Origin of the sequence: Bullifex porci (genome assembly GCF_009695635.1) — a bacterium.
GTDB lineage: Bacteria > Spirochaetota > Spirochaetia > Sphaerochaetales > Sphaerochaetaceae > Bullifex > Bullifex porci.
Genome location: NZ_VUNN01000020.1, coordinates 1 through 41679, shown reverse-complemented (window position 1 = coordinate 41679; position 41679 = coordinate 1). Strand labels below are relative to the sequence as shown.

36 protein-coding genes, 2 rRNA genes and 1 pseudogene are annotated in these 41679 nt (G+C 34.8%); 19 read left to right on the top strand and 20 right to left on the bottom strand.

All coding sequences use genetic code 11. The features are described 5' to 3' along the window. Positions 1 to 119 precede the first annotated feature (119 nt). Positions 120 to 293 (bottom strand): hypothetical protein, encoded by a 174-nt coding sequence (locus FYJ80_RS09230; RefSeq protein ID WP_154426212.1) that lies wholly within the window; start codon positions 291 to 293, stop codon positions 120 to 122. A gap of 93 nt (positions 294 to 386) precedes the next feature. Between FYJ80_RS09230 and nrdR the strand changes: the two genes are divergently transcribed. After that, entirely contained in the window at positions 387 to 857 is a 471-nt protein-coding gene (nrdR, locus tag FYJ80_RS09225; RefSeq protein ID WP_154426210.1) for a transcriptional regulator NrdR, read from the top strand. Here the strand turns inward: nrdR and FYJ80_RS09220 are convergent. Next, positions 854 to 2002, bottom strand: coding sequence for a deoxyguanosinetriphosphate triphosphohydrolase family protein (locus FYJ80_RS09220; protein WP_154426208.1), 1149 nt, complete (start codon positions 2000 to 2002; stop codon positions 854 to 856). The genes nrdR and FYJ80_RS09220 overlap by 4 nt on opposite strands. Positions 2003 to 2081: 79 nt before the next feature. Here FYJ80_RS09220 and FYJ80_RS09215 point away from each other — a divergent pair, with 79 nt between their 5' ends. The 5 genes from FYJ80_RS09215 to FYJ80_RS09195 are packed head-to-tail and all read left to right on the top strand — an operon-like array spanning position 2082 to position 7365. Continuing rightward, on the top strand, positions 2082 to 2558 hold the full coding sequence (locus FYJ80_RS09215; RefSeq protein ID WP_154426206.1) for a hypothetical protein: 477 nt from the start codon (positions 2082 to 2084) through the stop codon (positions 2556 to 2558). Positions 2559 to 2592: 34 nt separating this feature from the next. Further along, complete coding sequence (locus FYJ80_RS09210; protein WP_154426204.1) at positions 2593 to 3117, top strand: shikimate kinase; 525 nt, start codon at positions 2593 to 2595, stop codon at positions 3115 to 3117. After that, positions 3107 to 4177: a chorismate synthase gene (aroC, locus tag FYJ80_RS09205; RefSeq protein WP_154426202.1), complete on the top strand. Its 1071-nt coding sequence runs from the start codon at positions 3107 to 3109 to the stop codon at positions 4175 to 4177. The genes FYJ80_RS09210 and aroC overlap by 11 nt, the downstream gene beginning before the upstream one ends. Further along, positions 4164 to 5828, top strand: coding sequence for a DNA repair helicase XPB (locus tag FYJ80_RS09200; protein WP_154426200.1), 1665 nt, complete (start codon positions 4164 to 4166; stop codon positions 5826 to 5828). The genes aroC and FYJ80_RS09200 overlap by 14 nt, the downstream gene beginning before the upstream one ends. Further along, positions 5803 to 7365, top strand: a complete 1563-nt coding sequence (locus FYJ80_RS09195; protein ID WP_154426198.1) for a hypothetical protein — start codon at positions 5803 to 5805, stop codon at positions 7363 to 7365. The genes FYJ80_RS09200 and FYJ80_RS09195 overlap by 26 nt, the downstream gene beginning before the upstream one ends. On the opposite strand, the gene aroE is transcribed toward FYJ80_RS09195, so the two are convergent. Then, entirely contained in the window at positions 7362 to 8798 is a 1437-nt protein-coding gene (gene aroE, locus FYJ80_RS09190; protein WP_154426196.1) for a shikimate dehydrogenase, read from the bottom strand. The two genes, FYJ80_RS09195 and aroE, sit on opposite strands and share 4 nt — an antisense overlap. A 133-nt stretch (positions 8799 to 8931) precedes the next feature. On the opposite strand from aroE, the gene FYJ80_RS09185 reads away from it, so the two are divergent. Then, positions 8932 to 10857, top strand: a complete 1926-nt coding sequence (locus FYJ80_RS09185) for an ABC-F family ATP-binding cassette domain-containing protein (protein ID WP_235899628.1) — start codon at positions 8932 to 8934, stop codon at positions 10855 to 10857. After that, entirely contained in the window at positions 10854 to 11468 is a 615-nt protein-coding gene (locus FYJ80_RS09180) for a Maf family protein (protein ID WP_154426192.1), read from the top strand. Before FYJ80_RS09185 ends, FYJ80_RS09180 begins: the two co-directional genes overlap by 4 nt. Here FYJ80_RS09180 and FYJ80_RS09175 read toward each other — a convergent pair. Then, positions 11457 to 11759 (bottom strand): ArsR/SmtB family transcription factor, encoded by a 303-nt coding sequence (locus tag FYJ80_RS09175; protein ID WP_235899627.1) that lies wholly within the window; start codon positions 11757 to 11759, stop codon positions 11457 to 11459. The two genes, FYJ80_RS09180 and FYJ80_RS09175, sit on opposite strands and share 12 nt — an antisense overlap. Positions 11760 to 11788: 29 nt before the next feature. Between FYJ80_RS09175 and FYJ80_RS12180 the strand changes: the two genes are divergently transcribed. Both FYJ80_RS12180 and FYJ80_RS09165 read left to right on the top strand, forming a co-directional pair. Continuing rightward, on the top strand, positions 11789 to 12715 hold the full coding sequence (locus tag FYJ80_RS12180) for an NAD(P)-dependent oxidoreductase (RefSeq protein ID WP_328596771.1): 927 nt from the start codon (positions 11789 to 11791) through the stop codon (positions 12713 to 12715). 15 nt (positions 12716 to 12730) lie between these two features. After that, positions 12731 to 14050, top strand: a complete 1320-nt coding sequence (locus FYJ80_RS09165; RefSeq protein ID WP_154426186.1) for a citrate synthase — start codon at positions 12731 to 12733, stop codon at positions 14048 to 14050. A 41-nt stretch (positions 14051 to 14091) separates the two neighbouring features. On the opposite strand, the gene icd is transcribed toward FYJ80_RS09165, so the two are convergent. Then, positions 14092 to 15267 carry an NADP-dependent isocitrate dehydrogenase gene (gene icd, locus FYJ80_RS09160; protein WP_154426184.1) on the bottom strand — a complete coding sequence of 392 codons (1176 nt, stop codon included), beginning with the start codon at positions 15265 to 15267 and terminating at the stop codon, positions 14092 to 14094. After that, positions 15264 to 17207, bottom strand: a complete 1944-nt coding sequence (locus FYJ80_RS09155) for an aconitate hydratase (RefSeq protein ID WP_154426182.1) — start codon at positions 17205 to 17207, stop codon at positions 15264 to 15266. The genes icd and FYJ80_RS09155 overlap by 4 nt, the downstream gene beginning before the upstream one ends. Positions 17208 to 17294: 87 nt before the next feature. Between FYJ80_RS09155 and FYJ80_RS09150 the strand changes: the two genes are divergently transcribed. The 5 genes from FYJ80_RS09150 (at position 17295) to FYJ80_RS09130 (ending at position 21012) form a co-directional block, all read left to right on the top strand. After that, positions 17295 to 17774: a divergent PAP2 family protein gene (locus FYJ80_RS09150; protein ID WP_328596770.1), complete on the top strand. Its 480-nt coding sequence runs from the start codon at positions 17295 to 17297 to the stop codon at positions 17772 to 17774. 82 nt (positions 17775 to 17856) lie between these two features. Next, on the top strand, positions 17857 to 18513 hold the full coding sequence (gene trhA, locus FYJ80_RS09145) for a PAQR family membrane homeostasis protein TrhA (protein WP_154426180.1): 657 nt from the start codon (positions 17857 to 17859) through the stop codon (positions 18511 to 18513). A 21-nt stretch (positions 18514 to 18534) separates the two neighbouring features. After that, positions 18535 to 19341, top strand: coding sequence for an RsmB/NOP family class I SAM-dependent RNA methyltransferase (locus FYJ80_RS09140; RefSeq protein WP_154426178.1), 807 nt, complete (start codon positions 18535 to 18537; stop codon positions 19339 to 19341). Then, the gene (locus tag FYJ80_RS09135) at positions 19334 to 20437 is read left to right on the top strand and encodes a DUF362 domain-containing protein (RefSeq protein WP_154426176.1); all 1104 of its coding nucleotides are present in this window, start codon (positions 19334 to 19336) and stop codon (positions 20435 to 20437) included. Before FYJ80_RS09140 ends, FYJ80_RS09135 begins: the two co-directional genes overlap by 8 nt. Further along, entirely contained in the window at positions 20437 to 21012 is a 576-nt protein-coding gene (locus FYJ80_RS09130) for a manganese efflux pump MntP (RefSeq protein WP_154426175.1), read from the top strand. Before FYJ80_RS09135 ends, FYJ80_RS09130 begins: the two co-directional genes overlap by 1 nt. A gap of 69 nt (positions 21013 to 21081) precedes the next feature. Here the strand turns inward: FYJ80_RS09130 and FYJ80_RS09125 are convergent, their stop codons facing one another. From FYJ80_RS09125 to FYJ80_RS09110, 4 genes and pseudogenes are all read right to left on the bottom strand, one after another. Then, positions 21082 to 21336: a resolvase gene (locus FYJ80_RS09125; RefSeq protein ID WP_154426173.1), complete on the bottom strand. Its 255-nt coding sequence runs from the start codon at positions 21334 to 21336 to the stop codon at positions 21082 to 21084. 331 nt (positions 21337 to 21667) lie between these two features. Further along, positions 21668 to 22801, bottom strand: a complete 1134-nt coding sequence (locus tag FYJ80_RS09120; protein ID WP_206361051.1) for an RNA-guided endonuclease InsQ/TnpB family protein — start codon at positions 22799 to 22801, stop codon at positions 21668 to 21670. Positions 22802 to 22845: 44 nt separating this feature from the next. Beyond that, positions 22846 to 23505 (bottom strand): annotated as a pseudogene (locus FYJ80_RS09115) (efflux RND transporter permease subunit); the annotation flags it as partial. 46 nt (positions 23506 to 23551) lie between these two features. Then, positions 23552 to 23950: a TolC family protein gene (locus FYJ80_RS09110; RefSeq protein ID WP_154426170.1), complete on the bottom strand. Its 399-nt coding sequence runs from the start codon at positions 23948 to 23950 to the stop codon at positions 23552 to 23554. Positions 23951 to 24259: 309 nt separating this feature from the next. Between FYJ80_RS09110 and FYJ80_RS09105 the strand changes: the two genes are divergently transcribed. Beyond that, entirely contained in the window at positions 24260 to 26260 is a 2001-nt protein-coding gene (locus tag FYJ80_RS09105; RefSeq protein WP_154426169.1) for an ATP-dependent helicase, read from the top strand. On the opposite strand, the gene FYJ80_RS09100 is transcribed toward FYJ80_RS09105, so the two are convergent. From FYJ80_RS09100 to istA, 5 genes are all read right to left on the bottom strand, one after another. Beyond that, positions 26247 to 26708, bottom strand: a complete 462-nt coding sequence (locus FYJ80_RS09100) for an NUDIX domain-containing protein (RefSeq protein ID WP_154426168.1) — start codon at positions 26706 to 26708, stop codon at positions 26247 to 26249. The two genes, FYJ80_RS09105 and FYJ80_RS09100, sit on opposite strands and share 14 nt — an antisense overlap. Before the next feature lie 100 nt (positions 26709 to 26808). Continuing rightward, a complete protein-coding gene (locus FYJ80_RS09095) occupies positions 26809 to 27051 on the bottom strand; it encodes a hypothetical protein (protein ID WP_154426167.1) in 243 nt (80 codons plus the stop codon). 18 nt (positions 27052 to 27069) lie between these two features. After that, a complete protein-coding gene (locus FYJ80_RS09090; RefSeq protein WP_154426166.1) occupies positions 27070 to 27834 on the bottom strand; it encodes a ParA family protein in 765 nt (254 codons plus the stop codon). 468 nt (positions 27835 to 28302) lie between these two features. Next, complete coding sequence (locus tag FYJ80_RS09085) at positions 28303 to 29040, bottom strand: ATP-binding protein (protein WP_154426165.1); 738 nt, start codon at positions 29038 to 29040, stop codon at positions 28303 to 28305. Next, positions 29040 to 30662, bottom strand: a complete 1623-nt coding sequence (istA, locus tag FYJ80_RS09080) for an IS21 family transposase (RefSeq protein WP_154426164.1) — start codon at positions 30660 to 30662, stop codon at positions 29040 to 29042. Before istA ends, FYJ80_RS09085 begins: the two co-directional genes overlap by 1 nt. 3066 nt (positions 30663 to 33728) lie before the next feature. Between istA and FYJ80_RS09075 the strand changes: the two genes are divergently transcribed. After that, the gene (locus FYJ80_RS09075) at positions 33729 to 34475 is read left to right on the top strand and encodes an exodeoxyribonuclease III (RefSeq protein WP_154426163.1); all 747 of its coding nucleotides are present in this window, start codon (positions 33729 to 33731) and stop codon (positions 34473 to 34475) included. A 72-nt stretch (positions 34476 to 34547) separates the two neighbouring features. Here the strand turns inward: FYJ80_RS09075 and typA are convergent, their stop codons facing one another. From typA to FYJ80_RS09060, 3 genes are all read right to left on the bottom strand, one after another. After that, positions 34548 to 36383, bottom strand: a complete 1836-nt coding sequence (typA, locus tag FYJ80_RS09070; protein ID WP_154426162.1) for a translational GTPase TypA — start codon at positions 36381 to 36383, stop codon at positions 34548 to 34550. Positions 36384 to 36544: 161 nt separating this feature from the next. Next, complete coding sequence (locus tag FYJ80_RS09065) at positions 36545 to 37720, bottom strand: iron-containing alcohol dehydrogenase (RefSeq protein ID WP_154426161.1); 1176 nt, start codon at positions 37718 to 37720, stop codon at positions 36545 to 36547. A 1-nt stretch (position 37721) separates the two neighbouring features. Next, a complete protein-coding gene (locus tag FYJ80_RS09060) occupies positions 37722 to 38225 on the bottom strand; it encodes a hypothetical protein (RefSeq protein ID WP_154426160.1) in 504 nt (167 codons plus the stop codon). A gap of 112 nt (positions 38226 to 38337) precedes the next feature. Here FYJ80_RS09060 and FYJ80_RS09055 point away from each other — a divergent pair, with 112 nt between their 5' ends. Further along, on the top strand, positions 38338 to 39606 hold the full coding sequence (locus FYJ80_RS09055) for an MFS transporter (protein WP_154426159.1): 1269 nt from the start codon (positions 38338 to 38340) through the stop codon (positions 39604 to 39606). Then, positions 39590 to 41263 carry a glycoside hydrolase family 2 protein gene (locus FYJ80_RS09050; RefSeq protein WP_154426158.1) on the top strand — a complete coding sequence of 558 codons (1674 nt, stop codon included), beginning with the start codon at positions 39590 to 39592 and terminating at the stop codon, positions 41261 to 41263. The genes FYJ80_RS09055 and FYJ80_RS09050 overlap by 17 nt, the downstream gene beginning before the upstream one ends. Positions 41264 to 41370: 107 nt before the next feature. Here the strand turns inward: FYJ80_RS09050 and rrf (FYJ80_RS09045) are convergent. Both rrf (FYJ80_RS09045) and rrf (FYJ80_RS09040) read right to left on the bottom strand, forming a co-directional pair. Further along, positions 41371 to 41484, bottom strand: a 5S ribosomal RNA gene (rrf, locus tag FYJ80_RS09045). A gap of 74 nt (positions 41485 to 41558) precedes the next feature. Continuing rightward, positions 41559 to 41672 (bottom strand): 5S ribosomal RNA (rrf, locus tag FYJ80_RS09040). Positions 41673 to 41679 lie beyond the last annotated feature (7 nt).

Sequence of the window (41679 nt, the reverse complement as noted above, 5' to 3'; positions counted from 1 at the left end):
TCATATTTTTTACTCTTTCATTTTCAAATATTTTGACTAGTTCTTAGTCTTATTGTTGGTTATCTATCTTCATTTATTTTGATTATTTTGACTAGATTATCTATATATAAAATAGCTATCTATACCATGACTATTGCGCTATTATTCACTGGATAGCAATACATTGCTTCAACCTTTTTATGAATATTCTTTGCCAAATTAGAATAGCTTATCACATCTTGGATAAGCATCTCATTTATGAAAGGAGTTCTATTAATTATTGTTTTTACACATGATGATATTGAATTGACCATATATGTTATATTAAACACAAAATGTTACCATTTCAACAACTCTTTTTATTTTTTCTTCCCACTTAATGAAAAAAATATAGTAGAATATCTAATATGAAATGTCCTAGATGTAGCCATGAACAAGATAAAGTCCTTGAATCAAGGCAAAACAGAGACTCGACAACGATTAGGCGTAGAAGAGAATGCCTCAACTGTGGGTATCGTTTTACTAGCTATGAGAAGATTGAGGAAAAGCCAATCATAGTTATTAAGAAAAACGGTTCTCAGCAGCCTTTTGATATTAAAAAGGTTGAGAGAGGTATTTTAACTTGTACAGATAAGCTCAAAATAAATCATGAGGATATAGAGAAAATCCTTCAAAGGATTGAGGATAATGTTCGAGAAATTGCTAGGAATAAAAAGGTTGTTAAAAGTACAGAGATAGGTGAAGAAACCTTAAAGCAGCTCTACACACTATCTCCAGTTGCTTATGTTAGATTTGCATCTGTTTATCGTGCCTTCGACGACTTAGATATGTTCATCGAGGAAATAGAACACATTGCAAACCAAGTAAAGAATTCTTAAGCGTCGAACCACTTACCTCTTTGGCTTAACTCAATTTTATCATTTAAGTGTTCAGGCTTAAGAATTTCATTTGCACAATCGAGTGCAAAGTTATCACTCATACCTGCAACATAGTCAAATATTAATCTATCTACACCCTCATTCATTGAAGCATATACATCCTTCATCTCTGCATAGTGAGCATAAAAGCCCGCAGCAAGCATATTCTTCTCTGCTTCACACGACTGTTTGATATCAACACCATCCTTAAATAAGCCTTCAATATATGAGTAAATAAGCTTTAATAATCTTTCAAAGTAGGATGTATAGCCCTTTAGGATGTCTGAGCGATAAATGTAGTTATAATTATAATCCTTCATCCTCTCTACAGCCTTATAAACCTTATCAGAGAAGCCGACTCCCTCACTTTGTGAGGAGTTTTCAATTATATCTGTGACAAGTGTATTTATTATTTCGCCATTAGTAGAGCCTAAAACACTCTTTACATCCTCAGGAAGAGGCTCGGATAAAATACCTAAGCGTGTTGCATCCTCAAAATCTCTACCAAGATATGCAATGGAATCAGAGAAACGAACTACTGTTGCTTCAAAGGTTGTTGGAACCAAGCTCCTTCTAGTTTTTATACTATCTAAATCCTTTATCTCGAAGGAAGGGATGATTCTTTGTACAAAGTGCTCTCCACAGTGGCTTACTATTCCATCCTTTACTGCATAGGTTAAGTTTAAGCCCTTTCCATTATCAGATAGCTTATCAACTACTCTAAGAGAATTAACCTCGTGCTCGAAGCAGCCAAAGCCCTTAGCTTGGCTTATCTTATCCATAATCACCTCACCCACATGGCCAAATGGAGTATGACCTAAATCATGGCCCATTCCAATTGCCCAGGCAAGCTCTGTATCTAACCCAAGAGGTCTACAAATTGTTGAAGCAATCGAAGAAACATGTAAAACATGCTCCATTCTAGTACAGATGTGGTCATTTGAAGGGGCAAAGAATACTTGAGTTTTATGCTTTAATCTTCTAAATGGAGATGAGTGTATTATTGCGGTGGTATCACGATAAAAGGCACCACGAAAATCTTCCTTTCTAGAATTCTTTCTTTTTACAAGTAGCTCTAAGTCAATGTCATTAAATAGCTTTTCCATAAAATAAATAATAAAACAGAGAAAGATTAATATAAAGAACCATTTTTCAAAGTATGCCAATGATGATATTATATTAGCTATGAGTGAATACGTAATTCCACTAGTTGCATTGCTTTTAACATTTTTATCAACACTATCCTGCTTACGTTTTGTGTTCTCAAGGCAAGGCTTTTTCTGGATTATTCCATTTGTGTTATCGGTTTTATTAACCTTAAATAACTTTTTTATTTTACTATATCCTCAAATGTCCTTCTTTTCATATCCAAAGGTAGTATTAGCCTTCCCTGTATTTCTAGCTGCCTTTTGGTATTTCATGGTTATTACCTTTCACTATGCTCTAAAAAGAGGTGTTCTAAGAAATAGAGTTTCTAATGACCAGAAGAAGAACTATCAAGAAGCACTTTTCCTTGAGAAGATTGAAAGAAGAGAGTTTATTAAGTTCTCAAAAAGAAAAAAAGAGATATTAGAGAATGGCGCATATGAGCCAAAGCTATATAGAAAAGATGAATGCAATTTAACTCTTTTTGATAATCCTAGTTCTAAAAATTTCAGATAAATAGTATAATCATCGCTCAATACAGGAGTGATGTATGAACTTTTTCTTCACCGGAATGAAGCATTCTGGAAAAACAACCTTTGCTAAACGTGTTGCAGCTGCAAAGGGTTTAATTTGGGCCGATAGTGATGATCTTGTTTTAGAAAATATTAAACCGCTTACAGTTAGAGAATACTATAAAAAATATGGTAAAGAGGCTTTTATTATAGAAGAGAGAAAGGCTGTAGAGGATTTTATTGAGAAAAATAATGGCTTTGTACTCTCACTCGGAGGTGGTGTTTGTGATAACACACCACTTATGTCTTTAATGAAGAGCAGTGGAAAAATTATTTATTTAACACGAGATGAAGGACTAATCTTTGATAAAATAATGCAAAAGGGTTTACCACCCTTTCTAGATACTCCTGACCCAAGAAAAACCTTCCATGAGCTATTTTTACGACGTGATGCTATTTATAGATCATACATGGATTTAGAAATCGCTCTTGGACCTTATAGCTCAAAGGATGAAACAGAGAGAAGGGTTATTTCAATTTTGGAGGAAACATATGGCAGGTAATACTTTTGGAACCTTATTTAGCGTAAATACCTTTGGTGAGTCACATGGACCTGCTTTAGGAGTAACCATCGATGGTCTTCCAGCAGGAATTAAATTTGATTTAGATTTTATTCAAAGTGAGATGAATAGACGACGTCCTGGAGCAAACTCTCTTGGAACAACTAGAAATGAGGGTGATGAAATAGAGGTAATCTCAGGTGTTTTTGAAGGCTACTCTACAGGCTGCCCTATTACCATGATTATTAAAAATACCTCACAAAAGAGTCAGGACTACTCTGCTATTAAGGATGTATTTAGACCAGGTCATGCCGATTATACATATACTGAGAAATTTGGAATAAGAGACTATAGAGGTGGCGGAAGATCATCTGGTAGAGAGACTAGTATGAGAGTAGCAGCGGGTGCTGTTGCTAAGCTTCTTTTAAAGGAGATCGGAATTAATATCAAAGCTGGTACTATCCAAATTGGTGATGTAAAAGCAAAGAAGCTTGACTTTGACCATACTTTTAATAATGAGCTTTCCTGTCCAGATGAGGAAGCAGCTATCCTAATGCGCGATAAAATTAAAGACGCTAAGGATAATTTAGATAGTATTGGTGGTATTATTGAGTGTCATGTAAGTGGTATGCTTCCAGGTCTTGGGGACCCTTGCTTTGATAAGCTTGATGCACTACTTGCACATGCAATTTTATCTATTGGAGCTTGTAAGGGCTTTGAAATAGGCTCAGGTTTTGAGAGTGCTAAGCTATATGGCAGCCAAAATAATGATAAAATGCACGTTAAGGATGGCAAAGTAACCTTTGATACAAACAATGCTGGTGGAATCTTAGGTGGAATTTCAAATGGAAATAATATCATCTTCCGTGCCGCCTTTAAGCCTACTCCTAGTATCTATAAGGAGCAGGAGACAATTAATAAAAGCTTAGAGAATGTAAAAATTCAAATTAAGGGACGACACGACCCATGTATCGTTCCACGTGCTGTTGTTGTAGTTGAAGCTATGACAGCTATTGTTTTAGCAGATAGATACCTTGTTTGGAGAGCATATGAATCAAGATAAACCGCTGTTTGTACAATCTGATAAAACTATGCTTTTAGATGTGCACTCCCCTAGAGCGGAGGAGGCACGTGTAAGGCTTTCACAATTTGCAGAGCTTGTGAAAAGTCCTGAGCATATGCACACCTATCAAGTATCAAATATCAGTATTTGGAATGCAGCAGCTATGGGGAAAAGCTATGAGGATATTATCTCAACTCTTGAGGATTTATCTCGTTTTGAAATCCCTCAAAGCCTACTCTTCTTTATTAAGGATAATTTAGATAGATTTGGTGCAATAAAGCTTACCCCATATGATAATGATTATCATCTTTTAACTGTTAAGGGCTCCCTATTTAAGGCTCAAATTATCTCCTCAAAGACTCTTATGGCTATCCTTCAGCCCTTTAGCGAGGACTCGTTTCTAGTTCCTTGGTATAAGAGAGGTGAGATAAAGATTCAATTAATAAAGCTTGGCTTTCCAACAGATGATTTAATTCCACTTAAAAAGGGTGAAAAGCTAGAGATAAATGAAAGAGATGTAACTCTTTCAAAAAAGAGCTTTTCACTAAGACCTTATCAAAGAGAGGCAGTACAAGCCTTCTTAGGGTCAAGAGAAAATGAAAAGGGATATGGAAACATAATACTTCCTTGTGGATCAGGTAAAACTGTAGTTGGTATCCATGCTATGTGTGAGCTTAAGACACATACATTAATTTTATGTCCTAATGTTACCTCTGTTCATCAATGGAAGAGAGAGATACTCGATAAAACAGATATAACTGAGGATATGATCGGAGAGTACTCTGGAGAGCTTAAGGAAGTAAAGCCGATTACTATTGCTACATATCAAATCCTAATTTATCGAACTACTGAGAGTGATGAGTATAAGCATTTCTCCTTGATGACAGACCATCCTTGGGGCTTAGTAATTTATGATGAGGTTCATATGCTTCCTGCAACATGCTTTAAAGTCACAGCAGAGATACAATCGATGTACCGCTTAGGACTTACAGCAACTTTAGTTAGAGAGGATCATAGAGAGGCTGAAGTTTTTTCACTTGTTGGTCCAAAGCGCTATGATACTCCTTGGTCTGTACTTGAGCGTCAAGGCTTCATTGCAAAGGCCTATTGCCATGAGATAAGAATTCCTCTCTCTGAGGAGGCGGCAGTTGAATATGCAACAGCTAAGGGAGCTGCTGGACGATATAGAATAGCAGCTGAAAATCCTCTCAAGGAAAAGGTAGTTGAGGAGCTTTTAAATAAGCATGAGGGTGATAGAATCTTAATCATAGCTCAATATCTTGATCAGCTTGAAAAGATTAAAAAGCGCTTTGGCTTTCCTATGATCACAGGCTCTACAGGAAATAAAAAGAGAGATGAACTCTATGACGCCTTTAGAAGTGGTAAGGAAAATGTACTTATTGTAAGTAAGGTTGCAAACTATGCAATTGACCTTCCAGATGCATCTGTTGCTATCCAGCTATCTGGCTCCTTTGGCTCAAGACAGGAGGAAGCACAGAGACTTGGAAGAATTCTAAGACCAAAGGAAAAGGATAGCCACTTCTACACTATTGTGACTAAGTTCACTAGCGAGGAGGACTTTGCACAAAATAGACAGAAGTTCTTAGCAGAACAGGGATATAGCTATGAAATCGAAAGCCCAGATATGTGATAGCTGGATTAATAATCAATCACAAAGGATGATTGAATATCGTTACGAGGTTCTATTTAAGAGGAAGGATATTCAATTTTCCTTAGAAGAAAAAAAGAAAAGAATTTTAAGCTTCTATAGTAATGAAGAGAATATTAAGGATTTAATTAAAGCTCTCTCTGATAGTGAATATAATTTACTTTTAAAGAGAAAATTAAATCTAGCTTGCTATATCCCTAGGACAAATGAAAAGCTCTATGATTTTTATCTATATGATGAAAAGGTAATACCTGAAATTGCTTCTGAGCTAAACTCATTAAAGGGAATATATGAGGATTCTTCAAATAGAATTGATATTAAATGCTTTTTAAGAGCTTTATTTGCATTAATCTCAAGTAAGGGTATTAGACCAAGTGTCAGTGGTAAAGGTATAGAGGCTAAGCTTAGCGAAATCTTTACTAATATTAGTCAAGAAAATTTAGCTATTTTAATCTCACACTTTAAAGCAATGTGTGAAAGAGATAGCTTAATTAATAATTCCTATATCGATTTTGATAAAGCTAAAAAAATCCTACAGCTTTCCCAGCTTGAGGTATTATATCACCTACTCTCTTATAGCACCTCAATAGAGGAGCTATTTATAAGTCAGCTTAATTCATCTGAGCTATGCTTTGTCCTTGAAGATAAGAAAAAGAAGCCAAGCTATACAATAACAGGAGAGCTCTTTGTTTACTTTGAAGGTGATACAGAGGATGAGCTAATTTATCAAATTGCTGAGCCAGTAACTATTGATAGAATTTGTGTATATAAGATTACTAAATCAAGTATACGCTATGCCTTTGATAATGGATTAACAGAGCAAACTATATTATCAAAGCTTAGAAGCTATGGAGTAAATAACTCTATATTTGAATCTAGACTATCTGCTTGGAGAGAGGAGTATGAGATGACTAAGCTTCATGACTCTCTCTATTTAGAAACCTCTAAGCAGCTAGCATTAGTTATTGAAGCAGTTGAAGAGCTTAAGCCATTTATTATTAAGAAGGTAGGAACCTACTCCTTTATCTTTAAAAGAGATAAAAGAGTAATTGAGATCTTAAAGCGCAGTGGCTTTGATATGCTATGTCAAAAGGAGCTTTCTTATATCTCTGATAGTGATGACACAAAGCCTATTGTATTAGAAAAATATGAAGGCTCTCTTAATCTATTAGATAGAGCTATTTGCTTTGATGAAGGATATAAAGAATATTTAAAGAGCATTAGTAATCCTTCAATTCACTCTTTAATAGATGATGATAAAATCTTAACAAGCAAGATGGCAAAGGGAATAAAGAAGAGCTGTGAGCATGAAGCTATTTGGGGACTTGATTACCAAAAGAAGCTTAGTTATTTAGTGTCCATGTGTAACATACGCTTTCTTGAGCTTAAGTTTAAGGATGAAACAATAAAAGCTCTTCCTCTAAAGGTCGAGCTTCCAAATATTAAATTACTCACCATCAAGGGTGAAGAGAAAATAGCTTTAGTCGATAAAATCTTTAAGGTTAGTGAGCTCGATTAAAGCTCAGGCTTTAAATTCTTTGGATAGTGGTAGCCAGTAAAGGCCTCAAACTGTAGCTTACCCTGTTCAAAGAGCATTTCATCACCAAAATGTAGCTTACAGCCCGCCGCCTTAGCATCTGTTAAGAACTTAGTCATATGAGGCTTGTAGACAATATCATATGCTATTTCCTTTCCTGTAAACTTAAAGCCTTCAATAGGACTTTCAAAGGTAGAAAGACCTACAGAGGTTGTTTGAACGATTAAGTCAACCTGACCTTCATAGTTCTTTGCATTTTCAAGCTTGTCAAAGGCACAGATATTTATCTTAGCAATCCTCTCTGCATGAGATAGAGTTCTATTTAAAATAGTAACCTTAACACCCCAGTTTCTAAGTGCCCATACAATAGCATAGCTCGCACCACCTGCACCTATTACTAAAGCATTCTTTATTCTACCATTCTCGATATCAGAAAGAATTGGGATTAAAAAGCCATAGTAATCGGTATTCATACCCTTCCATAGACCAGGAGTTCTAACAACAGTATTACAAGCTCCAATTTGCTTAACTTCTCTAGTAATATTTCCAAGGTATGTTAAAACCTCAACCTTATGAGGTACAGTAACTGAAAAGCCTCTCATTTGTAGATTTTCTGCAAGTGCAAAGAAGGCTCTAGCGTTATCTACTAGGAAAGGTACATATATTGCATTGTAATGTATAGCTTTAAAGCCTAGATTATGAATTAATGGAGATGCTGAATGCTCTACTGGGTTTCCAATGATTCCATAGATTGCAGTTTTATCATTAACCTTATCTGCCTGATATAGCTCCTTTAGCTCCCTAGCTCTAAGCTGACCTGGAGCTGCTTGGTTATCTGAAGCAAATGTTAAGATTGAACCCATTCTCTTATATAGAATTCTAGTAGCAACTCCATATGGCCCCATTCCAATAATTATCTTCTCAACATCCTTTAATTCCTTTTGAGCATTAAAGAGTGTAATAGTGTCTAATATTCCCTTAGGAGTAACAGCAATTTTTGCTATATCTCCCCTCTTCTTTAGTGTAATAACTCTAGAGTAAATATCATTAGGGATTCCATTAAAGTCATGGAAGGAACGTATAATTTTTATTCCCTTTTCCTTTGCTTTTTCGTCAATTTCGCACTTTTTGATATCATCCTCGATATCAACATATTTGAAATCACCATCTAGAGCCTTGAGTATTTCTGCCTTTCTTTGTTTCTCACTGCCCTCAAATCTACCACCATCCTGTACTCTTCTATGTGTACAAATAACTGGGAAATTAACCATTGAAGGGAAAAGATTTGCTCTTTCACGATCTTCAATTTTAAGGTAATCAAGTCTTAATTCTACGGCATCAATCCATTTTGAATTTTTCTCTGTAGTCTTTACGCATTCTTCAAGTGTAGAGTCAGACAGTGTAAGACAAATCATTAATCATCTCCTCATGATTTAGTAATCTTATACGTTTATACAAAAAACTGCAATAATATGCATTTTGTATTCTTTTTATTCTATTAGTTGTACCTTTCTTTTTTCTCTAGTATTCTAAATAACTATGTTCACGATGCAAATTCAGAATGCCTGTCTAAGCTTTGCAGATAGGAAAATACTTAATGATGTAAGCTTTACTATAGATCAAAAAACTAGAGCAGCCCTAGCTGGTGCTAATGGGTGTGGAAAATCTACACTTTTAAAGGTAATAACAGGGATAATACCTGCCGATGGAATTAATATTTCCAAAACTAAGGGTATTACTGTCAGCTACCTACCTCAAGCAGATATTCTACTTCCTCAAAAGAGTGTTTATGAGGTTGCTGAGGAGGGCTATGATAAGTACAAAGCTTTAGTTAATGAGTATGAGGAAATTGCAAAGGAGCTTGATGGCATAGGTCAACAGGATAAATACTCACACATTCTTTCAAGGATGAATGAGATAAATGAAATTCTTGATGATGTTGGCTACTACCATAGAAGAAGTAGGATAGAACAAATTCTTCAAGGACTTGGGTTTAAGATGAGTGACCTAAGCTCACCCTCCTCTACCTTCTCTGGTGGATGGCAAATGAGAATAGCTCTAGCTAGAATTCTTGTCGAGGACCCAGATATTCTATTACTCGATGAGCCAACTAACTACCTCGATATTGAAGCTATGGTTTGGCTAAAGAACTATTTAAAGGCCTTTGATGGTGGTGTTATTCTTGTTAGCCATGACCAAGGCTTTCTAGATGATACAGTTGATTGTGTTTATGAATTATTTAAGGGTAACCTCACTCGCTACTCAGGTAACTACACCTCTTATTTAAAGCAAAGAGAGGCAGAAATCCAGATGCTTGAAAAGGCCTATGAGCAGCAGGCAGCTGAGATAGAAAAGACTCAAGAGTTTATCGAGCGTTTTAGATATAAAGCAACTAAAGCAAAGCAGGTACAGTCAAGAATTAAGAGCTTAGAGAAAACAGAGCTTATTGAAATACCTGACCATTTAAAGAAGCTTTCATTTTCATTTCCAGAGGCACCACATAGTGGTAACGATGTATTAGTAATTGAAAAGCTCTTTAAGGCCTATGGTAGTAATGTTATCTTTGAGGACCTTTCCTTCGTTGTAAGGAAGAAGGAACGACTTGCAATTACAGGTCGTAATGGTGAAGGTAAATCAACACTATTAAGAATTCTTGCTGGAGTCGATGATGACTTTAAAGGCGTAGTAAGAGATGGTGCAGGTGTTAAGAAGGGATATTTTGCACAGGATAATGAAAAAACACTAAATGATAATAATACAGTCCTTGAGGAGGTAGAGAGCATCGCAGATACAAAGGATATACCTCGCTTAAGATCTCTTTTAGGAGCCTTTTTATTCAATGGTGATGATGTCTTTAAGAAGGTTAGTGTTCTATCTGGTGGTGAGAAATCTAGATTATCACTATTAAAGATATTACTTCATCCATGTAATTTACTATTACTCGATGAGCCTACAAACCACCTCGATATCAATGCTAAGGAGATGCTTTTAGAGGCAATAAAAGCATATGATGGTACTGTAATTTTTGTAAGCCACGATACACACTTTATTAAAAATCTTGCAACTAAGATTTTATACCTTTCAGATGATAAGCCAGAGTTCTTCGAGGGTGATTACGACTACTTTGCATATAAGCTTGAGGAAAAGGAAAATAAATTCCTACAAAGCGAAAAGAAGAAAAGTGATGTTATTGAGAACAAATCTCAATCACATCAGGAGCAAAAGGCTAAACGTAATATGATTCAAAAGCTTGAAAAAGAGTGTGATGACTTACTTCTTTCTTGCGATAAGCTAAAAAACGAAATTAAAGCCTTAGAGGAAAGGATGGCAGACCCTGCTATTTATTCCAATGCAGCAAAAATATCTGAGCTTGTAAAACAAAAGGAAGAGAAGGAAAAGGCTCTTGATAGCTTAGAGGAAAGCTGGTTCGAAGCCTCTGAAAGATTAGAAAATAGTAAGGCAGAGCTACTATGATAGAAAAACCAATTGTTGAAAGCTATTTAATAAAAGCTCTTAAAAAGGCATGTCCAACTATTATTCTTGCTTCTGCTAGTGAGAACAGAAAACAATTATTAACAGATATGGGAATAAATGTTATTCAACGACCTCAAGATATTAATGAGCTATGTGGCCTAACAGAGCCAAAGGAAGTAGTCACAACTCTTTCAAAGCAAAAGCTTGATAGCTATTTAAAGAGTGATGAATTTATACCTACTCTTCCTGCTATTAGCTTAGATACATTAGTATTATTTAATTCAACTTTAATTGGAAAGCCACACTCAAGGGAGGATGCAAAGGCTATACTCTCCTCCTTTTCTGATAAAGAGCAGGAGGTCTTAACAGGACTTAGCGCTTATTTACCAAATAAGGGTATTTTTTCAACCTATGATGTTTCAAAGGTTGTATTTGAGGCCTTAACTGAGGATGTAATTGAATGGTATTTAAATACTGGAGAGTACATTGGGGCTGCAGGTGGATATAGAATTCAAAAGAGTGGCTATAAGCTTGTAAAGAGTATAGAGGGTAGCTGGACTAATGTTATAGGCTGTCCTGTGGAAGCACTACTAAAGCTATTAACCAATTAGCTCCTCGTAGTGCTCCCTTCCTAGAGTTAGTATTTTAGTAATGTGGTCATCATTTAGTCTGTAGATTATGCTCCTACCCTCTTTTCTAAATTTAACTAGTCTAGAGCTTCTTAGAGTCTTTAATTGCTGAGAAATTGCACTTTGATTCATCTCTAAGCGCTCTGCAATAGTATTAACACTACACTCACCTTCATTCAAAAGAAATAGAATCTTTAATCGTGTTGGATCAGCAAAAACCTTAAAGAAATCTGCAATATCAATTAATTCTTCTTCTAAAATAGGATCACTCATGAACAAATCATATTCCATGAAATAATTTTGTGCTATACAAATCTTTTAAATTTTCCTATTATCGGGTCATGGAAAAGAAGATTGGATTCATTGGTTTAGGTGTAATGGGTGCCTCTATGAGTGCACATCTACAAAAAAGTGGCTTACAGCTATTTGTTTATAACAGAACAAAAAGCAAGGCTGATGCTTTAATTAATAATGGCGCTATTTGGTGTGATAGCCCAAAGGAAGTTGCCAAAAATGTTGATATTCTATTTTCTATTGTTGGCTTTCCAAATGATGTTGAAGAGGTTTATTTAGGTAAAAATGGTGTTATTGAAGCTCTTCATGATGGATTAATTTGCTGTGATATGACAACTACTAAGCCATCACTAATGGTAAAGATTGCGAATGCCTTTAAGCCTTATAATGTTTCATTTGCAGATGCTCCAGTTTCAGGTGGAGATGTAGGAGCAAGAAATGCTACTCTCTCCTTTATGGTAGGTGCAGAGGATGATACATATGAAGCACTTTACCCATATTTTTCTATAATGGGAAAGACAATAAACCACAATGGCGTGGTTGGTGCTGGACAGCATACAAAGATGTGTAACCAAATTACTATTGCAGGAACAATGATTGGTGTTAGTGAAGCATTAGTATATGCAGCAAAGGCACATCTCGATTTAGATACTATGTTAAATACTATTTCTAAGGGTGCAGCAGGATGCTGGACTCTCGATAACCTAGCTCCTAGAGTAGTTAAAGGTAACTTTGATCCGGGCTTTATGATTGAACACTTTGTAAAGGATATGAAGATTGCCTTAGAGGAAGCTGAGAATATGGGTCTTGCACTTCCAGGACTTTCTCTCGTAAAGCAGCTATATACTGCTTTAATTTCACAGGGCTATGGAAGAAATGGTACTCAAGCGCTTGTAAAGGCTCTTGAGAGCTTAATTGGAGAAAAACTTTTCTAAATATGGAGGGGTTGTATGATAAGAGAAGACGAACGAGCCACTCTCATTCTACCTGGGGATAAAAAGGTAGAATTAGGCGTTATCACAGATAGCATGGGCCATAAAAGTCTTGATATTGCATCTCTTAGAAAGGATACAGGGTATATAACCTATGATCCAGGCTTTATCAATACAGGTTCATGTATGTCATCTATCTGTTATATCGATGGCGAAAAGGGTATCTTAAGATATCGTGGCTATGATATCGCTGATTTAGTCCAGAATTGTGACTTTATTGAGGTTGCATATCTTCTTGTTAAGGGAGTTTTACCTACCCTGGATGAAAGAAGTAACTATGCACGTCTATTAAATAAGCATTCAATGCTCCATACAGATATGAGAAACTTCTTCAGATCATACCCACATGATGCCCACCCTATGGCAATTCTAGCTAGTATGGTTGCATCTCTATCTGCCTTCTACCCAGAGATGGAGGAAAAGGATCCTGAGGATAACATCGACTTAACTGTTACAAGACTCCTATCAAAGATGAGAACTATTGCAGCATTCTCATATAGACAATCAATTGGATATGACTTTGTTGATCCAAGATATGATTACTCCTATTGTGAGAACTTCTTAAATATGATGTTCTCTTCTCCAGTATTGGATTACCATCCAGATCCTGTACATGTAAAGGCTCTAAACCAGCTATTAATTTTACATGCAGACCATGAGCAGAACTGCTCAACTAGTGCAGTAAGATTAGTTGGATCATCGGAAGCAAATCTATATGCATCTGTTGCAGCAGGATGCTGTGCGCTTTGGGGACCAAAGCATGGTGGTGCAAACCAAGCTGTAATTGAGATGCTTAATAAGATTATCAAGGAAGGCTTATCTGTTAAGGAAATAGTTGAAAAGGCTAAGGATAAGAGTAATACCTTTAGATTATCTGGCTTTGGACATAGAGTTTATAAAACCTTTGATCCTAGAGCTAGAATTGCAAAGCAGATGTGTCAGGAAGTATTAAATGTTGAAGGCATGCATGACTCCTTAATGGAGGTTGCATTAGAGCTTGAGGATATTGCGATCCATGATGATTATTTCATCGAAAGAAATCTATATCCAAATATCGACTTCTACACAGGTATTATATTCCATCTAATGAGAATTCCTCAGCAGATGTTCACAGTACTATTTGCTATGGGTAGATTACCTGGTTGGATAGCTCACTACCTTGAGTGGAGACATGATCCATATCAAAAGATTGGTCGTCCAAGACAAATCTATGCTGGACCTGAGACTAGAAAGGTTATTCCACTTAGCTTAAGAACAGCGGAAAATACTTTAGCTTAGTTAAAAAGGCGGAAGCTTCGTGCCTCCGCCTTTACTTTTTATTACATATTTTTTATCAATTCAGCTGTAAAATCTGAGGTTGAAAGCTCTGTTGCATTATCCTTGTCCATTAAGACATAGAAGTCTCTAGTAACTCTTCTTGATGCAATAGTTTTATCAACTGCTTTTAGAACTAAATCAGCTGCCTCCTCGAAAGAAGCATATCTAAGTAGCATTTCACCAGAGAGAATAATTGATAGAGGATTAACTATATTCTTTCCTGCAATATCTGGAGCAATTCCATGAGTTGCTTCAAAGATTGCACAGCCAGTTGTGTAGTTAATATTTGCACCTGGTGCTATACCAATACCACCAACCTCCGCAGCTAATGCATCTGATACATAGTCACCATTTAAGTTTAAGGTAGCAATTACATCATAGTTTTCTGGCTTTAGCAAAATATTCTGTAGGAAAGCATCACAGATACAATCCTTTATCTCGATATCACCATGCTTTGCAGGGATAAAGACTCTAGAATCCTTCTCATAGCCACCATACTCACGCTTTGCAAGCTCATAGCCCCAATTTCTAAAGCCACCCTCAGTAAACTTCATGATATTACCCTTATGAACTAAGGTAACACTTCTTCTCTTATTAGCAATTGCGTAATCGATAGCAGCTTTAATTAGTCTCTCACTACCCTCCTTACTAACTGGCTTAATTCCAATAGCAGAGGTTTCTGGGAATCTAATCTTTTTAACTCCCATTTCCTGCTGTAAGAAGTCAATTACCTTCTTTACATCAGCGGTTCCACTAGCCCACTCAATTCCAGCATAGATATCCTCTGTATTTTCTCTAAATACAACCATATCAACCTTTTCAGGGTGCTTTACAGGAGAAGGAACACCTGAGAAGTACTTAACTGGACGCAGACAAACATATAAATCTAGCATCTGTCTTAAAGCAACATTTAAGCTTCTCGCACCCTTTCCAACTGGAGTCATTAGAGGGCCCTTAATAGCAAGGCCAACCTCTTTAATCTTTTCTAAGGTCTCTTCTGGAAGATTTGTATTAAATAACTCCTCAGCCTTTCCACCTGCATAAGCTTCGGTCCACTTAATTTTTTTCTCATCTCCATAGCATTTAGCCATAGCAGCATCAAGGACCTTAATCATCATAGGAGTAATCTCTTTTCCTACTCCATCACCTTCGATATAAACAACCTCTCTTTCAATCATTTTAAGCTCTCCTTGATTTGGTTAAGTCTTCCACCCTTTAAGAGCATATCTCTCTGAGTTTGAGTAACATCAAGCTTACAAGTAAAGGTATATCCCTGTGTCTTATTTGTTACGCTAACTAAATCACTACTCTTAATCTGCTCAATTGCATTTTCAATTACAATATCATCATCACTATTAATTTTATTGTAGTCATCTTCACTCATGAGTGTTAAAGGGATGATACCAGCATTACAAAGGTTTGCTTGGTGAATTCTTTCAATAGAGAGTGCAAGAACTGCTTTAACTCCAAGGTACATTGGACAAAGTGCAGCATGCTCACGTGAGGAGCCCTGACCATAGCTATAGCCCGCAACAATGAGGTTCGCAATATTACTATCTCTCCTTGCTGCACATCTAGCTGAGAAATCTTTATCTACACCTTCAAATACAAAGGTTGAGTAGAGAGGAATATTTGAGCGGTACTTTAATCTTGCACCTGCTGGCATTATGTGGTCAGTAGTAATTTTATCACCAACCTTGATAGCAACCTTACCGGAAATTTTATCATTAAGTGGTACGTTGTGTGGTGGCTGGCCAATATTTGGTCCTCTTACGATTGTAACATCGCTTGAATCCGTTGGAGGGAAGATAAGCATTGAATCATCTGTATAGAAATTCTCTGCATTAACGTTTTCAACACTTGAGACAATGTTTTGTTCAAGTGGAGAAGTAAATACACCAGTTATTGCTGAAATAGCAGCTGTTTCAGGGCTTACAAGATATACCTGTCCACTCTTTGTGCCACTTCTTCCTTCAAAGTTTCTGTTGTTAGTTCTTAATGAGACTCCATCTGTACATGGGCTAAAGTGGTTACCAATACAGAAGCCACAAGCACTTTCAAGAATTCTTGCGCCAGCTTTAACCATTTTAGATAATGTTCCGTCACTGCTTATCATCTCAAGAACCTCTCTTGATCCAGGAGCAATACCTAAGGAAACATTTTCAGCTACATGGTTACCATCTAATATTTGACCAACCTTTACTAAATCCTGGTAGGAGGAGTTAGTACAGGAACCAATTAATACTTGGTCGATCTTCTTACCTGCAAGCTCTGCTACCTTCTTAATATTACCTGGTGAATGAGGACAAGCTGTTAGAGGCTCAAGTGTTGATAAATCAATTTCAAAAAGACCATCGAATTCAGCATCACTATCACAAGAAAGCTCTCTAAAGCACTCCTCTCTATGCTGAGCCTTAAGGAAGCTATATGTTACTTCATCTGATGGGAATAGAGATGTAGTAACTCCACACTCTGCACCCATGTTACATATTGTTGCTCTTTCAGGAACGGATAGTGTCTTAACACCCTCTCCTGTATATTCAAAAATAGTATTTACATTACCTTTAGTTGTGAAACGCTCTAAAACCTTTAATATAACATCCTTTGCAGATACGAAAGGTCTAAGCTTTCCGTGTAGTCTAATCTCAATTACCTTTGGTGCAATAATTGTAAAAGGAACACCTGCCATAGCTAATGCAACATCGAGACCACCAGCTCCTATTGCAAGCATACCAATACCACCTCCAGTTGGAGTATGGGAATCTGAACCCAAGAGAGTCTTACCTGGGACTCCAAAACGTTCAAGATGGACTTGGTGACAAATACCATTTCCAGGACGAGAGAATACTACGCCCTTCTTAGCAGCAACACTCTTTAAATAGTTATGGTCATCTGCATTTTCAAAGCCAACCTGGATAGTATTGTGGTCAACATAGCTAACAGCGAGCTCATTTCTTACCTTATCAAGCCCTAAAGCTTCAAATTGAAGATAAGCCATTGTACCAGTTGCATCCTGAGTGAGGGTTTGGTCGATTCTAAGGTCTAGGCTTTCACCAGCCTTAAGACTTCCACCCATGAAATGCTCTTTTAAAATCTTTCTTGTTATTGAGTATCCCATTTCGTCATCTCCTATAATTTACCAAAAAAAATACCATTATCTCTTTTATATTGCAAGAAAACTAAATGGATTATAAAATCTTTATTCGTGAATAATATAATAAAAATAGTAAATGATGATTTTCTCCATAACGCACCACTAATCTGTGCTATTATTGCCTGCGTGCTTGCACAGGTGGTAAAGCCATTTATTGCTGTAGTTATGGGATATAAATTTGATAAGCATATGTTTATAACTACAGGAGGTATGCCATCCTCTCACTCATCAACAGTAACTGCACTTACTACCTCAATAGCTATTTCGCAGGGTGTTGGCTCTGTAGCCTTTGCAATTAGCCTAGTATTTGCATTTATTGTAATGCATGATGCTATGGGAGTTAGACAGGAGGCAGGAAAGCAGGCAGAGGTAATAAATGAGTGGTCTAAAATCCTTTCTCAAATCCATGAGGATGGATTATTTAACCAAGAGCACTTAAAAACAATGCTAGGACACTCCTTCTCACAGGTTCTTGCTGGCCTTGTATTAGGCTTACTAGTTGGTATAGTAGGAACATACCTAATCATCTAATAGTTAATAATCACTAGGGAGAAAAACTATTCAGTTAATAATCATCTTTGACGATTATTAATTAAAATTGTAGCTTACTCCTATGAATTGGTTAGAAAAACATATTACACTTCAAAACTATGATGATAAAAAGGCAGAAAGAGAAAATGCTTACACACATTTCTTTGGCTCCTTCTTATCTATTATTGGATTATTTTTAGTTGTCTTAAAATTTAAAAGCACAACTGAAATATCACTTAAAATTGGGTTTATTATCTTTGCACTATCCAATGTTTTGCTCTACACAGCATCGGGACTATACCACTATTTAGAAAAAGGTAATGCGAAAAGAATTTGTAGAATCCTTGACCATAGTAATATCTACTTCTTAATAGCAGGAACCTATACACCAATACTTTTGTATGTAGGAAGTACAAAGTGTATTTACTTAACCTTCTTCATGTGGTTTTTAGCTTTGATAGGAGTTTGCTTTACACTAGTATTCTGGGGACGCTTAAAGCCTCTTCACCCTATTTTATATCTATTAATGGGCTGGTGTCTTGTACTATTTTGGAACGACGTTGTTCCCTATGTTCCACATGAATTAATTTATTATCTAATTGGAGGTGGCTTAACCTACTCTATTGGAGTTGTGTTCTATGCAATTAAGAAAATACCTCACTACCACGCTATTTGGCATCTATTTGTTCTAGCAGGATCGTTATGGTTTTATATCGGACTATATAGAACACTTTTATAATTTTTTTTATCATATGTTTCTATGGGTAAGAAACAGGAAAAGGCAGAAAAAGAAAGAATTAAACGTCTTGAAGCTTTTGATAACTACTATAGTGCTATCTATAAGGACAGATATATAAAACTTAAAGAAGCTCTATTAAAGGATAATGAGGCTGTTAGCTTTTCTCAAAATCTAATAAGCGAATATTTCCTTGATAGAGCATCCATTTTAGTTGCTCAACTACTTCCACTTAAGGAAGGTGATAATGTACTCGATATGTGTGCAGCTCCTGGTGGAAAAACCTTAGTGATGCTCTCAAAAATGAATGGAAATATTTACCTTACAGCTAATGATAGATCGAGAGATAGAAAGCAACGCTTGGACGAAGTTATTAGATCACACATACCTGAGCAATGGCAGGAGAGAATTAAAACTACCTGCTACGATGCTTCTACTTGGGGCTTACATGAAAAGGAAGTATATGATGCTATTTTACTCGATGCACCATGCTCTTCAGAGCGCCATGTAATAAAAAGTGAAAAGCATTTAGCAATGTGGTCACCATCTAGACCAAAAAGGCTTGCTATAGAGCAATATGCACTTTTAGCAAGTGCCTTTGATGCTGTAAAAAAAGGTGGGTATATTCTCTACTCTACATGCTCAATTAATCCAGAAGAGGATGAAAAGGTAATTGAGAAGCTTATAAAACGAAAAGAGTCTTTATTTGATATTATTAATTTCGATTTAGAGTTTAGCGAGGAGAGAGCCTATGGTAGGATTATCCTTCCAGATAGTGCGAATAATTTAGGTCCTTTATATGCCTGTTTAATAAGGAAGAAAGATGAGTAAGGTTGCAATACAAAGGTGTCAAACCTATGAATATGATTTAGTTTATAGTTCTCTTATAAATATTATTGAGAATTCAGATTTTCCAGCTGTTGAGAATAAAAGAGTACTCTTAAAGCCAAATATTTTATCTGATAGTAAGCCTGAGCTAGGTATAACTACTAACCCTGTAGTTGTTGAAGCAATGGTTAACATAGTTAAAAGTAAGGGAGCAAGAGAGGTCCTAGTTGGTGACTCTCCAGGTCTGCATACGCCTCAATTTCATGGAAAAAACTGTGGAATAGCAGCTGTTTGTGAAAGAACTAATGCAACTTGGGTTAACTTTGCTGATAATCCTAGGACACATAAGGTAAATAGAAAAACTAAGCTTAATATGGCTAGAGTTTTAGATGAGGTTGATGTCGTTATCTCAATTGCAAAGTTTAAAACTCATGAGCTTATGTATTTAACTGGGTGTGTAAAAAATATGTTTGGAACTCTTCCTGGTTTAAATAAAAGTCCATGCCACATTAAAGCTGCATCAAGAGAGAAGTTTGCAGCTCTAATTTGTGATATCTTCAAGGAAAGCCATTGTAACTATGGTATCGTTGATGGAATTATTGGTATGGAAGGACCTGGACCTGCTAATGGAACACTAAGACAAATTGGCTTATTAATTGGTTCCTCTGATTGCTTCGAGGTAGATGAAGCGATGAGAATAATCATGTCATACAAGCAGGATGACATTCCAATATTAAATGAAGGAAAGAGAAAGGGATTAACTAGCTTAACACCAACTTGGACATTATTAGATCCAAATGACTTAATAATTAAGGATTATAGGATTGTAGATGTTGCTAAAAAGGAAGGTCTTATTAAATCTCTATTAATTCCTTTCTTAACACGTGGTTCTGATAGAAAGAAGGCTCAAAAACGCCCTACTCCAAATTTTGATGAAAAGCTTTGTATTAGGTGTAAGCGCTGTATCGATATATGTCCAGCACGAGCACTTAGCTTAAAAAATAATGTTGTAACACTTGAGGAAACAAAGTGTGTAAGATGCTATTGCTGTCATGAAATGTGTCCAGTAGCTGCTATAACAATTGAGAAGGATAAATAATGAATAGTGTGTTTTTTGTTAATAGCATTGCACTAGGTATTGGACTTGCGATGGATGCATTCTCTGTTTCATTAGCAAATGGCTTACATGAGTGCAAAATGACAAAGAAAAAGCTTGTTTTAATTGCTTTTACCTTTGCATTCTTCCAAGCCTTAATGCCAATGATTGGATGGGTATGTGTTCATACTATTATTAATTATTTTAAAGCACTAGAGAAGATAATCCCATATATTGCTTTAGCATTGTTATCATATATTGGTATTTCAATGTTCTTAGAAAAAGAGGAAGAGGATGAGCATGAAGCGTGTACTATTCTTAGCTTCAAGAAGCTAATTATACAAGGTATAGCGACTAGTATTGATGCTCTATCTGTTGGCTTTACGATTGCAGAATATAATTGGTTTTACGCTATAACAGCAAGTAATATTATCGCGATAGTAACCTTTATAATATGTACATTTGGCTTAATAATTGGTAAAAAGGCGGGCTCAAAGCTCGGAAGAAAAGCCAATATATTTGGCGGTATTATTTTAATAACTATCGGCTTAGAGATATTTATTTCTAGCTTCTTTTAGCCCCTCTGCTTGATTTGAGGATTTTTGCATAATAGGGCTACTAAAAAATTTAATAGCCCTCTAAAGCTATTACTTTGCAAAGTAAGCCTTCATATCCTTTTCAAACTTTTCAGCAGTAATATTAAGCTTATTAGCAGCTATTTCCTTTGTAATTATTCCATCACGGGTTAACTCATATAGAGTTTCACACTTTCCTTCACGTTTTCCTTCGCGTTTACCCTCACGCTTGCCTTCACGCTTGCCCTCAAGCTTACCATCATTTTTTATATCTTCAATTGCCTTACACATGTTATATCCTCCATCATTTGGAATATCTACCTTCATTATTGTTTCTAATAACTTAGCAGTTTTATAATCAAGGTTCTTAAAGGCCTCTTCACTATTAATATAACTTAAAAGCGCCTTTTTATCTTCTCTTCCTTTACTTTCATAAAAATTAACCTCCTAATTAGATTATTGGTCCAACTAGAAGGTCACAGGTAAGTCCCCTATCATTTTATTTATTAGTTAAATCATATTCTCTTAGCTGGTTTCTAATTGACGTACTCCCACGGGCAAGCCCATGGGAATCTGGCCATGGTAACGACGGTTGCGTCCCGAAGGATGTCTTACACTGTCTCTGGCCCGCGAGACCCGTCCGGCCTCGCCTTATGATCTAGGCGTCCTTCGCCTGTTCCATTCGATTCATGATACGCTTTGCCTCAGCTAGTATGTTCACCGCGGCATTCACGTCCCTGTCGTGATACACCCCGCATTCCGGGCAGGTCCACTCACGGACACTGAGGTCTTTGGTGCTCGGCCACACATGTCCGCATGCAGAGCAGGTTTGGGACGACGGGTAGTACCGTCCAATCCTGATGACCCTGGTCCCGTACTTTCGGGCACACCACTCCAGGATTTCCACAAACTCCGAAAACGCATAGTCGTGGACCTTGCGTCCCCACATCCTCGCCATACCCTTGATATTAAGGTCTTCTATGGCTATGACGCCGTACCTTGAACAGAGTTCATGGCTTAGCTTCCAAAACCAGTCCCTGCGTCTGTTCGCGATGTCCTGGTGCCTGCGGTACAGTGCCTTCAGTGCACGCTCGTATCCGTTGCTCCCCATCACCTTACGGCTCAGGGCACGATTCGCTTTTCGGACTTCGTTTACTCCTTGTCTGAAAAACTCTGGGGACCTGATCACACTGCCGTCCGACAGCGTAAGAAACATCTTGAGTCCGAAGTCCATGCCGACCTCACCGCGTCCGTCCCTGGTTTCACGCATGGTGACGGGGCTGTCTGTGGTGACGTAGACGAAAAACTCTCCGAGTATGTTGCGCTTTACTGTTATGGTCTTGATTTTGATCCGTTCCAGGAGTCCGTCATAGGAGTCCCAGTATCTGTAGATGTGTCCGTTTATGCTGATACGTCCGCCAGTAAGGAATCTGTATCCCGCCTGTTTGTAGGTGACGCTTTTGTACTTTTTAACCTTGCGACGACGGGGTGGCGAACATTTGACTCCATTCTCCCTGTTAGTGAAAAACAGCCGGTACGCCCTGTATATCCTGTCGGTTATCTCCTGTACCGCCTGACTTCCTACATATCGCCAGTGACGGTTTTCATCCACGTTACGAAGGTTACGGAGCTGTTTCTGGAGTTCATATTTATCCAAAAGCTTCCCTGTTTCGGTATAGTGGTCCTGTATGATTGTCAGTGCCGTGTTGTATATGATTCCGGCGATATTTATCATATCACTAAGGTATCCGAAGTCATCGCTGCCATACAGTTTTACTGTCAGTGTTCGCATGACATCATTATAGCACATTTTATGGCATTACGCATTACCGCCTTTCATCTCACGGTCAAGGCGCGTGGGTTTTCTCGGCGGTTAATTTGTAATCTTCCCTTAGCAGCTCTTAAGCATGCCTCTAAGACTGGATAATCCTTTTCGTCTAATAATCTGTTTATCGCATCAACTAGTACAATACCATTGTTTACTACTACACCAATTAGGGCAACAATACCAACTATAGAAAAGAGAGTAAAATCATTTCCTGTCCATATGTGAATCCAAATTACACCAATTAAGAGTAGAGGTATAGTTGCAAAGATAATAAATGGGTTCTTTAAGCTCTCAAATTGTCCTGCCATTACAGCATATACTAAGAATAGAGCTAGTATTATTACTGTTATTATATATGGCATATAGCTTGCAAAATCATTCATCTCACCAGCCTGCACTAGCTTTACTCCATCAGGAAGAATTAAATAGGAATCTAATATTCTATTAACTTCATTTTGTGCATAAGAAGCAGAATAACCATCCTTAGCATTTGCTGTTACGTGATTTACTCTCTCCTTATTTTCTCTACTTATTCTTGCTGGTGCTGTATACTCCTCGATTGTAACTAGCTCTTCAAGAGCAATAGTACTACCGTTTGCAGGTATTCTTAATGCAAGAATATCTGTAAGAGATGACACATCCTCATCACGAAGCTTTACTACAACAGAATAGGTTTCATCTACAGATAAGGTTGTTAACTAATGTTCTTGCAAGTTAAAGATAGGACGATACTGCAGCTGACTCAACAGATTGAGCACTACTACTATATGTTAGCTCTGCAAGAGTTCTTTGTATAGCAGCACTTTCTTTCTTCCCGATTAAAGATGTTCCTATACTCCAGCTTATACCTGCATTTACATTTGCACTAAGTGGTGTAAAGGTTCCTGTAATAGCAGATCCAGTAGTTGTAGCTGTACCCGTTAAGGAAATATTTGGCAAGTACGATGATAATACCGACGCAGAACGAAGGCTTTGCTCTAATTGTTCTTTTTCAATAGCAAGAGAAATACTATTAAGCTTTGTACTTTCAATTGCATCATTAATAGTAACCTCTTTAGCAAATAAAGAACCTAAGGATAGAGTGATAAACAATAATATGATTATCTTTTTCATCTTTAATCCCTCCTAGCTTAAGAACTTTATTCGTATTAAGCTTCTTTTTTGATGAATCAAAGCTGAAGAATGAATAGTATTAAATGAAGATTAGATACACTTTGTGTATTGTATGAAGAAAATCTATTAAATTATATAAATAATTTAAAAAGTGACATTTAAAAGCTCAAGGATTTTTAAAAGATTTTATAAAAAACCTTAACTTAGATAACCCTTTATTTAACTACAAAATAGATAAAGCTAAGAGCTTTTTCTCTCTACAAGCACTACTTGATAATAAACAAATTAATTGATAGCTTTCATCCTTGTATGTCAATAGATTTGGTTAAAGAGCTTAATAGTGAGCAGGCAAAAGCTGCAGCGAATATAAATGGTCCTTCATTAATAATTGCAGGGGCAGGTTCTGGTAAAACTAGGATGCTGACCTATAGAATTGCATATATGCTTGAGCAAGGTATCCAGGATAGAGAAATCTTGGCTTTAACTTTTACAAATAAAGCAGCTAAGGAGATGAAGGAACGTATTAGTGAGCTAACTAAGGGTAATTATAAACACATTACTGCAACGACCTTCCACTCCTTTGGTCTTGGCTTATTAAAGCAATATATCCAGTACTTAGGTTATAAAAATAACTTTACAGTTTATGATACAAACGATAATACATCTCTTTTAAGAAATGTTATCGTAACACTTGGCTATGACCTCTCAAATTATAATATAAGCTCTCTATTAGCTCTTTTTTCAGATATAAAGTGTGAAAGACATAAGGAAATACAAAATAAGGATAGCGCCTTAGAAGAGATTTACAATGAATTTATAGCAACTCAAAAGGCCTATAACGTTGTAGATTTTGATGATTTAATTTTACTTCCAATTAAAATATTTGAAAAACGTCCTGACGTATTAAATATTGTTCAGGAACGCTATAAATATATTCTAGTTGATGAGTTCCAGGATACTTCTTTACTTCAGTATAAGTTTATTACTTTAATAGCAAAGAAATATCAAAATATTGCTGTTGTTGGTGATGATGACCAATCGATTTATTCATGGCGTGGCGCTAACTATCAAAATATTGTTAATTTTGAACATGATTTCCCTACTCTTAAGGAGTTCAAGCTAGAAAGAAATTATCGCTGTAGTGGTAATATACTTGAGGCTGCAAATACGATAATTACTCATAATGAAAAGCGAAAGGAAAAGAAGCTCTGGACAGAGGACTCTAAGGGAAGTCAAATATATGTAACTAGTAACGAGGATGAGGAAGAGGAAGCATATTACATAGCTCAGCATATAAAAGATCGCTCTAGAAAGGAGGGTCTTGCCTACTCTGACTTTGCAGTTCTAGTAAGAACAAATGGATTATTATCAAAGCTTGAAACAGCCTTGATGGAAAACTCTATCCCAACTCAGGTTTCTGGTGGCCAAAGCTTCTTTGATAGAAAGGAAATTCGTGATCTACTATGCTATTTAAAGGTTATAGTAAATATTGATGACGATGTTTCACTTTTGAGAATTATCAATACTCCTAGAAGAGGTATTGGTAGAGTTACAATTGAAAAGCTTCGTCAGCATGCAGATAAAAAGAAAACCTCTCTTTTTGATGCACTATCAGATTTTGCTTATGCTGCCGATGCTCCTGTAAGTGGAAAGACAAAAGAGGCTTTAAAAAACTTTGTCCAAATGGTAATTGGTTGGCAAAATTTAGCTGAAAATAATCAAAAGGCTAGCTTGCTATCAACAATTATTGACGATATTTCCTATAGAGAAAAGCTACATGAGGACTACCCTGATAGTCCTAAAAGTGTTGACTATAAAATGCAGTCATTAGAATTCTTAAGACAAAGAATAAGTCGTTATGAAAAATCTAATCCTGATACCTCTCTTCGTGATTACCTAAATCTTGTTATGATCTTAGGTGAAGAAAATAGTGATGTGGAGAAAGGTAAAGTAAATTTAATGACTATGCACGCAGCTAAGGGCCTAGAGTTTAATACTGTATATTTAGCAGGAATAGAAGATAATATTATCCCTTCTAGCCGTGCATTAGAGGAAAATCCGGCAAATATAGAGGAAGAAAGAAGGCTTTTCTATGTTGCAGTTACTAGAGCAAAAAAGGAGCTAACTATTACCTATTGTGAAAATAGAAAGGATAGAATGGGAGAAAACCATCTCTGTCTTCCATCCCGATTCATTGAGGAAATTCCTAATCAATTGATAAGTAATAAGGTTGCAGGAGAGGAGGAAACCTCAACTGAAGATAAGCTTGCAGCATTAAGTGCTATGCTTGAAAAGCTTAGGAAAAAGTAATTCTTCTTTTTAATTCTTTCATTTGATATGAGACAAAGAAGTACAGTGGATAGTGCTTCTTTTCTCTATTATTTAGCTCTTGGCGATAATTATTTATCTTTACCCATTTATATTTTATATACTCGTCGGAGTACTCCTTATCACCATTAATAGTAGGACGATTTGTTAAGCTTATATGAAAAAGAATCCATTTATATTTTCCAAAACCAAGGCTATGAATTGGATTTTTATCAATTTCTTCTTTATTTATTTTAATACCGCTTTCTTCATAGAGCTCTCTAATAGCAGTATCTAAAAAGCTATTATCTTTAGCTTTATCATAGCCACCCCCAATAAAAGCCCAAGAAAGAGGATGCTTTCTTAATTGAAAAAGTACCTCATCTTTATAAGTAATTATAATTCCTGCGCCAGAATAGCCTTCTGTAATATACTTATATAAAGCTTTCATTGTTATGATATTTATTTTAAATCAAAATAATATTTAAATTAATTAAAAATTATATAATTCATATAATATTAATCAATCAATTTTATATGAAAAAAAATAATTAATTTTTATATTTCTTTGCAAACTCTTTCAATGCAAATCTAATACCAGCAGCCCAACCTAAACCTAAATCAGCGAAAAGATCTTCTAGTTCTGTTTTAAAGGAAGGCTCAATAGAAAAGGTTGTTAATATTTTCTTTTCCTTATCCTGGCGAGCAGAAGCAAAGACCTCCTTAGCCTTTGTTTCACTTGGACTAAAAAACTCATTTGACAAATTATCATTACCTGATTTTTTTAAAGCCATATTTATTGTTTCTCCTTATTACTTCCAAATATCTTTATCGAGCTTTTCAAAAGCCGCAATTGTAGAGTCCTTCATACCTCGGCCTTTGATTTTAAAACCCTGAGGTGCCTTTCCTGCTTCCTGACATTTTCTAAATATAGGGTCAACAGGAATTAAATATACTTCATAATTCTTTGCCTTTAGTGCCGCGGCATATATATCTCTGTGCTGCTTAATTCGTGAGTCATAAGAATTAATGATAACCTTGTTATGCTTAACACTCGCTCTCATATTCTTTCGAATCTTAACAAGTTCATGAATAAAGATTTCAAGACCATCTAAACTAAACACTTCACTTATCATTGGCGAAACTACTTCATCACTAGCAATAAGTGCACTTCTTTCTAATCTGCCAAGGCCTGGTGAAAGATCAAGAACTATTCTCTCAAATCCAGCGCTTGCTTCTGCAATTAAGTCCTGTAAAACAAAAGGCTCTTCAGCAAGCTTAGTTTCAGAATAAAGCTTTAAAGTCCCACCAATACCAAAGGTAGGTAAAATATATAAATTATCTACAGCAGGTACTTTCACTATTGCATCATTAACATAGCATTTTCCCTGTAAGACATCTGCAAGTTCATATTTAGGAGGTTCTTTTAAAAACCAAGATGAAATATTACCTTGAGGATCGCAGTCAACAATTAATGTTTTATGACCACCAAGCGCAGACTGACATGCAAGGGTTCCAGATATAGTTGTTTTACCTACCCCACCTTTCTGCAAATGAAATGCGACAGTCTTAGCCATAAATCCTCCACAAATTAAAATTATAAACTTAAATATCAAAAGCTACAATAAATAAAATCAAATAAATTATCTATGATTAAAAAATGATTTATTAATGCTATTGTTTTTATATAATATTTATAGTTTTATTAATATTTTCACTACAAATAATATATAATTATTTTACAGTTTAGTAATAAAAAATTTTCTATAATAATTTTCATCATATTTAATAATATTTATTAATAATCCTAATTTGGTATATTTGTTTTTTATTTACAATTATCGATTTACTAATTCCTATACTAATAAATAATACATTTTATTTTATTAGTATGCTTTTTCATTTAACTTTAACACAGAATTTATTTAAAATATTCTACATTTAGTATTATTTGCAGTTTGCGTCATTTGACGGTCGCAAATGCGTTTTAGAACGGCCGTTTTGCAGAGCATAACAGCCGCTCATTTTTGTTATTTGACCATAACCTATCGGGTATTGATCTTGATTGTGTAGTGTTTTGTAGCTCTCTTCATAATGGAGTTTGCTGATACCTCATCGTTGAGTATCATAGCCTTCCAGTTATCCGGATCCCGCTGAGAACAAACAATAGTGCTTTTCCTCTGTTCGTTACGTTTTTCTAATAGCTCAAAAAGGATTTTAATCTCCCGCTCATCCATGATTGTGTGGAGCAGGAAATCGTCAAGAATAATCAGTTCCCATTTGAGATACTTCTTCATCTTTCGAGCATATCTCTCGTAATCCTGCTCTTTAAGAGCTACCATGCTTTCCAAAAACTCTTCACTATGGAAGTAACCAACGTTATACCGATTACAGGCTTTAATGCCAATTGCTTTTGCAAGATATGACTTCCCCGCATCTGATTCACCAAGGATGCATAGATTGTAACCTCTTTCAATGAAATCAAGAGAAGAAAGTACTTCTGTTATACCTGAGGGCAAATACTCACGTTTATCAGAATCAACACAGTCTGATAGTTCCTCTGGAGAACCTTTAAGATGTGCTGCTGTCAGTCGGTTCTTAAGTGTCGTACTGATCTTTTCATGAAACTGTGGCCCAATCAACTCAGCAATAAGAGTAAGTCGATCCATTTCAAGAAACCCTGGCTTATGATACAGATCATCCAAAGTAGCAGCCATTTTTGAAAGCTTTAGTTCATTTAGTTCATCAACGAGCTCGTTAATTAGTGAGGTTCCTGTAAGCATTATTTATCGACCTCCTCTCGCATCTGATCAGCAAGAAATTTGCTGCGTGATAAAAGGGTATCAATACTGGAAGCTTCTGGAGGCATTACAAATCCACCTCGTACCAGTTCTTTCTTTGACGGTACGGAGTGACGATATCCAGCGACTCCAAGATCATCAGCAATAACAGATATCGTATTCTTGATAAAAGTGTATTTCTGCTTGTTAAGTGCAATCGCCTGCTTACAGCACTCTTCAAGTGCTTTATTACTATAATTTTTTGTAAAGTTTAGTATGCCTAAGCACATACGATAAGTCTGAACCTCATAAGGTCTAGATTTTAGGATTGTGCGAATAACAGACTCAGTATTCTTGCCGACAAGCTGAGCTTTTTGTATAAAGTAAGGGCCATTCCACTGGCTAAATCCTTTATATGTGTCAGGCAAGTGATTAGGATTGGTTGACCACTGTCCTTTACGGGTTGCTCTAGGCCATTCACAAAGGTACTCTCCGGTAAGAGAATAAATACGAACAACAGTTGAAGAAGCCTTGATAGATACTTTCTTGTGAAGATATGCTTTGTCTACGCTATAATAAGCATTGTCAAAGCGTACGTGGAAGTCGCTTGATACCTTTGCCGTTTTTCTCTCCATGTACTCGTAATGCATGGAAGGAAGCGGCATCAATTCAAGTTTTTCCTCTTCCCAATAGAAGTATCTATTGTATTCTTTCTTCTTAAACGGCTCTTTATTCAGAGCCTCCAGTTCCTTCCAGAGATCTCTATTAAACTGTTCCAACGAAAAATACTGATGCTCTTCAAGTTTGTGAAATAACCCTTTCTCAAGAATGCCCACTGCATTTTCTACAGAGCTTTTGAACTTCGGCTTACGAACCTTTGCTGGAAGAATAACAGTGCCATTGTGCTCTGCCCAGTCAGCATAATCCTTATTTAACTCAGGTTCAATCCAGTCCCGATTGACAGTGACAGCCTGTTTACAATTATCACAGACAACTAAAGCAGGAACTCCACCAAAGTAATCGAGGGCATGATTATTGACCTCAATCCACTGTGGTTCTTTTGTGGAGAGCATTCCTTCTGCATAAATATACTGAGAATACGGAAGTATTGCCACAAAGACAACGATAGTCATGATTTCCCCAGTAAGAGGATCTGTCATGTTGAAGGTTTGACCAGCAAAGTCAACCTCCATCTTCTGAGCTATTACAGCATCAAAGTGGGCAGTCTCATAATTCTCTTCGCACCATTTGTTGTAGAGTTCACAGTACTGACGGTATTGGTAGAAGCGCTTTCCTTCTTCCGCACATTTTTTAGAGTATCTGTTCCAAAGAAAAACCAAAGTCATGTTTTTTCTTGTTGCCATGAGTCTAGCATCTGCTTCATAGTCTGGATACTCTATACTTTCATTTCTTCCTCCTGATCCAGGTACGGAACCATACACAAGCTCTGCGATTCCATAATTTGTGATACCAGGCGGAAGGGGGTAGGAAATAGATTCACATTTGTCAAATGCTCTTAAGAAGTCATTAACCCCAGATTTACTTACGCCCAATTGTCGGGCAATTTCACTTCCAGATAGTGAAAGTGCATAGTGTTTGATAATGATATCCTTGTAATCAAGCATACATTATCCTCCTTAATAAATGTATTTTCATCCTTTAGAATGAATACATCCATTATCATGGAGACATAGCTATTAATAAAAGAATAGGCGACCGTTTGGCTTCGCATTTCGACCGTTTGGCTCTGCAAAGTAGGCCGTTAGCTTACGCTATATGCATTATTTTGGTAAATCTAGAGCTATTCATTAACTAAAATATCAAACTCCTTTTCTAAAATATTTTTAATTTAATAAATATTAGAAATAGCAATGAAAGAATTAGACACGACAATATAGTAAATTTTCTAGAAACTCCCCTATTACATAATTATAAGTAAAAATAGTAATAGAATAATTAGCACCAATTGTCGTAACTAGTAGATCTCTAACTATTATCCTAAGCACTATTAGTTTTATTTATTATCTTAGTATTAGCACCACTATAAAACAATATTTGAGGCTGCTTCATCCTAAAATCATTTAAACTTCAAATAATTCTTTGACTGCTGCCTTATTCTGTAGACTTGTAGCTGCATGACTTTTATACAATCAGATTTCTTTTTAATATCTTATAAATTAGTTTTAAAATAATTTATCAACTTATTATTTCTGAACGGATTTGAAAAAGCATAATAAAACCGAGTTCATTTTATATTCATAAAAGTTGAGATATACAGATAAGAAAATTCAACAATCTAATAATATCTCCACTGTTTTCATTATGACAGGTTTCTCTCTTTAGTTTACACTAAATGAAAAGTTAAACTATAACTCAGGTATTTTTATAATCAATTGCGATAAGTAGAACATGTTGTATATATCAGTTATTTACTGCTTATTATTTTAGTGCTTCTTAAGATGTTACGAATGCTAGTACTATAACTAATATTACACATTTAAGTTATAGTTTTATTCTATATGTATCATTAACTAACATTGTTAGAATACTGACAAATTATTTATGAAAACTTCCTATAGTTTTTTAGTATGATACAGCTAACTCTTAGAAACTTTTTTCTTCTTATTATTTTTTCAATTCTAAAAAAAAATCTTCATTGAGCATTCCATGATGCTCTTAGATGATCTAATGAAATAATTAACTTATTTAGTTCCATAAAATATTAATGCTGCTTCTAATTAGTAATAGAAGCACTTTTGTTGAGATTAGGAAACACAGAAGAATTAGCAATTGGTTAAAACATATATTTTGAACCAAAGACTCTCTTATAGTTACTTGCAGCATTCTTTAAGAAAACTTACTTCAGATAAGTTTTCTTAAAATTAATATTGCTTGAATATTCTAGTATTCTGAAAATAATCTCACACATAAATATAAAAAATGAAAATTTTAATATTTTATCCATAATTATGATATCTATTATAATTTATTTTAACAGAAATAATTATTATTTTAATAATAGAATATTATATTTCTTATATTAATAATAAATGTATATAAATTGTTTTTATATAATTAAAATATTTTTTTATTAATAATATTCAATATAATTATATTATTTCAAATTATAATTATGTTTATGAAATATCATTTTTATATGAATATTTATAATTATTATATTATTTTTATTAAATAAAATATTAGTTATAATAGTTTATAACGAATTATACTATAATTTCTTTAAAAACATTAATTATAACAGTCTAAGTATCATATTATTTTAATATATAAGCATAATATATAGTGCTTTTAAAATTTGGGCTTTAAAACCATGATTTTTAAATAGAGTAAGAGTATTAGAATTTAATAATTAATATAATTAAACACATTCTTTTTATAGTATTCTTCAGTTTAACTAAGAAAGTAACATTATGTGGTAATCATTATGATATTGCTATTACACCTTCAACTAGGAGCAATGGTAGATTTCAAGTTAAATATTTAATATATGGTTGTTAGCTTGTTAATTAGCTTCTCATATACTTTTAGTTATTTAGGAAAAATCTCTATGGCTTACTGATAATTCTTATTTAAAAGCACCGGTAATCTAAAAGAGAGCACCAGTGCTAGTAACAACTTCAGAACTAATTAGATAATAAGTATAGAAGCAGAATAATAATCTCTTATATTAATGTCTCTACGTGTATCATACAGAGTTCAGAGAAGATGCGATTAAAAATGCTTTCATATTGATTAGATTCAACAAAGCGTGTATACCACTTGAGGTTTATATTGATAATAGATTTTGTTGAATGCACTTCAGTGCGTTTTTAGACAATTTAAAAGATGAGGTTTATGTGTTTATCAGAGAGTGTAATTCCAAACCACTCATCAAGAATCAAAAGTTCCATTTTAACCAGTTTTGAAACAAACCTCCTACTCTGTTGGGCTAACTTTAGACAATCAAAGTCTGTACAAAGGTCGGGTAAGCAATAATAGAGCCATCTTTTTTTCTTGAGAGCAAGCCATTGTACCAATGAAACAAGCGATAAAAGACTTACCGCAACCAGAAATGCTATTAGCAGCCATAATTTCAAAAGCCTGAAATGAAATTCTAAGGGGAGAATGCTTGTAATGATATTATAATTTTTTATGCTGTTTAATTGCGATGATTAATGGTGCTAATGGTGAGATTATATTAATAGAACTAGGTGGAGTTTATATGAGATAGGATGATGCTAAAGTTGATACAAATAGGGCTGATGAGCGAGAATACTCAATATAATAAATTACATGGCTTATTTTCTAAATGTGTTTTCCGAGCAAAGTTACCATGATAATCTCAGTTAGTATTAGTTTTAATATATTTATTATAACAAAGTTATAATATAGTATTTAAAAAAGATATCTTTATTAAATAATCTAATTAATAATTTAAATTATTACAAATTATTTCAATATTTAAATATATTATTTATATAGTTTATCTATATAATTATTATATATAATTTATAGATATATTTATATTTTTTTATTAATGTTTTATATAATTTCATTAAAAATATAATAATTAATATTAATTTTTATATTATATTTTATGTTAATCAAATTATTATTATATTTATTTTATATAATTTATATTCCAAATTTTATTACTAGAGATTGTTTTAATCAAATGCTAGAATACTTTTATGAATATTGTTAGTTGGAATGTAAATGGTCTTAGAGCAATAACTGGAAAGAACTTTTATGATTTTATAAATGAATTCAATCCTGATATTCTCTGCTTACAAGAGACAAAGATCCAAGCGGGTCAAATAGATTTAAATTTAAGTGAATATGAACAGTATTTCTGCTATGCAGATAAAAAGGGGTATAGTGGTACTGCAATATTAAGTAAGGTAAAACCACTTAATGTTAGCTATGGCATTGGAATTGATGAGCATGACCATGAAGGAAGAGTTATAACGGCAGAGTACGAAAACTTCTATTTAGTATGTGCATATATACCTAATAGTCAAACAGAATTAAAACGCCTTGATTACAGAAGAGTTTTTAATAGCGTAATAGAAGAATATTTAGTTAATCTTGATAAGACTAAGCCTGTTCTATTTTGTGGTGATCTAAATGTAGCTCATAAAGAGATTGATATTAAGAACCCTAAAACAAATTTAAGAAATGCAGGATTTACTATTGAAGAACGTGATGACTTTACTAGATTACTTTCTAGAGGATTTACTGATTCCTTTAGAGCATTATATCCAGATGAAGTTAAATACTCTTGGTGGTCCTACAAGTTTAAAGCAAGAGAAAAGAATACAGGATGGAGAATTGATTACTTTGTAGTTTCAAATCGCTTTATGAGTGAAATTAAGGATGCATACATTCTTAATGAGGTAATGGGTAGTGACCACTGTCCTGTTGGCATTACAATTTAACTTACTTAACGGTTTAATTAAAATAATGACCATAAAGTATTTCGCTTTATGGCCATTACTATTCTTATAAGGTTAGTTTAAGTATTCTGGGATCTCACCACGATTATTAAATATCTTTCGTTTTTGAGTATCCAAGATCTTCTTACACATTCTAATAGCATTAGGTGTTACTTCTACTAATTCATCATCCTTAATAAACTGTATAGCTTGCTCAAGAGAAGGCTTTACAACAGGTGTAAGAGCAACAGCCTCATCCTTTCCCGCAGCTCTAAGGTTTGTAAGCTTTTTAGTTCTAGTAGGATTAAGCATTAGATCCCCTTCTCTATTTCTCTCACCTACAACTTCACCTTCATATACCTCATCACCAGGAACAATGAACATTCTACCTCTATCCTCAAGCTCCCATATACCATAAGCTACAGCTGTACCAGCTCTATCACAAATAAGAGAGCCTGAGAATCTGTCAGGGAAATCCCCCTTATATGGTTCATAGCCCTTGATATAGCTATTCATTATGCCAAAGCCCTTAGTATCTGTTAGGAATTCATCTCTATAGCCAATGAGTCCACGTGAAGGTATTTCAAATCTTATCTTTACTCTATCACCAGCTGTATAGGTGATATCACTGATTATTGCCTTACGCTTTCCAAGCTTCTCCATAACAACGCCACTAGATTCTTCAGGGCAATCTATTAATAGAACCTCGATAGGCTCTGTTTTTCTACCCTCACTATCGGTTTTAAAGATGATATGAGGCCTTCCAACACAAAGCTCAAAGCCCTCTCTTCTCATCTCCTCAACGATAATAGCCATTTGGAATTCACCTCTACCCTTTACAGTAAAGGTATCATCCATATTTTTCTCAATTCTAATTGAAACGTTTCTTAAGGCTTCCTTCTGTAAGCGTTCCCAAATTTTAGCGCTTGTAACAATTTTACCGTCGCGACCAGCTAAAGGTGAGATATTCTTTGAAAAGAGCATAGAAACAGTTGGTTCATCAACTTTAATTCTTGGTAATGCTTTTTTCTCTTCCTTAGTACAAATAGTATCACCAATTGATACATCACTTACACCAGAGAGAACTACTATATCACCTGCAGAAATAGAAGGTACCTCTTTAAATACAGGACCATCATAGGCTTGGAGTCTAGTTACTCTAAGGTTTTCTTCTCTATCTTCCTTTAAACATACTAGAGAATCATTTGTACTAGCGCTTCCGTTTATAACCTTACCAACAGCTAAACGACCAAGGAAATCTGAATATGATAAATCACTTACAAGCATCTGGAAAGGTTCCTCATCATCATATTCAGGTGCAGGAATGTAAGAGACAATACAATCTAATAGCTGGTAGAGGTTATCCTTAATATCATCTAACGATGTGCCACAAACACCTGCTCTACCATTAGCATAGAATACAGGAACCTCTAGAATACTTTCATCAGAGCTAAGCTCCAATAAAAGATCATAGACCTCATTTAAAACATCCTCAGCTCTTGCATCAGCACGATCTATTTTATTAATTACAACTATGACAGGAAGATTCTTACCAAGTGCTTTCTCTAATACGAATCTTGTTTGAGGAAGAGGTCCTTCAGCTGCATCACAAAGTAGAACTACACCGTCTACCATGCTGAGTCCTCTTTCTACTTCTCCTCCGAAATCTGCGTGTCCCGGAGTATCAATGATATTAATCTTTACACCCTTATAGTTAATTGCACAGTTTTTAGCACTAATTGTGATACCTCTTTCTCTTTCGATATCACCAGAGTCCATGACTCTATCTACATCCATGCCCTTACCAACTAAGCCACTCTGCTTAAACAGTGCGTCAACCAATGTAGTTTTACCATGGTCAACGTGAGCTATTATAGCGATATTTCTTATATTCTCATTACGTTTTAACATTGCAATGGAAAAATATCACAATAGCGCAAATATGACTACTACTATCACATATTTTTTTATCTTATTCTTTACTATAGATAAAGTTTTGAGGTTAATATTAAAAACTTTTACCCCAATATTACACTTCCTAATATTGGGGTATCGCGAGAACTATTTATTAATTATAAGCACTGCTTAAGAATTTCTATTATTTCATCCTTTGAGCACTCTCTAGGATTTACAATAATTGCTCCATCATTTATTGATAAAGCTGCAACAGCTTCAAAGCATTTAGGATCAACATTATAGCTAGAAAGCTTTAAGCTCATATCAGCCTTCTTACTAACAGAGCTTAAAAAGTCCTCTATCGCATCAATAAAGGCTTCAGCTCTCTTACTCTTTTCAACCTTTACATACTCTTCAGCTCCAACAAATGCTAAGAATAATCTCTCATACTCTTCTCTGCAGTAATCTAAATTAAAACGCAAGCATGGTACAAGCAAAATAGCCATTGCAAGCCCATGTGGAACCTTAGCAATACCACCTAATGAATGACCAATAGCATGAACTAACCCAACCATAGAGTTTGAAAATGCACTTCCAGCTAATAAAGAAGCATTAGCCATGTTAAGTCTAACTTTCTTATCAGAGCCGTTAGTTATAGCATTAATTAGATTATCTTTAATTAATTGAACAGCAGCTAAGGCATAGCTTTGGCTAACAATATTCTTTTGCAAGCAGTAAAATGATTCTAAAGCATGAGTTAAAGCATCAAGGCCTGTCATTGCTGTAACTCTTTTTGGCATACTAGTACAAAATCTTGGATCAATAACAGCAAGGTCAGGAAGTAAAAATTGACTTACAAATTCCATCTTAACATGCTTTTCATTATTCTTTATTACAGCAATTTGAGTTGCTTCACTACCGGTGCCACTTGTAGTTGGGATTGCAACTAATGGGACGCTTTGTCCCTTTGGAAGTACTTCACACCCTACAAATGATAAAATATCATTACCACCCTGACTAATTAGCATTCTCAAGCTCTTAGCTGTATCAATAACAGAACCACCGCCAAGAGCAATAATAGAATCTGCATTTACTTTTCTATATTCGTTAGCAATTTTATTTACTACCAAAATATCACTATCAGCAGGAATATCTGTATAAATAGATGCAATTTTTATTCCACCAGTTACTAGAGCATCAGATAGTGTTTTTACACTACCAATATCGTTTAATACCTTATCTGATAAAACCATAGCTCTTGAGCAATTTAAAAGCTTTAATTCAGAAGCTATATTTTCTAGTGCATATGTACCACTTAATATTTTGCCAGGATTAGAAAACTCAAAATACATATTAAACTCCAAATATTACTTTTCTGTATATTGTCAAAGAGCTTCTCTTTTTTTCAGGTAAAGCCTTGAGTATTCTTTTTGACATAATTGATGGAAATAGATAAGCCTCAGTAATATCTATAGCTCTTACTAAGCTCATAGTTTTTGATATATCACCTGTTAACATAAATCTATGCTCTGAGTAGGCTCTAGATATCCCAATTTGACCAGTTAATACTAAGAAAGCTGCATCAAGACTTTTAAATGTGATAATAATATCAGCACTTTCAAGCTTATTAACCTTAGAAAGCTTATTACCATTCTTAATCAAATAAAGAGATGGTCCATGTATTGAGCATTTTAAGGCAACTGAAAGGCCATTTTCCCAAGATTCAAATTCCTTTCTTATATTACTATCTTCCTTTGCAAGAACCTTAATAGCTCTATATAAAAAAACAAGAACAATATTACTAATTATTGATTTTAATTTGATTAATAGTTTCTTAGATAAACGAATATTACTCATGACTTTATAAAATACAATTTTTACAAATGTGTCAATATAGACGTATTTTAATATTATGTATTATTAATATTTAATTTTCTCTAAGCACCTATCTGAGTTTATAATCTTTGTTATGAAAAATAAGTTATCAAAAAGATTATGGCTTTCATTTATATTAATTGGCTTAGCAGGACAATTAGCATGGTCTATAGAGAACATGTATTTAAATGTGTTCTTGTACAATACAATAATTCAAAACACATCCTATATAGCTTCAATGGTTAGTCTTTCTGCTATTACAGCTACACTTACTACCTTTTTGATGGGTATTCTTTCAGATAAGGTGGGTAAAAGAAAGGCATTTATCTCTTTTGGTTATATTCTTTGGGGTCTTTCTACTGCTGCCTTTGGCTTTGTTAATAATAATCTAGTTAAAACTGCTACTACAGCAGCAGCCTTAGTTGTTGCTCTTGATTGCCTTATGACCTTCTTTGGATCAACAGCTAATGATACAGCATTTAACGCCTATGTAACAGACCAAAGTGATGAAAGTAATAGAGGCAAAATTGAAGGTGTATTATCTTCCTTATCTTTAATCTCAATGCTAATCATATTTGGTTTATTTGATGGCTTTACACAAAGAGGAGAATGGAAAACCTTCTTCGCTATCTTTGGAATTATTAACATTGCAACTGGAATACTTTCTTTATTCCTGCTTAAGGATGATAAATCTAACATAACAAAAGAAAGTCATGTTATTAAAGGAGTTATCTCCTTATTAGCTATTTCTGAGATAAAAAAGAATAAAACACGATACCTTGATTTAATTAATATCCTTTTAATATCAACATCACTACAGGTATTTCTTCCATATTTAATTATTTATATTCAAGAATATCTTGGCTTTAAGGATTACGCATTAATGCTTGCAATAGTTTTAACTAGTGCTTCAGTAATTTCAATATTAGCAGGAAGATTTGCAGATAGCTTTGGAAAAAGTAAAACTGCCATTATTGCAATAGCTGTAATGTTTATTGGTTCTATATTAATGTATTTCTTTAGAAGCTATGCTTTATGTACTATAGCAGCGCTACTTGTTATGTCTGGCTATCTTGCTACAGTATCCTGTATAAATGCAAATCTAAGAGATACAACACCAAAGAATTTAACAGGCTCATTCCAAGGTATTAGAATGGTTTTTACAGTTGCCATTCCTATGATAATAGGTCCATTTATTGGAAATACATTAATTAAGAATTCAGGAAGAACCTATACAGAATTAGGAGTGATAAAGGATGTTCCAACTCCAATACTATTCTTAGCGACTGCTATTATCCTTATACCACTTTGCTTGTTAGTTTGTATCAGATTAAAGGAGGAAAAGAATGCTTCATCCAAATAAAAAGCTTGAAAGACCAATAGAATTACTTGATGGAATTTGGGATTGTGAAATAATTAAGGCTCCTAAGGTTGATACATCATTTAATTCACAAAATGAAGTAACGCTAAAATATAATCCTCCTAAGTATACTAAGAAAATAACTGTACCCTACTCTCCTGAAACAGAAAGAAGTGGTGTTAAACATACATTACTACCAGATGATGAGCTTTGGTATAGAAGGTCATACATATATAAAATGAGCAATAAAAAAACTTTTATACACTTTATTGCTGTTGATTGGAGAGCTGTATTATTTGTAAACAAAGCTCTAGTAGCTATTCATGAGGGTGGTTATACACCTTTTGAAGCAGATATTACTAAGTATTTAAATGAAGGTGAAAACATAATTGAAGTTAAGGTACACGACTTTAGTGATACCCAGCCTTACTGCAGAGGAAAGCAAACATTAAAGCCTCATGGAATGTGGTATCGCTGTCAAAGTGGAATATGGCAAAGTGTATATATAGAAGAACGATCTAACGAATATATAAAAGATATTTACACTGAAACCTTAAATAAGGATAAAGCTATAGTAATTATTAGTGCTACATCAAATGATATTGCTACTATAGATTTTGGATTTTCAAAGATAAGTGTTGAAACAAATAAAGAATGTATGATTGATATCTCCAGGCTTGAGCTTTGGAGTCCTGATAATCCTAAGCTTTATCCAGTTAAAGTAGCCTTCAAGGAAGATAGAGTTTCTTCATACTTTACATTCAGATATCTATCTTATAGCGATGATAATAGATTCATGTTAAATGGCCAAAAATTCTTCTCTAATGGTGTTTTAGATCAAGGATATTCACCTATTGGTTATTTAACAATGAATGAAGAGGAAATTGAAAACGATTTAACATTAATTAAGAAATTAGGATTTAATTCTTTAAGAAAGCATATTAAGGTTGAGCCTCCAATGTTTTACTACCTATGTGACAAAATAGGTCTTTGTGTATGGCAGGATATGGTATCTGGAGGGAATCCAACAATCGTTGCTGCAAGCTTACCAGCTGTTATGCAGAGCTTTAAGCTAATAGATAAAGACCACCATGCACTTTTTGGCAGGAAGGAGCAAAAGGGTAAGGATGAGTTTATCCAAAGTGCTGAAGAAACTATTAAAGCTTTAAATAATTATAAATGTATCATCCTTTGGACAATCTTTAACGAAGGCTGGGGACAATTTAATAGCACTGATGTATATTTACACCTCAGAAATCTTGATAAAACTAGATTTTTCGATAAAACATCGGGTTGGCATGACCAAGGTGATGGAGAAATAGCATCATATCACTACTATTTCCAGGAATATAAATTTAAAAAGGATAAAAAAGAAAGAGCAACTGTATTATCAGAGTTTGGCGGTAATATATTTAGAATTAAAGATCATGTTTATAATGAAAAGGATTTTATATATAAGAAAATAGAAACAGAAGAGGAATTTCTTCAGAGGCTTAAAGAACAATTTAATAATATAAAAATACAAAAGGAAAAGGGCTTAACAGGAAGTATCTATACACAAATTAGTGATGTTGAAGAGGAAAGTAATGGATTTATTACTTTCGATAGAAAGGTCATAAAATCATCTATAGAGGAACTAAATAAGATAATAAGTATTTAAAAATAAAAGTTATACAATTAATATATAATAATTAATTTAAAACAATTAAATTATTATAAAATTAATTCAAAGTTTTATATTTTATTAGATATAAAAATAATAAAAAAAACTGGCAGCGACCTACTCTCCCACACACAAGGTGCAGTACCATCGGCGAAGAAGCGTTTCACAGTCGTGTTCGGGATGGGAACGTGTGTTTCCACTTCTCTATGGCTACCAGCAAATTCATAAGGAGCTTTAAGTATTAAAGGTCATATGAATTATCTATTTAATAATAAATAAAAGACATAAAAAAACCTGGCAACGACCTACTCTCCCACGGACAAGCCGCAGTACCATCGGCGAAGAAGCGTTTCACTGTCGTGTTCGGGATGGGAACGTGTGTTTCCACTTCTCTATGGTCACCAGGAAATTCA

Excerpts from the sequence above, each read along its gene's own strand:
- FYJ80_RS09185 (WP_235899628.1), top strand. The coding sequence starts at position 8,932 with ATGCAAATTCAGAATGCCTGTCTAAGCTTTGCAGATAGGAAAATACTT.
- FYJ80_RS09100 (WP_154426168.1), bottom strand. The coding sequence starts at position 26,708 with ATGAAAGCTTTATATAAGTATATTACAGAAGGCTATTCTGGCGCAGGA.
- aroC (WP_154426202.1), top strand. The coding sequence starts at position 3,107 with ATGGCAGGTAATACTTTTGGAACCTTATTTAGCGTAAATACCTTTGGT.
- FYJ80_RS09105 (WP_154426169.1), top strand. The coding sequence starts at position 24,260 with ATGTCAATAGATTTGGTTAAAGAGCTTAATAGTGAGCAGGCAAAAGCT.
- FYJ80_RS09200 (WP_154426200.1), top strand. The coding sequence starts at position 4,164 with ATGAATCAAGATAAACCGCTGTTTGTACAATCTGATAAAACTATGCTT.
- FYJ80_RS09220 (WP_154426208.1), bottom strand. The coding sequence starts at position 2,002 with ATGGAAAAGCTATTTAATGACATTGACTTAGAGCTACTTGTAAAAAGA.
- FYJ80_RS09090 (WP_154426166.1), bottom strand. The coding sequence starts at position 27,834 with ATGGCTAAGACTGTCGCATTTCATTTGCAGAAAGGTGGGGTAGGTAAA.
- FYJ80_RS09085 (WP_154426165.1), bottom strand. The coding sequence starts at position 29,040 with ATGCTTACAGGAACCTCACTAATTAACGAGCTCGTTGATGAACTAAAT.
- FYJ80_RS09210 (WP_154426204.1), top strand. The coding sequence starts at position 2,593 with ATGAACTTTTTCTTCACCGGAATGAAGCATTCTGGAAAAACAACCTTT.
- FYJ80_RS09175 (WP_235899627.1), bottom strand. The coding sequence starts at position 11,759 with ATGAGTGATCCTATTTTAGAAGAAGAATTAATTGATATTGCAGATTTC.
- FYJ80_RS09230 (WP_154426212.1), bottom strand. The coding sequence starts at position 293 with ATGGTCAATTCAATATCATCATGTGTAAAAACAATAATTAATAGAACT.
- icd (WP_154426184.1), bottom strand. The coding sequence starts at position 15,267 with ATGATTGAAAGAGAGGTTGTTTATATCGAAGGTGATGGAGTAGGAAAA.
- FYJ80_RS09095 (WP_154426167.1), bottom strand. The coding sequence starts at position 27,051 with ATGGCTTTAAAAAAATCAGGTAATGATAATTTGTCAAATGAGTTTTTT.
- FYJ80_RS09135 (WP_154426176.1), top strand. The coding sequence starts at position 19,334 with ATGAGTAAGGTTGCAATACAAAGGTGTCAAACCTATGAATATGATTTA.
- FYJ80_RS09155 (WP_154426182.1), bottom strand. The coding sequence starts at position 17,207 with ATGGGATACTCAATAACAAGAAAGATTTTAAAAGAGCATTTCATGGGT.
- FYJ80_RS09130 (WP_154426175.1), top strand. The coding sequence starts at position 20,437 with ATGAATAGTGTGTTTTTTGTTAATAGCATTGCACTAGGTATTGGACTT.
- FYJ80_RS09140 (WP_154426178.1), top strand. The coding sequence starts at position 18,535 with ATGGGTAAGAAACAGGAAAAGGCAGAAAAAGAAAGAATTAAACGTCTT.
- FYJ80_RS09055 (WP_154426159.1), top strand. The coding sequence starts at position 38,338 with ATGAAAAATAAGTTATCAAAAAGATTATGGCTTTCATTTATATTAATT.
- FYJ80_RS09165 (WP_154426186.1), top strand. The coding sequence starts at position 12,731 with ATGATAAGAGAAGACGAACGAGCCACTCTCATTCTACCTGGGGATAAA.
- FYJ80_RS09060 (WP_154426160.1), bottom strand. The coding sequence starts at position 38,225 with ATGAGTAATATTCGTTTATCTAAGAAACTATTAATCAAATTAAAATCA.
- FYJ80_RS09075 (WP_154426163.1), top strand. The coding sequence starts at position 33,729 with ATGAATATTGTTAGTTGGAATGTAAATGGTCTTAGAGCAATAACTGGA.
- nrdR (WP_154426210.1), top strand. The coding sequence starts at position 387 with ATGAAATGTCCTAGATGTAGCCATGAACAAGATAAAGTCCTTGAATCA.
- FYJ80_RS09180 (WP_154426192.1), top strand. The coding sequence starts at position 10,854 with ATGATAGAAAAACCAATTGTTGAAAGCTATTTAATAAAAGCTCTTAAA.
- FYJ80_RS09125 (WP_154426173.1), bottom strand. The coding sequence starts at position 21,336 with ATGAAGGTAGATATTCCAAATGATGGAGGATATAACATGTGTAAGGCA.
- FYJ80_RS09215 (WP_154426206.1), top strand. The coding sequence starts at position 2,082 with ATGAGTGAATACGTAATTCCACTAGTTGCATTGCTTTTAACATTTTTA.
- istA (WP_154426164.1), bottom strand. The coding sequence starts at position 30,662 with ATGCTTGATTACAAGGATATCATTATCAAACACTATGCACTTTCACTA.
- FYJ80_RS09195 (WP_154426198.1), top strand. The coding sequence starts at position 5,803 with ATGAAATCGAAAGCCCAGATATGTGATAGCTGGATTAATAATCAATCA.
- FYJ80_RS09110 (WP_154426170.1), bottom strand. The coding sequence starts at position 23,950 with ATGAAAAAGATAATCATATTATTGTTTATCACTCTATCCTTAGGTTCT.
- trhA (WP_154426180.1), top strand. The coding sequence starts at position 17,857 with ATGAATTGGTTAGAAAAACATATTACACTTCAAAACTATGATGATAAA.
- FYJ80_RS09120 (WP_206361051.1), bottom strand. The coding sequence starts at position 22,801 with ATGCGAACACTGACAGTAAAACTGTATGGCAGCGATGACTTCGGATAC.
- aroE (WP_154426196.1), bottom strand. The coding sequence starts at position 8,798 with ATGATTTGTCTTACACTGTCTGACTCTACACTTGAAGAATGCGTAAAG.
- typA (WP_154426162.1), bottom strand. The coding sequence starts at position 36,383 with ATGTTAAAACGTAATGAGAATATAAGAAATATCGCTATAATAGCTCAC.
- FYJ80_RS09050 (WP_154426158.1), top strand. The coding sequence starts at position 39,590 with ATGCTTCATCCAAATAAAAAGCTTGAAAGACCAATAGAATTACTTGAT.
- FYJ80_RS09065 (WP_154426161.1), bottom strand. The coding sequence starts at position 37,720 with ATGTATTTTGAGTTTTCTAATCCTGGCAAAATATTAAGTGGTACATAT.